The sequence below is a fragment of the Brevibacterium salitolerans genome, assembly GCF_039531405.1.
Classification (GTDB): domain Bacteria; phylum Actinomycetota; class Actinomycetes; order Actinomycetales; family Brevibacteriaceae; genus Brevibacterium; species Brevibacterium salitolerans.
The window spans coordinates 1-43,383 of sequence record NZ_BAAAPZ010000015.1 but is presented as its reverse complement, the minus strand read 5'-3'; the positions used below and the strand labels follow the sequence as shown (position 1 = coordinate 43,383).

Below are 43,383 nucleotides of genomic sequence, written 5' to 3'. Positions count from 1 at the left end.
ACCGCCTCCGCGTGCTCCTCGCCGCCGGCGGACTCACCCCATGACCCCCACCCAATGTCCCAAGAGCCCCTTAAGCCGATACTGCATGCGGACAGGGAAGCTTATCGTTGCCTGGAAGCCAGAGAGGGTGTGAGAGGAGGTGGCGTTCGCGCACGCATGGTTCCAGCCGTCCTTGCATGACGGCGATACTCTGCGAGAACGCGGCGATCAAGCTGGTTGCGGTGGCGTGGTCCGGGGCCCTCAATCTGGAATCCTAAAAGCGTTTATAAGTGGTCAAAGTTCAAGGGCCTGTGCGACAGTGGTCTGGACGATAGTTTCCGGAATGTAGCCACCGATGATGTGTTGACTGGCTGCATGTCAAGCGTGAGGGAGCCGCAGTGGCCAGTTCAGAACATACGGGTGCCGCTGTGCGGCGACGTGGTCGGTTCTCAAGGGTCGTCTACATGTTCCTGACGTGTCTCCTCGCCGGGTCCGGTCTCGTGGCTGCTGACGCTCTGACTGCCGCGGCTGCACCGGGCAGCCCAGGAGTGCCAGGAGCTCCGGCGACGGTGTTCGAGGAGCACTGGGAGAACGGTCAGGGGGCGACCGCAACGCGTTTGCCTGACTATGTGGGCGACGATGGGGTGACGTACACATCTGATCCGTACTGGGTGCGTCAGGACCAGTGCAACGGAGTCATCATTCAGTATGAGAACGCTGCCTTCCCTTCGGGTTACTGCACCACAGGGAACTTCTCGCAGAACAACGTCCGCCGTCTTGCGGACGTGCTCGGGCAGGTTGAGGCAGGTGTTCAGGGAAGCTCAGATCGGACCAGTCCGGTCAATGGCTCCACGGCGCAGACGAGACAGAATCACGCTCTGACGGCGTGGACCGGGGCCGTCAACGGCCCCGTGAATGCGATCGTCTGGGAGTCGTCGCGGCTGCAGATCGATGTGACCGGGAGCCGCTTCTACACCGCGGGGATCAATGTGGCCGAGACGTCCTGTGAGCATCGGGGCGGTGCGAACAACTCGCGGCTGAGCTTTTCGGTGGTCACCGGTGGCGAAGAGATTTCGCTCAACAGGACTCCGATCCGGGCGTGCTCGGATGAAGGGGTCGCTTATTACACTTCGCCCGGCCTGGGCGGCTGGGGCAGCGGAGGCGCCTATGCTGCTGCGGGCACCTACTACTCCGATCGGGCAATGATGCTGACCGAGGAGCAGACGGAGAACATGACGCTGAGGATGCGCAACCTCACGGGATCCAGCGACGGCAACGACTTCGGATATGACAACGCCCAGCTCGTCGACGCTACGCCGCAGCTGGACAAGTCGTTCGGACCGCAGAGCGTGCCGACCGGGGGCGTCTCGACTCTGACATTCACGGTGACGAACACCGATGAACTGGCCGAGAAGAACGGCTGGGACTTCACTGACACCCTTCCCGAAGGACTCATGGTCGCCTCCGCCCCGAACATCGGGGGAACCTGCGAGGTGGATGACATCGCCGCCGATGCTGGTGCCGGGGAGATCACGATCACCGACGGGGTCTTGGCGCACGAGCAGGAATCGTGCACCATCACCGTCGATGTCACCTCCGCGGCCCCGGCTGGTGCCGATGAGTCGCCGAAGTCATACGCGAACTGCGCGGAGAACATCACCGCGCATGCGGGGATCAACCTGCCAGACTGTGCAATGGTCCAGTTCTACAGCGAGCCGCAGCTCGAGGTGAACAAGGAGTCCACGGGCTCAGGGGCATCCCGGGCAGGTGACACCGTCAGCTATCAGGTGACTGGCAGCAACACGGGCACCGGCGACTACACGAGCGAGAATCCCGCGGTCGTCATCGATGACCTCGCCGACGTTCTCGACGACGCGAGCTTCGTCGAAGGGTCCCTGCGGGCCACGGTCAACGGTGCGGAAGTCGATCCGCCCATCCGCGACGGGAACCTGATCGCATGGTCCGGTCCGCTGCCCGCGGGGCAGGACGTGGTCATCACCTATGACGTCACCCTGACCGGTGCCGGAAACAGCCATGTCGCAAATGTGGCCTTCCCCGATGAAGGGCCCTACGATCCGGACAACCCGCCCACAACCCCCGCATGCGGGGAAGGGGGGAGTGCCTGCACCGACTTCGACCTCCCCGGCATCAGCATGGAGAAGTCAGCCGATACTGCGGAGCTGATCGCCGGTGAGACGATCACTTACACCTTCGCGGTGGAGAACACCGGCAACACCACTCTCACTGACCTGGTGATCACCGAGACCGAGTTCACCGGGTCTAGCGAGATGTCCGCAGTGACCTGTGACCCGACGACACTGGATCCTGGTCAGTCCGTGGACTGCACGGCCACGTACGAGGTCACCCAGACCGATGTGGATCGCGGGACACTGGACAACACGGCAACCGCGACCGGCACACCTCCGGAGGGTGACCCGGTCATCTCTGGCACCTCGGAGGTGAACCTGCCGCAAGATCCCGCACCGGGTCTGTCGCTGGTGAAGTCCGCTGATCCTGAGACCTATGCAGCCGGTGACACGATCACGTACACCTTTGCAGTGGAGAACACCGGCAACGTCACCCTCAACGACATCGTCATCAACGAGGGCGAGTTCACCGGCTCCGGCGAACTGTCCGACATCACCTGTGACCCGATGACCCTGGCTCCTGGAGAAACGGTGGACTGCACGGCCACCTACGAGGCGACCAGGGCGGACGCGCTCCAAGGATCAATCACGAACACGGCAATCGCCACGGGTGCTCCGCCGGGTGGCGGTGACCCCGTGGCCTCAGACCCGTCCGAGGCGGAAGTCACTGCCGAGCCGGCTCCGGGCATCGCTCTGGTGAAGTCGGCGAGCACGGATAAGCTGGTCGCCGGTGAGGCGATCACCTACACCTTCGTCGTGGAGAACACCGGCAACACCACACTCACCGACATCGTGGTCACTGAGATCGAGTTCACCGGGTCCGGTGAGATGTCCGTGGTGACCTGTGATCCGACGACACTCGATCCCGGCGAGTCCGTGGACTGCACGGCGACCTACGAGGTCACCCAGGCCGATGTCGATCAGGGGGCGGTCACGAACACCGCGACCGCGACCGGCACCCCGCCGGACGGTGACGATCCGGTGACCTCTGATCCCTCCGAGGTCGAGATCGCGGCTGACCAGGTGCCGGGCATCTCGATCGTGAAGTCCGCTGACCGTACCGAACTGGTCGCCGGTGAGACGATCACCTACACCTTCGTCGTGGAGAACACCGGCAACGTCACCCTCAATGACGTGGTGGTCAACGAGACCGCGTTCAGCGGCTCCGGCGACATGTCAGCGGTGACCTGTGATCCGACGACGCTGGCCCCCGGCGAGACCGTGGACTGCACGGCGACCTACGAGGTCACCCAGGCCGATGTCGACCGTGGGGACCTCAGCAACGAGGCAACCGCCACGGGCACTCCGCCAGGGGACGGTGACCCGGTGACTTCGGACCCCTCCGAGGTCAGCGTTCCCCAGGACCCGGCACCCGGTATCGAGATGACGAAGACTGCCGATCGCACCGACTTCAACGCCGGCGACACGATCACGTACACCTTCGAGGTCCGCAACACCGGTAACATCAGCCTCACTGATGTGGGCGTGACCGAGGGTGAGTTCAGCGGCTCCGGTGACCTGTCGGAGATCACCTGTGAAGACGGTGCCGCATCCCTGGCGCCAGGTGACACGGTCAACTGCACCGCGACCTATGTCGCCACCCAGGCCGATGTGGACCAGGGATCGATCACGAACTCGGCCACCGCGACCGGTACACCGTCCGGCGGCGGTGACCCGGTGACCTCGGACCCGTCAGAGGCAGAAGTCACCGCTGAGCCGGCACCGAGCCTGTCTCTGGTGAAGTCCGCCGATCCCGAGACCTATGTCGCGGGTGACACGATCACCTATACCTTCGCGGTGGAGAACACCGGCAACGTCTCCCTCAACGACATCGTCATCAACGAGGGCGAGTTCACCGGCTCCGGGGAGCTCTCAGAGGTGACCTGTGATCCGACGACGCTGGCTCCCGGTGGGAGCGTGGGCTGCACGGCCACGTACGTAGCCACCCAGGCCGATGTCGATCAGGGGTCGATCACGAACTCTGCGACGGCGACCGGCACCCCGCCGGCCGGTGACCCCGTGACCTCGGACCCGTCCGAGGCGGAAGTGACGGCAGACCAGCAGCCCGGGATCGCCCTGACCAAGTCCGCCGACACGACGGAGCTGGTGGCCGGTGAGACCATCACGTACTCGTTCACGGTGGAGAACACCGGCAACGTCACCCTCACCGATCTGGTGATCACCGAGACCGAGTTCACCGGGTCGGGCGACGTGTCGGAGATCACCTGCGACCCGACCACGCTCTCTCCCGGGGACACGGTCACCTGCACCGCCACCTACGAGGTGACCCAAGCCGATGTGGATCGTGGCGAGATCACGAACACGGCAACTGCGACCGGCACCCCGTCCAGCGGCGATCCGGTGACCTCGGATGAGTCCGAGGTGACGCTGCCGCAGGACCCGGCGCCGGAAATCTCGATCGAGAAGACCGCGAGCACCGACACACTGGTCGCCGGTGAGACCATCACCTACACCTTCGAGGTCCGCAACACCGGCAACGTCACTCTGACCGATATAGGCGTGACCGAGGGCGAGTTCACCGGCTCCGGCGAGCTATCCGAGGTCACCTGCGAGGACGGTGCGGCATCGCTGGCCCCCGGCGCGGTCGTGACCTGCACGGCCACCTACCAGGTGACCCAGGCCGACGTCGACCAGGGATCCGTGGAGAACACGGCCACCTCGCACGGCACCCCACCCGGCGACGGTGACCCGGTGGTCTCCGATCCGGACGATGCCGTGGTGGGTGTGGATCCGGCTCCGGGCATCAGCCTCGTGAAGTCCGCTGACCGGAGCGATCTCGTAGCCGGTGAGACGATCACCTACTCCTTCGTGGTCACCAACACCGGCAACGTCACACTGTCTGACGTGACGGTGAACGAGACCGAGTTCACCGGCTCCGGGGAGATGTCCGAGGTCACCTGCGCCGATGGTGCGGCAGCGCTGGCTCCGGGCGATTCGGTCACCTGCACTGCCACGTATGAGGTGACTCAGGCCGATGTGGACCGGGGCAGCCTCGTCAACACCGCGACGGCGACCGGTACCTCACCCAACGGGGACCCGGTGACCTCGGATCCGTCTGAGGTGGACCTCCCGCAGGACCCGAAGCCGGGTATCTCGCTGGTGAAGTCGTCTGACACGGAGGTGGCGACAGAGGTGGGTCAGACGATCACGTACTCGTTCCTGGTGACCAACGTCGGTAACACCACGCTCGTCGATGTGGGGGTGACCGAGGGCGAGTTCAGCGGACACGGTGACCTGTCCGAGGTCACCTGTCCGGATGAGGCAGCATCACTCCTGCCCGGACAGTCGGTGACCTGCACGGCGACCTACCAGGTCGTTGCGGCGGACCTCACCGGTGATCCGCTGACGAACACGGCAACCGCCGACGGCACCCCGCCCGTTGGCGACCCGGTGACCTCGGACCCCTCCGAGGTCGAGATTCCGGCAAGGGCACAGGATCCTGGCGAGCCTGGCAACCCCGATGATCCGGGGAAGCCGGGGCCTGGTGGTGAACTCCCGAGGACTGGTGCCGCTATCGGTGCCGGGCTGATCGGACTCGCTGCCGCTCTCATCGCAGCCGGGGTGACACTCCTGCTGACAGCACGCCAGCGGAAGACTGACCAGCTGTAGTTCGCGTAGTTGACGGTGACTCCGCTTCAGCACGGGTCGCGTGCTGTCTGAAGGCTGCGCAGTGGATTTCGAGGTCGTCGATGTCTTCGCCGGGGAAGCCTGAGGGAGAGCAGCGACTGCCAGTGACGTTGCCAGAGGCAGGTACCCGCGCCTCGGCCTAGCTCCCCGTATCCTCTAGCTGTCGGCTCTCCCTCTCCTGCTTCGAAACTGCGGGAAAGGGAGAACCGGCAGCCGTCTATGGCCCAGTGAGGTGATCGGGCTTGTGCGGGTGAGTGGCACGTATTCCGCGTGGCCGTTCGAGGCCTCCCGCTCACGTGGTTCACAACTTTGTCCGCAACGGCAGTCCGAAGGGTGTGGCTTTCTGCTCAGGGCGAAGGGAGGCGCGGTGCCGGAGAAGCCGTGGAGCCGCTGCGCGCGGCTGCCCATCGCATTGTGGACACCGGATCACGTGCCTGCGTGCGCACGGGTCTCAATGTGAAGTCTGCCTGCTCACTCACGGCTCGCGGCTTGTGACGCATTCCCGAGTGATCCCATACGGGCGATGTGCTGAGTGGTCCTGAGGGCGAGCTCTGCTGCTGAACTTTCCTGACCCAGCGAACGGACGAGTGCGTAGATGGAGCGGATCGGTGAAGGCCAGGCGATCGGAAGTATCGCCGCGCCTGCCGGGATCTTCTGTGCTGCGAGGAGGGGAAGGATTGTTATTCCGAGCCCTCTGGCGACGAGTTCGAGGGCGGTGCCGTAATCGGGAGTCTGCAGGCGGAAGCTGGGCTGAAATCCGAGGGCGGCGCAGGAATCCAGCACGATCTGCCGGCATGTTCCGCCCGCGGCGTCGTTGTCGATCCAGTCGTCGTTGGCCAGAGCCGCCAGGGAGACCTCGGACTTTTCGTGCAAAGGATGGTCGCTTGGGACGGCGACCATGAAGGGATCATCCGTGAGCAGGTGCTTGGTGTATCCCTTGGGTGCCGGGGTCTCAGGAGGCAGCACCAGCAGCTGGAGGTCCGGGCGGGGCTTGCGCTGCGGGTCGTACGAGTCGGCGACGAACAGTTCGATTCGCACCTCTGGATGGCTGGTCGTGAGCGCGGAGAGGATGTCCGGAACCCAGGTGGTGCCGATGGAGGCGAAGTGCCCGATGCTCAGCGTGGCAGTCTGGCCCGCCCGCATCGTGCGCAGGAACTCCTTGAGGCCGTTGAGTTCGGCGAGAGTTCCGTCGATCCGCCGCGAAAGTGCGATCCCCTCGGGCGTGGGCTCGATTCCCCTGCCCACCCTGGTCATGAGCGGCACTCGCGCCTCACGCTGCAGCTGCGTGATCTGCTGGCTGACCGCCGAGGGCGAATAGCCGAGCGCCTGCGCGGCGGCGCGCACCGATCCGGTGGCCACCACTGATCGCCACGCGCGCAGCTGCTGGATTTCCATGAACCCACAGTAACAATCGTTTAGTTCAAGCGGACAGTAGGTCATGAAAGTTTGCTTGTGTGAACGGTTTGGTGGAGAAACGATTGACGCATGGCTGCCCAAAGACTCGCTCGCTCCACCCTCCATGCAGGTGCGTCGATGCGCATCCTTCTTGCTGCCCTCACCACCATGGTGCTCTGGGCCTCGTCGTTCGTCGTGATCCGGAGCGCCGGAGAGCACTTCGGTCCGGGGTCCATGGCTCTGTTGAGAATGCTCGTCGGCAGTGCGGGCTTGGGGTCGATCGCGCTCATTGCCGGCGCCCGCCGCCCGCGAGTCCGCGAGCTCCCGCTCATCGTCGTCTGGGGTGTCGGCTGGTTTACGATCTACAACCTCGCCCTCAATCAGGCGGAAACCCAGCTCGACGCCGGCACCGCATCGATGCTGGTCAACCTGGCGCCGCTGATATCAGTGCTCCTCGGCGGCCTCTTCCTCGGTGAGGGCTTTCCTCGGCCACTGCTCCTGGGAGCTCCGCTGGCCTTCCTCGGTGTGGTGCTCATCGGCGCGAGCTCCTGGACTGGCGACGTTGCCCTGACGGGTGTACTCCTCGCAGTACTGGCAGCTTTTCTCTATGGCGGCTCGACCATCCTGCAGAAGCGACTGTTGCGACACACCGATGCGACGACCCTCACCCTGGCCGGAGCTCTCGCAGGGACTGCGGCGCTCCTCCCATGGTCTGGGGAACTGGTGCACGATATTGCCCACGCGCCCGCATCAGCGACAACCGGCGTCGTCTACCTCGGCCTGTTCTCTACTGCGCTGGCCTTCACCACGTGGGGCTACGTCCTTGCACGCTCCACGGCAGGAAAGACAGCGACGACGAGCTACATCGTGCCGGTACTTGTGCTGCTGATGTCGGCAGTGTTCCTCGGCGAGATCCCCACACCGAACATGCTCGCGGGCGGTGCGCTCTGCCTGCTGGGAGTCCTCGTCACCCGGATGCCGATCAGGTGGTTCACTCGCCGGCGGCGGGCTCGCAGCGCCGCTGCCGGCGAACGAGTCCGTGCATGCACGAGCAATCCCTGGTGACGGGTTCTCCGGCTGATCGGCCACTGTGCCTGCAGGGATATCACCCAGGCAGACAGCCAGCAGTTGTTCTCGCTGCAACGGATGGGCGGGGGCCGCGCTGTTGCGCGAGGGCTCGGAGCGACGCGCATCGTTCGCTGCTGGGCGCTGCGACGAAACTGCGCGGCGCGCTCGGATTCGCCGTCGATGACCGCGCTGTCGTCTCCGGGGAAGTTCGTGGCGAACTCACCAGCCATCTGTCCTGTGAGCCGACGGGCCGTGGTGCCGGTGCGTGCGAGTGCATCCAGCAGCGGGCGAAGAAGGGGCAGGACCGTTCCTCGGGCCCACGATGCGAGAGGTGCCGGGGAGTCTTGGTTCTCGAGCGTATTCGGCCAAGTGAGATCGGAGGGGAAGGAGACGTGCCTGCGCCGTGTCGCTCGGTATGGGCCATCCCTGCGGGCGCGCCGTCCTCGTTGCGCGGGAACGAGCGTCAGTCCGCCCCGTCGGCTCGGTTCATATCGGGCACTACTGCCTGTTCTTCCTCGAGCGTGCAGGGAATTTCTGCGCGGCCTACCCGGTGCAGAGCACTCTCTCAGCCAGATGCAGGGTGAGTCGACCGTGATCCGAAGGAGTGCGGAAGTGGCGGCCTCGTCATGAAACCCTTGGCGAGCTGTCTTCCGGGACGCTCCACACGAACTGTCTCACCGCAGTCACGTGTCTGGAGGGCGGGCATGTGTCGCCTCATCCGCATTGCCAGCAGTCGTCTGCGTGCGCTTCTTCACCAATGGGCGGCGCCCGATCGTGTGCTCGACGATATCCGCGTCGGGGACGGCTCGGGGGCACATCCGTGTTCCTGCACCTCTGCACGGAGAGTCTGCTGCTCGTCATTGTCTGTGCTGGCAGGGGCGTAGCCTGCGCAGTCAGGGGCAACCTCGCCGTCCCGGAAGTTGCCTGGACCGAGTCATCCTGTTTCAGTGCTCGTCCGAGCTGCGTTCTACTGGCCGCGGTCGAATGAGGCTCCCAAGGGCGGCGATCACCGCCGCGGCGAGGAGCGCTGCCTGCAGGCCGGTCGCTTCTGCGAGTGCCCCGACGGCCGGTGCTCCGGCTGCTTGGCCGAGCGCGATCACGAGGAAGGCAAGCCCTACGCCCGCGGCAGGTGTGTCGGTGTAGACGCGGGTGCTCCAGATCAGGAGCAGTCCGGTCAGGCCGATGTAGGCCGCGCCGAACACCGCCGCGGTGGCCCAGGCGGTGAGGATGTTGCCGGGGAACATGGCGATGAGAGCGGTCGCCGCGGCCAGGGTGAGCATGGTCGTGGTCCACGACCAGGGAATCCCGACTCGTCCCGCGAGATCGCCCGCGGCAGCTCCGGCGATCCCGCATGCGCCGAGGAGGATCCACGCGATCGTCGAGGCCTGTTCGCTCAGCTGCCCTTCGCTGACGAGGATGTCTCGTCCGAACGTCCATACCGCCGCACTGGCGATGCCCATCAGAGCCGCAGCGGCCACCATGCTTCCGCTACCCCGGGGGAACAGGGGACGAGGGAGCGCTTGCCTCAGTCCGCTCGTGCGATGGTCTCGCGCGGAGGCGGCCGGCACGCAGAACGCCGCCCAGATCGTGACCACGGCGCACAGGATTGAGAACACCAGCCACGCGGCACGCCAGTGCTCGTGCGTCGCAAGCGAGACTGGGCCGGCGATCGCTACTCCGAGGCCGGTGCCGGCGTTGATGATCGTCTGCGTCCGATTCAGACGCGCCGCCGGGACGGTGTGGGCGACGGCATGTGCCAGCGGAAGCGAGGCTACCCCGGTGCTCGACCCGGCAAGGACCACGCCCAGCGCCAGCAGGAGCGTGCCGGGAGCTGCCGCGATCATGAGCGTGCCCGTCGTGGCGATACCGCCGGCCATCACCGCCACCATCCGGCTGCCGAACTTCGCAGTGAGGGCAGTCGATGCGACGATCGCGATGCAATAGGACGCATACGCTCCCGAGGCGATCGCCCCTGCCGTCGCCGCATCGAGGTCGAATTCCGTCCGGAAGACCGGCACGAACAGGCCATAGGCGAACCTGGCGAGACCGTAGCAGACCGCGATCAGCGACAGCCCCGTTCCGGCCAGCCAGAACACCCCACGCCCGGTCAGCATCCTTGGGCCACCAGCCCCGGCATCCCTCGCCTGCATGTTCACCCACCCCCAACTTCACTGAACTGTGAACCTCACGCCAAGGCTAGGTATACTGATCTGTGAAGTCAATGCGAGGGGAGCGAGGATGGCAGGTGCGCAGAGTGACAGGGAGTTGCAGGTGCCAGAGCTCACTGCTGGCGCTCAGCGGATCCTGGACGTCGCTTCCGAGCTGTTCTATCGCTCGGGCATCCACGCCGTCGGTGTGGATACCATCGCCAGGGAGTCGGGCATCACCAAGCGCACTCTCTACGACAGGTTCGGGTCCAAAGATCGCCTCGTCATGGTGTACCTGCAAGCCCGTCACCAGGCCTGGTGGCAAGACCTCGAACGGCGCATCGCTGAGGCTTCCTCTCCGAGGGTGCTCGCCGTGTTCGATGCGTACGCTGACGGGGCTTCTGATCGGGGATGCGCGTTCCTCAACGCCGCCGGAGAGCTTGCCTCAGACCATCCTGCCTACCAGGTGGTGAGAGCGCACAAGCAGGCCGTGCGCAGTCGTCTGGCAGAACTCGTCCGCGGCGACCGCCCCGACATCGACGACCCCGAACAGCTAGCGGAACATCTTTACCTCTTGTTGGAAGGAGCTATTGCGCACCGCGGCATCGACGGTGACGCGGTGCGACTTGCGTGCGTGCGGCAGCTTGCAGAGCGTCTTGCTGCGACTTGAGCATCAGCCGCTGTCTCTGGCGGACTCCATGGTTGCCTACCAGAAACTGCTTCGAGTCTCGCGGCGCGTGCTGGAGTTGCGATGAACAGCTGTTTTCCCTTCGTGTGTGCGGCCTGTCGGGAGAGACGGAAGTACGGCTGCCGGGGCCGGGGCTGTAGCAATCCCAAGGCGCTGCTTCATGTCCGGCGAATGAGCGCCAACCTTCCGGTCCGGTTGTCCCCGGCGGATGGATCGAGCCATGGAATGCCTGCATTTGTGCAACCTGGCACTGCCTAGGACGGACGATGGGCGGCAGCATCACCATCTTCGTGGTGGTGGACTTGCCGGACCCGGTGGGCTCCGGGAATCCGTTCACGCAGCCCTTCGGCATGTGGGGCCCAGTGTGCTTGTCACGGTGCGGCGCCTGCAGTTCTCGGTCAGCTGTTCAGTGATGACGAGACCGCTCTTGCCCTCCAAGCTCGTGCGCGGGCGTCGGCCTCTGCTGTGGCCGTGGGCCCGCCTTCGGGCTTTGGGGTCGCGGTGCGGGTTGCCGGCATGGGCTGGTGTGCGTTCGCACATGCTGACGACGCCGTTGCCTGTCTCGTCGTGGAGACGCGGCACACTTGCAACGGCCCACCAGGCAGTGATGACCACCAGCGCCGGTGCGAGCACCCACCAGCTGAAGCGGGTGCCCAGGCAGTAGAGCAGGATCAGTCGGTGCAGGCATGAGAGCCTGGCTCAGTACTGCACCGACCCAGGCGCCGGCCGCGATGCCGCAGCAATGCAACCACGTGCCCGTGGACCCAGTACCGCTCGCGCACCTCCTCCTCTACTGTGCGGAGTGTGATGAGTTTCGCCGCAGACGGTTTCGCCGCCCCGCCGTTCGAGTTCGCTGAGGAGATCCGTGCCGCTGCCGGAGATCCGGAGCGCGCACTGCGCCTCGCCCCTCGCCTTGCGCGTGCGCTGGGCGTGGCGGCTGATGCGTCCGCGTGGGGTGCGCAGGGGGAGGCCTCGCCGGAGAGGAGCAAGGGATCGACCGGCGGCGGGAGCATCCGCCGCCTGTGGGAGGGCCTCGCGGCGCTGGGCGCCCTCGACCTGACCGTGGCGCGCACGCTGGAGCCGCACCTCGACGCGCTGACCATCCTCGCCCAGGCACGCGCCGCAGGGCATGACGTGCACGTGCCTGAGGACGCCACCTGGGGAGTCTTCGCCGCCGAGGGACCGGGAACGCGTCTCTCCGCCTCCGCGGATGCGGACGGGAACTGGCACCTGGACGGCGACAAGCCGTGGTGCTCCCTCGCGGACACCGTCTCCCATGCCCTCATCACGGCGTGGACGTCTGCGCACGGTCGCAGGCTGTTCGTCGTTCGCCTCGACGACCCCGGCGTCACGGTGGGTGCGGGGAACTGGGTGGCACGAGGTCTCAGCGCCGTTCGCACAGTGCCGCTAAGCCTGCGGCACGTCCCCGCTCTGCCGGTGGGCCCGGAGGACTGGTACCTCAGGCGTCCCGGCTTCGCGCTGGGCGGGGTGGGCGTGGCGGCCGTCTGGTGGGGAGGCGCCTCCGCGCTGGCGGGGACGCTGCTCCGCGCGCTCGGCGAACGGGAACCGGACCAGATCGCGCTGCACCACCTGGGTGCGTGTGACGCTGCCCTCCACGCGGCGGGCGCGGCGCTCGCCGGGGCCGCACATGAGGCGGACGCGAGCGGCGACTGCTCCTGGCCCGCGGCCCTGCGTGTGCGCAGCATCGTCCACGACGCCTGCGAGACGGTCCTCACCGCGGTCGCCCACACGCTGGGTCCGGGGCCGCTCACGCAGGACGAGGAGCACGCGCGCAGGGTGGCCGATCTGCAGGTCTACCTGCGGCAGCACAAGCCGGAGCGCGACCTCGCCGCCGTGGGAGAGGGCCTGCTCCAGGGCCTGCCGGCCGTATGGAGCGACCGGTGACGGCGGCGGACGCGCCGGGATTCCGGCACGAGGACGAGAGCACCGCGGAGGAGGTGTGGCGGGGGCACGCGGCGCTCGCCCGGGCCGAGGCCCTCGACCTGACTCCCTACCACCGGCTGCTCGTGGTCGCTGCCCACCCGGACGACGAGACCCTCATGGCCGGCGGCCTCCTCGCCGCCGCGGGTGCCCGGTCGATGCGTGTGGACGTGGTGGTGGCAAGCGCGGGAGAGGCCTCCCACCCGGATTCGCCCACGCACTCCCCGGAGCGCCTGGCCCGGCTGCGTGCACAGGAAGTGGCCGAGGCCGTCCGCGCGCTGGCGCCCACGGCCCGCCTGCATCTGCTGGGGATGGAGGATGGCGGGCTCGAGGCGTGTGGGGAGGAGCTCGTCGCGGCTCTCGTGCGGCTGCTGGGGGACGAGCCGCCGGGAGACGAGCTGCCCGGAGGCGAGTTGCCGGCAGGCGAGTTGCCGGGAGGCGTGCTGCCGCGGGATGACGGGGCGAGGACTCTTCTCGTCTCCACGTGGCGGGGTGACCGGCACCCGGATCACGCGGCCGTCGCCGCGGCGGCTGCCGCAGCCGCCTGGCGGACGGACGCCGTGCACCTCGAAGCCCCTCTGTGGCTGTGGCACTGGGGAGGCTCTGCGGATCTCGACGCGCTCGCTGCGGAGGCCGCGCTGCTGCGGTTCGACCTCTCCGCCGAGGCCGCGGCGCGCAAGCGGGCGGCCGTCTCGCTCCACAGGTCCCAGATCGAGCCGCTCGGCCCGGAACCGGGCGACGAGGTGCTGCTGAGCGCTGGGATGCTCTCCCACTTCGCGCGGCCGTTCGAGGTCTTCTGCATGCCGGAGCCGGGCGAGCCGAGCCCCTTCGAAGACCTGCACCGCACGGCCGCGGATCCCTGGGAGACCCGGACGAGCTGGTACGAGGCCCGCAAGCGGGCGCTCACGCTCGCGGCACTGCCTGCCCCGCGCTACGGCACGGCACTGGAGCTCGGATGTTCCGCGGGGGCGCTGGCGCAGGATCTGGCCGCTCGCTGCGACCGCGTGCTCGCCGTCGACGAGAGCGCGAGCGCACTGGACCGAGCGCGCGGCACCGTCACGAGCCCGCACGTCGAGTTCCTTCTCCGCCAGGTGCCCGAACAGTGGCCGTTCGAGGAGGGCGGAGCGGATCCCGCGCAGGCCTCGGACAGCGCGTCGGATGCCGGACCGGTGCCGGATCGCAGCCCGGCACCGGACCTCGTTGTGGTGTCGGAGGTCGGATACTTCCTCAGCCCTGCTCGTCTGCGGCGAACGGCCCGGCGCATCGCCGACACCGGCGCGCAGACGGTGGTGGCCTGCCACTGGCGGCATCCGATCGTGGGCTGGCCGCTCACGGCCGTCGAGGTGCACGCAGTCCTCGATGCACTGCTGCCGCTCCCGCGCACGGTCACCGTCGAAGACCCGGACTTCGAACTCGTGGTGTGGAGCACCGGTGCGCACGGCCCCGGGGCGGAGCTGTGACGGCGGAGGAGCGCGGGGATCGCCCGCCCCAGGAGGGTTCGCGGACTGCCGCTACTGCGGCGCCGGCCGCCTCAGCGCTGCCGGCCGGTGTGCCACTGCCCACCGCTGGGTCAGCGCTCGCCGGTGAGCCGCTGCCCGCCGGTGTTGCGCAGGCATTCGAGCCGGCGGCGCTCGCAGTGATCGTGCCGGCGCACAACGAGGAGGAGCTGCTGGGCGACTGCCTGCGTGCGATCGTCGCAGCGGCCTCGGCGACGGACCTGCCCACGCTGCTGGTGGTCGTGCTCGACCGCTGCTCCGACGGCAGCGCCGAGGTCGCCGCGCAGATCGCGGCCGAGGCCCGGGCCGGCTCCGCGATCCGCATCCTCGAGGGTGTGTTCCCGCACGTGGGTGCCGTGCGCAACGCGGGGGTGAGCGCGACCGCCGCGCACTGGCCGGGGATCCCCGCTCAGCGGATCTGGACGGCCCACACCGATGCTGATTCGCGTGTGCCCCACCATTGGCTCGCCCGGCAGGCGGAGTTCGCGAGGGCGGGATACGACCTCGTCGTCGGCACGGTGGAGCCCGATGAGGACCGGACGACGCCCGCCGGAAGTCTGTGGTTCGCCCGGCACGAGCTGTGCGAGGGGCACTCAGCGGTGCACGGAGCCAATCTGGGGATGCGCCTGAACCGGCTGCTGGAGGCGGGCGGGTTCAGCGCCCTGCCGGTGTCCGAGGACGTGGAGACGGTGCGTCGCCTCCAGCGCGCAGGCGTGCCCTGGATCGCGACGGACACCACCCGTGTGCTCACCTCGGCGCGGAGAGCCGGGCGCGCGCCGGGCGGGTTCGCCCGCTTCATGCGGGACCTCGACGGGATGGCGGCGAGCAGCTGAGCGGAGGCGGCTCACGCGTCACTGCATTCCGCACCGACCGGGCCGATCTTCTCGGCCGCACCCGTCTCCGCGCGGTGCTGGTGGTCCGCGAGCCCTGCCCGAGGAGGGGAGGCGCATACGCCCTGTGTCCATAGGTGGCTGTAATGTGTCCTCATGTCTCTCATCTCTCGTACGGGACGTGCGATCTCAGTCACAGGCGGTCGCCGCCTCGCGGCACTCGGGGCCTCTCTCGCCCTCCTCCTGACCGCCTGCTCTCCCGGCGGTGACACCGGCTCCGGCAGCGAGGCCGGCGGTGCCTCCGACGACGGCTGCACGCCCGTGGTCGTGGCGACGTCCTCGGAGAAGGTGAACATGATCGAGGCGCTCGCCGCCGCCTTCAAGGACTCACCGGAGCACGAGGCGCTGGCCGAGTGCGCCTCCGTGCGTCCCACGAACGTCTCCTCCGGGGACGCCGCGGCTCACCTGACAGCGGGCGGCGACTGGCCCACGCAGGACCAGTCCCTCTGGCCCACGCTCTGGTCCCCGGCCTCCACCGTGTGGACGGACCGGGTCGCCGCTGCGGCCTCGGCCTCATTGGTGGGCGAACCGGAGTCCTTTGCGCAGACGCCCGTGGTCTTCGGCATGCCGGAGCCCATGGCGCGGGCGCTGGGCTGGCCGGACAAGGACATCGGCATCTCCGATCTGGAGGACCTCTGCGCGGACCCGGAGGGCTGGGGCAGCGTCGGCAAGGACGTCTGGGGCTCCTTCAAGATCTCCAAGACCAATCCGCACACCTCCACGACCGGGCTCTCCGCCATCCTCATGCAGTCCTACGAGGCCGCGGGGAAGACGGACGGGCTGACAGCGGAGGACGTGGAGGAGGCGGAGGACTTCTCACGCGTGTTCGAGGAGTGCGTCATCCACTACGGCGACACCACCGGCAACGTCCTCAACACGCTCTACGAGGAGACGCAGGGCGGAGCCGGCGGTTCCGGCTACGTCTCCGCCGTGGCGCTCGAGGAGACCTCGCTGCTCAACTACAACCAGGGCAACCCGGAATCGCGCACCGTGCAGCCGGGCGAGACCCTCACCCCTCCACGGGAGAAACTCGTCGCCGTCTACCCCTCCGGCGGCTCCATGACCTCGGACAACCCCATCACGGTGCTGGGTGCGGACTGGGTGACGGAGGAGCAGCGGAGCGCAGGGCAGGCGTTCGTCGACTTCCTCGCCACGGCACCGGCCCAGAGCATCCTGCCGGAGTACGGCTTCCGTCCGCTGGACGCGTCCGTGCCGCTGGGCGAGCTGTTCACGGAGGAATACGGCGTGGATCCGGAGAAGCCGGGCACTCTCCTGCCCAAGCCGGAGGTGGACGTCATCTCCGCCGCGATCGATCAGTGGGCCCAGGTGCGCAAGCCGTCCTCGGTGGTGGAGCTCATCGACATCTCCGGTTCCATGGACACGGCCATCGACGACGGACGCACGCGGCTGGACGGCGCCATCGAGGGGGCGCAGTCCACGCTCGATCACTTCCGGCAGACGGACGAGGTGGGGGTATGGGCCTTCACCACCGGAGTGAGCTCGGAAGCCGGTGAGGGCATCCAGGTGATGCGGGAGGTCACGGCGCTGGGCTCTGATCGGGAGACGCTGGGCACCGCGCTCGACGATCTGCGCTACGCGCAGCGTGCCGGCACTCCGCTCTACGATTCCGTCGCGGCGGCGTACGAGGAGATGGACGCACGGGCGGAACCCGGCAGGATCAACGCGATCGTGCTCCTCTCCGACGGCGAGGACACGGATTCGCGCATCTCGCTCGACTCGCTCATCGCGCAGATCTCCCCGGAATCCGCAGAAGCCGGTGCGGATGCGGCTCAGGTCCGGATCTTCCCCATTGCCTATGGAGAGGAAGCTGACCCCACGGCGCTGCAGCGGATCGCGGACGCGACGGGCGGGCAGCTCTTCGACGCCTCCGACCCGGAGCAGATCGACCTGGTGTTCGCCTCCGTCATCAACAACTTCTGAACGTGCGGAGTGTCTGGAGGGGCGAGAGTGGATGACCGGCGAGGGGAGGGGCGATGACGGGCGGCGGATGGCTGGAGTCTGCTGAGGCGGGGCTCGCGGAGGGGCATGTCTACGTGTCGCCGCAGGTGCGGGATGCGGACGGTCTCGCGGACGCCGTGACCTCGGTGCTGCCGGATGACGGGAGCATCGCCGTCGCGGTGCTCCCGCAGGACGCTCGGCTGGAGGCCGCCTATTCGACCTATCACCTCGACCGGCTCTCGGAGAGCAGCGGTGCTGAGACCCTCGTCGTGGCAGTGGGTTCCGATCTGCAGGCGGACTCCACGGTGATCGACGGTGACGAGGCGATGCGGATCGCCAACGAGGCCGAGTCCGCCGCCGGCGGTGATGTGGAGGCGGCGCTCACGGAGACCGTCGAACACCTCTCCGCGGAGCTGCCTGCTTCCGAAGGGGCACCGGACACCGGCGCTGCGGCGGGCGGGGGCTGGGTGCTTCCCGTCGTGCTCATCGCGGCTGTGGTCGTGGCGGTGCCGAGCGCGGTGGCGGGTGCCGTCGTGCTGCGCCGGAGGAAGCGGAAGCGGCCTGCCGCCGAGGAACAGGGCCCGCAGCTGCCGGAGACGATCCGCGAGATCCTCGACGGGATCACCGCCCGGCGCCGGGACTACGCCGCTCGCGGCCGGGACGGCGATCTCACCGCCGCCCAGGTGGACAAGGAGCTCGAACGGATCGTCTGGAACATCCGCCAGCTGTTTGCGCGACTGGACGCCAAGGCAGGCGCGCAGCAGCGCATGCTCGCGGAGGTGGAGTACGAGGAGAAGCTCGGTCACCTGCGCGCGGCCGTCGAACGCGACTACCTGCTGGACCTGCTCGTGCACCCGGAGCTGTGGGACGATCCCGCGAGCCGGGTGGCAGAGGTCAGGGAGGCACTCCGTGCGGTGGGCGCGCAGCTCGTGGAGAACATCAAACAGGTGAATGCCGACCGTGCGCTGGAGTTCGAGGTGACGCTGGACTCGCTGATCGGCCGCGACGATCTGCCCGGACCCGGCGGATCAGGAGGATCAGGAGGTCCGGGCAGATCAGGAGGTCCGGGCAGCGGATGCTGAGCGTGGTCCCTCAGGCGTGCGGGTCCACGAGGATCTTCACAGCGGTGTTCTCCCTGTCGAGGAGCACGGAGAAGCCCTTCTCCACGATCTCCTCCGGCGTGATCCGTGTCGAGATGAAGGGAGCGAGGTTCAGGCCGCCGCCGTTCGCCATGGCGATCGCGTCGCGGTAGTCCTCGTCCAGGTAGCCGAACATTCCTGCGTAGGTGATCTCGGTCAGGTGCATCTCGTTCTGCACGTCGAGGTCGAGCGGCTTGCTGGGGATCGCGATGATCTGCAGGTGTCCGCCCGGGCGGATCGCGGCGATGAGATCGTGCGTGACGGGGACGACCCCGGCGCAGTCGAAGGCGACATCGACGCCGTCGCCGTTCGTGGCCTCGGCGACGACGGCCTGGAGGTCCTCGGTCATGGGGTCCACGGCCCGGTGTGCGGCCCCGTTGTCCAGGGCGGCCCGGCGCCGGGCCGGGTTGGGCTCGCTGATGATCACGTGGACGCCCTTGGCCTTGAGCACGGCGGCGGTGAGCACGCCGATGGGTCCGGCGCCGCCCACCAGCGCGACGTCGCCGGCGGCCGCACCGGACCTGCGCACACCGTGGGTCGAGACCGCCAGCGGTTCGATCATGGCCGCCTGGTCGAGGGGGAGGTCGCCGACGGGGAAGGCGTTGGCCTCGGGCACGGTGACGAACTCGCTGAGTCCGCCGCCTCCGCCGGACAGGCCGAAGCCGCGGGAGTTCCTGCAGATGTTGGACAGCCCTGCGCGGCAGGCGGCGCAGGACCCGCAGGGCACGTTCGCCTTGACGGCGACCGCGTCGCCCACGGACAGCGAGGTGACTCCCTCGCCCAGGGCCGTGACCGTGCCCGCGAACTCGTGGCCCAGCACGACGGGGAGGGTCTCACCCGTGCGCGGCTGGGGCTGATCCGCCGTGGGAGTGGTGGGATAGGAAGGGCCGTTGTGGAAGAGGTGGAGGTCGCTGCCGCAGATGCCGGCCCAGGCCACCTCGATCCTCACCTCGCCCGCAGCCGGCGGAGCCGGTTCTGCGATGTCCTCGACGCGGACGTCGTTCTGCCCGTAGTACATGACAGCCTTCATAGCCGTCCTCCTTCGCAGTGAGCGGTGAGGCCGCAGGAGTGCGTGCGACCGGCCGGCCCAGTGGGCCCGTCGTCTCCGACGCTACTCCGCAGTACGGTGCGGTCGCAGTCGTCGCGGGTGTGAGATCGGAGTCAGATCTGCAGGGTGACTTCTACACGTTCCAGCGGCGCAGCTGGTTCTCGGGGACGAGGTCGACGGGGATCCCGTGTGCGTAGGGTTCGGGACCCAGCTTCATCGGTGTCCGGACGACGATGAACTGCCCCTGCCTGCCTGCGCGGCGGATGCTCCGCAGTTCGCTGAAGGGGATGAAGACGGAGCCCTTCCAGTCCGTGAGCGCGAAGCCGTGCGGGTACCACGTCGTGACGAGCTCGCGATGGGGTCCCATGCGGCTCTCCAGGCGGGAGCGGCCCATCGCCACACCCAGGGCCACGCCTCCGCCGAGACCCAGCGCCAGGACGAGGAGCCACACCAGGAATCCGATTCCGAGGACGATGAACACAGCAGTCCTGCCGGCGACCACTCCGAAACCGATCGCCACCAGCACGGCGATCCCCATGACGAGCACACCGGACGTCGGGACGGCGACTGCCGTCACGAGTTTCAGTCCCGAGTAGTAGACGGCGTCGGCGAGGTCTTTCACCTCAGCCGGGGAGAGCGGGCGCCGCAGGAGGACCTGACTGCCGTCGTGCGCCGCTGAAGGAGGGTGCATGCGCTGATTCTGGCACATCGCGAGCGGGGCACTGCGGCTCTGTGCCTCAGCGCCCGGGCATCGGGTGCCGGCCCACCGGGGACGATCGCTTCGCGGCAGCCGGCGTTTCGCGCAGGCTCAAGGCCCTTATGCACAAGCGCGGCGACGGCGCGCGTCTACGGTGTGCCCGTCATCGCCCGTGGACCCTGCTCGGGGCGATCACGGTGCTCGCGGCGGCGCTGACCGTGCTCACCGCCCTCATCGCCACGCACAGAGCCGTCCGAACCCCCGCCATCCGCGCCTTGGGCGGTCAGGGCTGAGGGTTCGGGGTGTTCCGGGTCCGTTCGTGCCGGGATCCGGCGGGGAGGAGTGCAGGGTGCATCGTGGGGACCGATGCTTCCGCCATGCGGAGCGCCGGTGCTCTGCATTGTGCCGCGGTGTCTGTGGAGGCGACCCGGTCAGACGAGCGGCAGGCGGCGGATGCTGATCCGCACTGAGAGATTCTGGTCGAGGAGCAGTCTCATGCTGTCCTGGTCAACGGCAGGTAGGTCTCCGAATCGAGCACAGCCGCGGCGTATCGCAGGGCGGCACGGATGTCCTCGGGCTCCAGATCGGGATGCTCGGCGACGATCTGTTCATCGGTCATCCCCTGGGCCACCATGCGGACCACCGTCTTCGCGGGGAATCGCATCCCCCGGATCGTCGGCTGCCCGTCCATGATCTCGGGAGTCGTCGTGATTCTGTCGAACATGAGCCACCTCCACATGTTCGAAGCTCTTCGTCAACTCCGAACAGTGGGCCCCGTGGGGATCGAACCCACGACCCGCGGATTAAAAGTCCGCTGCTCTGCCAACTGAGCTAGAGGCCCGTTGAGAGTCTACAAGAAGCCGCCCCTCGGCACGCACCGTCCCACCTGCGTCCGCATCCCCACCCGCACTCGCCCCGGCCCATGCTCCTGCCTCCCACCTCCCACCGCGCCGGTCTAGGCTCACAGCTGTGAAGAGCGAGGTGAAGTCCGCGGCGCGTTCGGCCGAGCACAGTGCGGCGCTGCGGGCGCTCGCGCGCGGCGGCTACGTCGCCAACGGCGTCGTGCACGCGCTGGTGGGCGGGATCGCGGTCTCCATCGGACTCACCGGCCGGGGCGACAGCGACCAGACCAGCGCGCTGTCCGCCGTGGCGGCGACGGCGCCGGGTGCCGCAGCGCTGTGGGTGCTCACCGTGCTGCTGTGGGCGCTGGGCCTCTTCCACCTCGTCGACGGGATCGCGCAGTCCCGCGCAGGGACCACCGCGGGGACCGCGAAGAAGTGGGGGACCCGCCTCTCGCGCTGGGGCCAGGGTGCGGCCTTCATCGCCACCGGTGCCATCGCCGCCTCGGCCGCGCTCGGCAATCGCACGGACGGGGACGCCCGCGCGGAGTCCGCCAGCCGCGGCCTCCTCGACGTCCCCGGCGGGCCGGTCCTCCTGGCCCTCATCGGCCTCGGGCTCCTCGCCGGCGGTGTCGTCTTCATGGTGCTGGGCGCGCTCCGCAGCTTCCGGAAGAGGATGACGCTGCCCTCCGGGGCGCTCGGCCGCACCGTGCGCACGCTCGGCGCGATCGGGTTCGTCGCCAAGGGCGCCTCCGTCGCCGTGGTCGGCGTCCTCATAGGCCTGGCAGGGTTTCGCGACGACCCGCATTCCGCCGGTGCCCTCGACTCCGCGGTCCAGACGCTCCGTGAGCTGCCGGGAGGGTCCGCGATCGTCGTGGTGCTCGGGCTGGGACTGCTCGCCTACGGCGTGTTCTGCGGCTTCCGTGCACGGTACGCGCGCCTCTGAGCGCATGCCGGGGCTCACGTCCGCACCCCCTTACGCCACGCCGCCTGCCGCGTAGGCTGGAAGCCTGCGAGGACGGTCCGGAGGCCGCGGCCTCGGGCGCGTGCGCTCTTCCCGGCCCCGGCGCGATCCCCGCCCAGTCCAGCGAAAGGAAGGCCATGCCCACCGTCGCCCAGCACATCGTCGACACCCTCTCCGCCAGTGGGGTCCGCCGCGTCTACGGCATCCCCGGCGACTCGCTCAACGGCTTCACGGACGCCCTGCGTACCACGGACGGCGTCGCCTGGATTCACACCAGGCACGAGGAGGGCGCGGCATTCGCCGCCTCCGCCGAGGCCGCCCTCACCGGTGAGCTCGCCGTCTGTGCGGGCTCCTGCGGGCCCGGCAACCTCCACCTCATCAACGGCGTGTACGACGCCATGCGCTCCCGGGTGCCCATGCTCGTCCTCGCCGCGCACATCCCCACGGAGGAGATCGGCACCGGCTACTTCCAGGAGACGCACCCGCAGGACCTTTACCGCGAGTCCAGCGTTTACACCGAGTACGTCTCCCACTCCGGGCAGCTGCCGCGCCTCCTGCGCATCGCCATGCGGGAGGCGCTGACCCAGCGCGGTCCGGCCGTGCTCGTCATCCCCGGAGACGTCCTGCTCGCCCAGACGGATGCCGCGCCCGAGGCCGTCCTACCCACATGCTCCACCGTCCTTCCCGCGCCGAGCGAGCTCGCGGCTGCGGCGACGGCGCTGAACGACAGTGCGAAGATCACGATCCTCGCCGGAGCCGGCACCCAGGGCGCGCATGACGAGGTCGTGGCGCTGGCGGAGAGGCTTCAGGCCCCGGTGGTGCACGCACTGCGGGGCAAGGAGTTCGTCGAGTACGAGAACCCCTACGACGTGGGCATGACCGGTCTGCTGGGATTCGCCTCCGGCTACCACGCGCTGCTGGGTGCGGAGACCGTCGTCATGCTCGGCACGGACTTCCCGTACGCGCAGTTCTTCCCGCAGGACGCGACGGTCATCCAGGTCGATGTGCGGGGCGGGCAGATCGGGCGGCGCGTGCACGTCGACCATCCGCTGGTGGGCACCGTGAAGGAGACGGTGGAGGCGCTGCTGCCGGAGCTCAAGGGCAACCGGAGCTCCAAGCACCTGGACACCATGCGCAAGCACTACCAGCGCACGCGCAAGGAGCTCGCGGAGCTGGAGAAGTCGGATCGCAAGCGGATCCACCCCCAGCACCTCACCCGCCTGCTCGACCAGGGCGCGGCGGACGACGCCGTCTTCGTCCCGGACGTGGGCTCCCCGGTCATGTGGGCCGCCCGCCATCTCACGATGAATGGGAAGCGGCGTCTCATCGGCTCCTTCACCCATGGCTCGATGGCCAACGCCCTGCCCCAGGCGGTGGGCGCGCAGGCTGCGTTCCCGGACCGGCAGGTGCTCGCACTCGCCGGCGACGGCGGCCTGTCCATGCTCCTGGGCGAGCTGCTCACCGTCACGCAGAACGGGCTGCCGGTGAAGACCGTCGTGTACAACAACAGCTCGCTGAACTTCGTCGAGCTGGAGATGAAGGCGGCGGGCTTCGTCAACTACGCGACGGACCTGGAGAACCCGAACTTCGCCGCCGTCGCCGAGGCCGTGGGCGTGAGGGGCTTCCGCGTCGAACGGCCCAAGGACCTGGCCGGCGCGGTGGAGGAGTTCCTCGCCCACGACGGTCCGGCGGTGCTGGACGTGGTCGTCGAGCGCCAAGAGCTCACGCTCCCGCCGTCCGTGAAGTTCGAGCAGGCCAAGGGCTTCGCGCTCTTCGCGATCCGGACCGTCCTCTCCGGACGCGGCACGGAACTCATCGACCTCGCTAAGGCGAACATGCGCCAGCTGCTCTGAGCTGAGTTGAGCCGCGCTACGCAGACGGGTGCAGACGACTCACCTGCCGGTCTGGCTTCCCGTCTGCGGATTCGCCTCGAGCCGCCCCGGAATCGGGCGAATCCGCAGACGGGAACGGAGGTGTGGCCCGTTCCCGTCTGTGCGTTGTACCGCCCCGCCGCTCAGAGGCGGGGGTCCGGCCTCCAGGTGCGCGGAGCGTCGCCCTCCACCGGATCGGCGCTCACCGCCGCGTCCTCAGCCGCGGTTCCGGCCGCTCCGGCCTCGGGAACCTCGTCCTCCACGACCTCTCCGGCGATGACGTCGTCGTCGCGACGGCGGAACAGGCCCCTGCGCCGGCCCTTCGCACTCTTCCCGTCCCCGGCGCCCTTCCCGGGGCCCAGCGACTTCCCGCTGCGGTCTCCCGTCGTGCCGGCGCCGCTCGTCCCGTCGGCGGCACCCGCTCCGGCGGCAGCACCGGTCCTGGCCTCGGCGGCACGGGCGCGCCTGCGGGCCTTCGCCTCGAGCAGATGACGGAGACCGGCGACGATGTCCGCATCCCGCAGCGGGGTGCTCGAGGCGGGGTCGAGCTCCGGGGAGAAGTGCGCAGGCATGTCGCCGAAGGCCCCGCGGGCGTTCTTCGCCACGGCGGAGGCCATCATCCGGTTGGTCACCCCGCCCACGGCGGCGCCCACTCCGAAGGGCACCGCGCGGAGCACGATGTTCCCGCCGGAGCGCACCCCGTAGGTGCGGATCAGCTTGTTCCGCAGCTTCTTCACGATGGTGTCCATCACCGCCGAGGGGATCTGCGTGGTGACGAGCGCACCCCAGTTGGAGGTGAGTGCGGGGCCGCCCTGCGCCTGCGCGGAGAACTGCTTGACGAGGCTCTTGCCGCTGCTGCCCAGCATGAGGCCCATGACGAGGGCATTGGCACGGACCGGGTCCGCCACCTGCATCCCGTGGAGCTCCGCGAGCGACTGCGCATAAAGGGCGGAGAGCTCGAGGAAGCCGCCGGTCTCCACGGCTCCCAGCCCCAGTGCGGCACCGGTCCCGAGGCCGGGCACCACAGCAGTGGCGCCCACCGCCGCCCCGCTGCTCGTCGCCACCGTGAGGTAGTGCCGGCGCAGGATGTCCGCGATCTCGGCCGGGCTCGCATCCGGATGCCGGCGGCGCACCGTGCGCACATAGGCCAGCACCACCGGCCGCTGGACGGACAGGGCGCGCTGGAGAAGGCCCCGTGCCCGCGGGTGGAGCTCTCCGTCCTTGGTCACGGCGAACTTCGCCGCCGTGCCGATCCCGTTCGTGATCGCAGTGCTCTTCGACATGTGGCTCCTCCGTGAGGGCGTGAGAGTGCTCGCATCACGAGCCTAGGCGCGCACCCTGGGAGATGCACTCAGACGCGAGTACCATCGGCCACACCATGCGCACGCATCACAAGCCCCTCCCGATGGCAGACCTCGACCACCTCGACGAGCGCCCGGACCCGGCGCGGCTCGCGGAGATCGCCCACGCCACCGCCTCCCTCCTCGTCTACGGCACCGTGGAAGGCCGTCCCACGGCCGCCGGCGAGGCGAGCCGCGCCGGCCGCGACACGGAGGCCACCGCACGCTTCGTGCGGCTCGCGGACGAGATCGGGCTCGAGGTCATCGCGGAGATCTGGGCCTCGGCCCCGGCGGTCTCCCTCCCGGGCGTGCTCTGGCGGCTCTACGCCCTCCGGGAGTGGATCACCACCCGCTCCGCACGCGTCGCGGAGGAGTTCGACGCAGGCCGCACCCGAGGCCGGTTCCGCTCCGAGACCTATCTCACCGAACTGCTGGCAGGGGTGGAGAACCCGCCCGGCCCGGACGAGGTGGTCCGGGCGGCGGACGAGATCCTCGCCGGCGCGTTCCGCGGCGACTTCTCCGTCGCCCTGCTCCGCGCCGCGGCCTTCACGGAGGTCTGCGCGGCAGGCCGGCGCGCGCTCGCCCGGGACGCGCTCGCGCTGGGCAGCGGGATGGAGCGGGGGCCGGACGATCTGGGGGAGGGGGAGGATCCCGAGGACGAGCCGGTGAGCCGCGGCGGGAGACCCGGAGGACGCGGCGAGGGTTCGGCCCGGGCGTTCGAGGAGCTCGCCTCGGACCTGGTGCACGCCTCCCGGGCGCACCGCGCGGGCACTCTGTGAGCTGGTGCACCGGAGCTGACGTGCGACGGCCGTGAGCGGTACGATGGATGCGCGGGCTCCGGCCCGCACGGGTGTCGGGTTTCGAAGCCCCGGGCTCCAACATCAGCCGCTTCGAGCGGCCTACCGCCGAGAGGCGCTCTCGGCCCGGCACCCACCTCACACACATCACCGTCGGAACGGTTCAGATCGGAGCGGGAGTGAGACTGCGTCGTCCGTCCAGGCAAGCGGTGTTCTTCACACAGTTCGGCGCACTCGCGGATTCCCTCCAGGACGGCAGCCTCATCCTCGCGGAGCTCTCCGGCATCCCCGTCGAGCAGCGTCGCGCAGCCGCCGAGCGGCTCGCAGAGGTCTGCGACAGCGCTGACGGGGCGGCCTCGGCGGTGGTCCGGGCGCTCCGGGAGAACTACGCGACCCCCTTCGACCGCGACAGCCTCTACCGGCTGGCCTCGGAGCTGTGCCAGGCCGTCCATCGCCTCGACTCCGTGGCCTTCGTGCTGTCCTCCTCCGCCTTCGACGAGTTCCCGGTGGGCGTCCTCGAGATGCTCGCGGTGCTCTCCGACGCGACGGACCAGACCAAGCGCATGCTCCAGCGGATCTCGTCCAAGCCGGACCAGTGGGAGTACGTGGACTCCGTCACCCGGCTCTTCCACCGGGCGGAGGCGCTCCGCCTGCAGATCTCGGACACCGTGCCGGCGGCGCGGAAGGGCATGGTGCACGTGGCGGCGGCGACCCAGCTGGGCTTCGCGTTCTACGAGGCCGTGCGTTCGTTCCGCGCCGTGAGCGAGGTCGTCGCGGAGATCGCAGTGCGGGAGTCATGAGTCTGCGGACCGCTCCCGCTGTGCGGGTCGTCGGCAGCGCGCGGGAGCTGCGGTGCTGATGGAGATCCTGTTCGCGCTCGTCGTCGTGGTGACGGTGGCGTTCGCCTTCGTCAACGGCTTCCACGACGCCGGGGTGACGGTGGGCAACGCCGTCGTGTCCCGTGCGCTCACCCCGCGCATCGCCATGACGCTCGCCGCGGTCTTCAACTTCGTGGGCGCTCTGCTGGGACTGGGCATCGCCGTGACGGTCGCGGAGAACATCATCGAGTTCCCGCACCAGCCCGGCGATCTGCTCTCCATCCTGCTCGCCGGCATGGCCGCCGCGACGCTCTGGGGGATCGTCACCTACGTCGTGGCGATCCCCGTCTCCTCCACGTACAGCCTGGTGGGCGGCGTGCTGGGGTCCGGCCTGGCCTACGGCGCGCACGCGGACCTCGCGAGTCTCATGCTGCGCCTCGTCGTGCCGCTGCTGACGGTCCCCATCATCGTCATGGGGATCAGTGCGCTGTGCACGGCGGTGCTGTCGCGTCTCGCCGCAGGGTCCGCGCCCAAGCCCCTCTTCCGGCGTTCGCGGGCGGCCGGCGCGGTCTTCACCGGGCTGCTCTCGCTGGGTCACGGGATCCAGGACGCGCAGAAGTCCTGTGCCATCCTCATGCTCGCGATCGTCGCCTACCAGGGCGCGCGGTTCGCGGACGGGGACCCGTTCGAGGTCACCTGGGAGGTGCGCATCCTCGTGGCGACTGCGCTGGCGGTGGGCACGCTGGTCTCCGGCTGGCGCGTGGCCCGGACGGTGAGCCGCCGGATCGCGCTGCTGGATCCGTTCAAGTCGGCCATCGCGGACGGGGTGTCCAGCGTCGCGCTCCTCGTGTCCGCGCTCACGGTGAGCGTGCCGGTCTCGCTCGTCTACACGGTGGTGGGGTCCAATCTGGGCACCCAGTTCGCAGGACGCCCCGGTGTGATCCGCGGCCGCTTCCTCACGCCGGTGCTCGCGATCTGGGTGCTGGGCATTCCCGCGCCGGCGGTGCTGGGCGCGCTGTTCGCGGGCGGGCTCATGCTCCTGGGCGTCTGAGGCCCCCTGCGCGCAGCTGCCCCCTGGCACCGGGTGCGCAGAAGCTCGGGATGCGCGCGCAACTGCACGTGCATCCCGAGCTTTCGTGACGGCGCCGGAACTGAGCTTTCGCGACAGCGCCGGATCCGGAAGCGCTGCTCAGCCGAAGCGGCCGGAGACGTAGTTCTGCGTCTGCTCGTTCTGCGGGTTCTGGAAGATGTTGTTGGTGTCGTCGTACTCGATCAGCTTGCCGGGCTTGCCGGTGCCCTGGATGTTGAAGAACGCGGTCTTGTCCGCCACGCGCGCGGCCTGCTGCATGTTGTGGGTGACGATGACGACTGTGTAGTTCTCCTTGAGCTCGTTGATGAGGTCCTCGACGGCGAGCGTGGAGATGGGGTCCAGCGCGGAGCAGGGCTCGTCCATGAGGATGACGCCGGGCTCCACCGCGACGGTCCGGGCGATGCACAGACGCTGCTGCTGACCGCCGGAGAGGCCGGAGCCGGGCTTGTCCAGACGGTCCTTGACCTCGTTCCAGAGGTTGGCGCCGCGCAGGGACTTCTCCACGATCGAATCCGCATCGGACTTCGACAGCCGGGTGCCGTTGAGCTTGTACCCGGCGAGCACGTTCTCGCGGATCGACATGGTGGGGAACGGGTTGGGGCGCTGGAACACCATCCCCACCTCCGCGCGGACGTTGACCGGGTCCACACCGGAGGCGTAGATGTTCTCCCCGTCGAGGAGGATCTCGCCCTCCGCATAGGCGCCCGGGAGCACCTCGTGCATGCGGTTGATGGTGCGGAGGAACGTCGTCTTGCCGCAGCCGGACGGGCCGATGAAGGCGGTGACCGAGCGCGGCTCGATCTTGATGTTCACGTCCTCGACCGCGAGGAACTTTCCGTAGTAGACGTTCAGGTCGACTGCGTCGATGCGCTTTGCCATGTGAGGTGTTCCTTCTTCGAGTGCTGGCCCCGGTGCGTCCGCCGGATGGGAGGTGCGGATGTGCAGGGCGGGTGCGGTGTCAGGGGAGTCAGCGGCCGGTCTTCTTGGGGGCGAACGCCTTGGCGATGATGCGCGCTAGGAGGTTGAGCAGCATGACGATGACGATGAGGACGAGGGCGGCGGCCCAGGCGCGCATCTGGGACGGATCCGCCGCGGACGGCGCGGTGGGGTTCACCAGCTGACGGTAGATGTAGACCGGCAGCGCTGTCATCCACTGGCTGAAGGGATTCCAGTTGGTGGAGGCGATGAAGCCCGCGGTCACGAGGATGGGCGCGGTCTCACCGGTGACGCGGGCGATCGCCAGCGTCACGCCGGAGGCGATGCCGGAGATGGAGGTGGGCAGCACGACCTTGACGATGGTGCGCCACTTGCGCACGCCCAGCGCGTACGAGGCCTCGCGCAGCTCGTTGGGGACCACGCGGAGCATCTCCTCCGTGGAGCGGACCACCACGGGGATCATGAGCACCGACAGCGCGATGGATGCGGACAGGCCCATCTTCACCATCTGCAGCTGTGCGGGCCCGTCGCCGAGGAAGGTGGTGATGACCAGCTGCACGGCGGCGAAGGCGAAGAGACCGGCGACGATCGAGGGGATGCCTGTCATGACGTCCACGAAGAACGTGATGGTGCGGGCGAACCAGCCGCCGCGCGAGTACTCCACGAGGTAGACGGAGGCCATGAGGCCGATCGGCACGGAGATGACCGTCGCGAGCAGGGTGATCATCACGGTGCCGATGAGGCCGTGGGCGAAACCGCCGGAGAGCGGGGCGCCCTCCTGCTGGGTGGCGATGTCCGTGGCGCCGTTCGTCGTGGACATGTCGTAGATGAGGACGCCCGGGTTGCTCAGCAGCGTGGGCAGGCCCTGCGCCAGCACCGTCCAGAGGACGGAGACGAGCGGGATGAGCGCGATGAGGAAGGAGGCCCACACGAGGTTGCGCCACAGACCGTCCACCGCACGGCGGCGGTTCTGCAGCTTCCAGGTGACGGCGCACATTCCCGCGATGTAGAGGATCGCTGAGATGATGAGCCAGCCGGTGAGGGAGAAGCCTCCGGCCAGGGCGATGGTGAGCGCCGCGGAGACGGCCAGTGCTCCGGCCGCCACGACGGCCCAGAGCCACTTCGGCAGGTTGCCGGCGGTCAGCGAGCGGACGGGTGCGGTTCCCTCCGCACGGGTGGTGACAGTGGCAGACATCAGTTCGCTCCCGAGAATTCCTTGTGGCGGCTCACGATCCAGCGGGCGATCATGTTCACCGCGAGCGTGATGATGAAGAGCATGAGGCCGGCGGCGATGAGCTCGGACTGGCGCATGCCGAAGGCCTCCGGGAAGTTCAGCGCGATCTCCGAGGGGATGGTCGCATTGCGTCCGGAGGTGATGAGGCTCAGGGAGAACACGCCCGGCGAGAGGACGAGGGTCACGGCCATCGTCTCGCCCAGCGCGCGGCCCAGGCCCAGCATCACGGAGGAGACGATGCCGGCCCGCGCGAACGGGAAGACGGTGGCGCGCACCATCTCCCACTGGGTGGCGCCCAGCGCCAGTGCCGCCTCCTCGTGCAGCTTGGGCGTCTGGACGAAGATCTCGCGGCACAGCGAGGTGATGATCGGCAGGATCATCACCGCGAGCACCACGCCGGAGGTCGCCAGCGTGCGGCCGGTCGTCGAGGGGTCGCCGGCGAAGAAGGGGAGGAAACCGAGGTTCTCGTGCAGCCAGTCGTAGATCGGCACCATCGCCGGTGCGAGCGCGATCATGCCCCATGCGCCGTAGACCACGGAGGGGATCGCCGCGAGCAGGTCGATGATGTAGCCCACGGGGGTCGCGATGCGCGCGGGCGCGTAGTGCGAGATGTAGAGGGCGATCCCCACGGCCACCGGCGTGGCGATGAGCAGGGCGATGATCGAGGCGATGACGGTGCCGCCCATGAGCGGCAGCACGTACTCGGCGAATGTGTCCGCGCTGGTGATCGAGTCCTGATCGGAGAAGACCGTGGGCCACAGGGCCGGCAGGGACTTCGTCACGAGGAAGATCGCGACGAACGCGAGCACCACGAGGATGAGCGCCCCGGCCGTGTAGGCGAGGCCGGAGAACACCTTGTCGCCGGCGGCGGCGCCCGAGCCCTTCTCGGCCGGCGCCGTCGTCCGGCTCGGTGCGGTGACCTTCTCAGTCACTGTGACTCCCTTCGGAGCTCAGCGCTCCCTCCGGCCCGGGCCAGGGGAACGGGATGCGGGTGTGGCGGACGATCCTGACACGACGGCGCCGCCGGCTCACCTCGGGGGTGTGAACCGGCGGCAGCGCTGCGCGTCCCGGATCGGCGGAGCAGGGTCAGCCCTGCACTCCGACGGCGGCGAGGTGCTTCGCAGCGGCATCGCGCGTCGCGTCGTCGATCGGGGCGCTGCCCGCCGAGTCCGCTGCGGCCTGCTGGCCCTCCTCGGAGATGACGAACTCGCCGAAGGCCTTGGCCAGGTCCGCCGTCTCCTGGTCCTGGTACTGCTGGCAGTAGATGTGGTAGGAGACGAGGACGATCGGGTAGACGCCGGCCTCCTCCGTGGAGCGGTCGAGCTCGACCGAGCCGTCCTCGTGGGCCTCGGAGGAGGAGACGGCGGCCGCGGCGGCCTCGGCGGAGTAGGGGACGTACTCGTCGCCCACGCCCACGGAGACGGTGCCGAGGTCGCCCACCTGGGAGGCGTCGGCGTAGGTGATCGCACCGTCGGTGGACTGCGCGAGCGAGACGACGCCGGAGGTCTGCTGGGCGGACTCCGCGGCGATCTCGGACGGCCAGGTCTCGACCTCGTCGTACTTCCAGGCGTCCCCGGCAGCCTCCGCGAGGTAGGCGGTGAAGTTCTCCGTGGTGCCGGAGTCGTCCGCGCGGTGGACGACGGTGATCTTGGTGTCGGGGAGCTCGACGCCCTCGTTCTGGGAGGCGATCGCCTCGTCGTTCCAGGAGGTGATCTCGCCGGAGAAGACCTTGGCGATGGTCTCCGCGTCCATGTTCACCGTGTCGACGCCCTCGAGGTTGAAGGCGACCGCGACGGGGGAGACGTAGGCGGGGACGTGGAAGACGCCCTCGGGACCGCAGACGGCCTCGGCCTGGCTCTTCTCCTCGTCGTCCATCGGCGCATCCGAGCCGGCGAAGGAGTACTGGCCGTTGATGAAGCCCTCACGGCCGGAGCCGGAGCCCACCGGGTCGTAGTTGACGGTGGCCCCGCCGTTGGCCTCTGCGAAGGCCTGGCTCCAGGCATTCATCGCGGACTCCTGCGAGGAGGCCCCGCCGCCCGTGAGCGCACCGGAGACGCCACCCTCGCTGCCGGCCTCGCCTCCGCTCCCGGCGCTGGCGTCCGGGCCGCCCCCGCAGGCGGAGAGGGTCAGTGCGCCCGCGGCCAGGAGTGCTGCGGATGTGCCGAAACGCTTGAGATTCACGTAAGTGCCTTTCACTTATGGATCCTGTCATCTCGGCAGCCGCGAATCGGCTCCGAGCGCGAGGCTCACGCTACGAGTGAAGGGTGTATCGGAGGCAGTGGCTGTGTGAATGGAAGGTGAATGGGCGCGGGCGGGCGCGTCAGATCGGTCACAGCTGTGTATTCTGCCGCGGGGCGGGCGTCGCGCGTCATGCGCTCGAGGCCCCGCCTCGGGTCACGGACTCCTGCCCGACTCAGGCCACGGGAGCCCGCTCAGGCGTCGATGGGCCGGTACCGCTCGAACTCGACGATCCGCGGCGAGGGGCCCGGCCGCACATAGGCGACGAGGATCTCGCCCGGATTCATGAAGGGGTCCTTCCGCGGCAGGCGGTCGGCGAGCCCCTGCGGTGCGAACTCCCGGAGGACGCGCAGCACGGTGGGCAGCACCGGGCGGTGCGTGCACAGTGCGGTGGGCGTGCCCTTGCGGATGATCTTCCGCAGCACCTTGGCGGTCCTCTCCGGGTCCTCGGCGTTCGCCTTCTCGCTGAGCGCCCCGCGCAGCCGGATGGACCTGCCCGAGGCCGCGGACACGGGCTTGAGCGTGGCCACGCAGCGCTTCCAGGGGCTGGAGACGAGCTTGCGCAGATCCCAGCACCGCAGCAGCCCGGTGAGCGCGAGCGCCTGCCGGGTGCCGACGGCGAGCAGCGGGCGCTCCTGCTCCGTCTCGTGCCACTTGGCGCGCGGGAACGCCTTGCCGTGGCGGACGATGATGAGGGGCCACGCCCGCAGGCTGCCGGTGGAGTGCGCGTGCACCACCTTGTCCAGCTGCTCCCGGTCGTGGAACCGGGTGAGCAGCGCGGCGGCGCGTTCGGGCGTGACCCAGCGGGCCTCGTCGATCTCCCTGGGGTTCGCGATCGCGTCCGCGGGCGGTCCCGTGACCTCGGCCGCCCAGTAGGACACGTGCTTGGTGAGCCGCCGGCCCACCGTGTAGCGGGCACTGGGCAGCGGCAGCCCCAGGGTCACGTGGTGGCCCGTCTCCTCGCGGATCTCCCGGACGGCGGCCTCGGGCAGGGTCTCACCGGGGTCCACCTTGCCCTTGGGCCAGGACCAGTCGCCGTAGCGGGGCCGGTGGATGAGCAGGACCTCGATCCCCTCGCCGGCCTCCCGCCAGAGCACGCCGCCGCCGGCGAGGACGTGGGCGCCCAGACGGGCGGACTCACCGGCGTTGCTCACCGGGGTGGGGCTCATGCGGGCAGACCTCCGCGGTGCCGGTGGGCGCGCACGAGCGCCTCCTGGTAGTCGTCCAGACGCGTCCCCTCGCGGTCGTGCTGGTGCCGGGTCCACTGCCCGCCCGCGCCGAGCGCGAAGTGCGCGGTGGTGTCCGCGAAGGCCATGTCGAACATGGCGCTCACCTTCGCGATGTGCTCCGGCCGCTCGAGGCGGACGAGGGCCTCGACCCGGCGGTCCAGGTTGCGGTGCATGAGGTCGGAGGAGCCGATGAGCGTCTCCGCGTGCTCCAGCTCCGGGCCGTGTTCGAACACGAAGACACGGGAGTGCTCCAGGTACCGGCCCAGGATGGAGCGGACCTCGATGTTCTCGCTGAGCCCCGTGATGCCCGGGCGGATGGCGCAGATCCCGCGCACGAACAGCTGGACCCTCACGCCTGCCCGCGAGGCGAGGTAGAGCCGGTCGATGAGCTGCTCGTCGACGATCGAGTTCACCTTGATGCGGATGCGGACCCGCTCGCCGGACTCCGCCCTGCGGATGGCGGCGCGGATGCGCTCCAGCAGGCCGTCGCGCACCTGGCCCGGCGCGACGAGCAGGCGCGAGTAGTCCGTGTGCGGGGCGTAGCCGGAGAGCTGGTTGAACAGCTTCGCGACGTCCTGGGTGAGCACCGGGTCCGCCGTGAGCAGCCCCAGGTCCTCGTACAGGCGCGCCGTCTTGGGGTGGTAGTTGCCGGTGCCCACGTGGGCGTAGCGGGCCAGCCGGCCGCGCTCGTGCCGGACCACGAGGCAGAGCTTGGCATGCGTCTTCAGGCCCACGATGCCGTAGACCACGTGGACGCCGGCGCGTTCGAGCTTGCGCGCCCAGGTGATGTTGTTCTCCTCGTCGAAGCGTGCCTTGATCTCCACCACCGCGAGCACCTGCTTGCCCGCCTGCGCGGCCTCGATGAGGGCGTCCACGATGGGCGAGTCGCCGCTCGTCCGGTAGAGGGTCTGCTTGATCGCGAGGACGTGCGGGTCTGCGGCGGCCTGCTCGACGAAGGCCTGCACGCTCGTGGAGAACGACTCGTAGGGGTGGTGGAGGAGGATCTCCTTGGCGCGCACGGCCTTGAACACGTCGGGCTGGTCCGAGGTCTCCTCCGCGGCGAGGTCCCGGTTCATCACCGGCACGGCGCGGGGGAAGTGCAGGTCCTCGCGCGGGATGGAGGCGAGGACCCCCAGCCCGCGGAGGTCCAGCGGCTCCGGCAGCGCGTAGATCTCCGACTCGTCGATGCTGAGCTCACGGACGAGCAGCTCCCGGGCGCGGGGGTCCATGTCCTCCGTGACCTCGAGCCGGACGGCGGGACCGAACCGGCGGCGCAGCAGCTCCTTCTCCAGCGCCTTGAGGAGGTTCTCCGCGTCGTCCTCCTCGACCTCCAGGTCCTCGTTGCGGGTGATGCGGAAGCAGGAGGAGGAGAGCACCTCCATGCCCTCGAAGAGGGAGCCCAGGTGCGCGGCGATGATGTGCTCCACCGCCACGAAGCGGCCGGGGTTGTCCGGGCTGATGGGACGGGAGTCCTCCGCCGAGGCCGGCTGGGCCACGTCGAAGAAGCGCGGCAGCACCGGCGGCACCTTCACCCGCGCGAAGTGCTCCAGTCCGGTGCGGGGGTGCCGCAGGAGCACGCCCAGGTTGAGGGAGAGCCCGGAGATGTAGGGGAAGGGGTGGGCCGGGTCCACGGCCAGCGGGGTGAGGACGGGGAAGATCTCCGTGAAGAAGAACTCGTCCACCCGCGCGCGCTCGGCACGGGTGAGGTCGTCGATCCCCACGACGTAGATGCCCTCGTCCTCCAGCTGCGGGCGGAGCACGTCGCGGAACAGCTCCGCGTGGCGGCGCACCAGGAGCCGGGCGTTCTTGGAGATGGAGCGCATGACGGCGCGCGGCTGGGCGCCGGTGATGGAGGGGACGGCCAGCCCGGTGGAGATGCGGCGCTTGAGGCCGGCGACCCGCACCATGAAGAACTCGTCGAGGTTCGAGGCGAAGATCGACAGGAAGGCGGCGCGCTCCAGGAGCGGCAGCTCCGGGTCCGCCGCGGTCTCCAGCACCCGCTGGTTGAAGGCGAGCCACGACAGCTCGCGGTCGAGGAACCTGTCATGGGCGGCGGGGAGCTCGTGCTCCTCGCCGAAGGCGGTGACGTCGTACGGCATTTCAGGCCTCCGAGGGCTGGGACGCTCCGGCGGCGCGCGGCGGGGCATAGCTGACGTGTGTGAGCGTGCGGGTGAACCCGGTGCTGCGGTAGAGGGGGAGGGCGCTGGCGTTGTCGCTCTCCACGTAGAGCTCGACGGCCTCGGCCCCGGCGCCCACCAGCCTGCGCATCCCCTCGAGCAGGAGCGCGCGGCCCACCCCGCGGGCGTGCACCTGCGGATCCACACCGATCACGTAGACCTCGCCCATGCGCAGGCCCGAGGGGTGGTCCGCATGCATCTTGGTCTCGTGGAAGCCCAGCAGGCGGTGGTCGGCGCCCCGCTCCGCGATGACGACGGAGTCGCGGTCGAACTCCGGGTCGCGCAGGCGTGCCGCGTACTCCTCGACGGGCTGATCGCTCTGCTCCGGATGCCAGCTGAAGGCGGCGTTGTTCACCCGGGCCCAGTCCTCGGCGTCCCCGTCGCGCACGCTGCGGAGGGTGACCCCCTCCGGCACCTGCGGGGCGGGGAGGTCGGACGAGCCCAGCGGCTCCGTGGCGAGCTGCAGCAGCTCCCGGGCGCGCGTGTACCCGGCGTCCGCGGCGAGCCGGGCGGCGGCCGGGTGGTCGCCGTGCGACCAGAACCATGCCTCCACGCCGCGCTCGCGGAGGCTCTCGCCCAGTGCCGTGAGCAGCTGCCGGCCCAGGCCGGTGCCGCGCCGCGCGGGGGCGACGACGGCCTCGGCGGCCCAGCGGGTCCCCTGGAGCGCGGCGACGGCGACGCCGGTGAGCGCACCGGTGGAGAGCGCACCGGCGGAGCCGTGCGGCACCAGGCCCAGGAGGAGCGCCTCACCGTCCGAGGCGGCCTCGAGGAGACCGTCGGAGAGGGGCGCGAGGCCGTCGGCGGAGGTCGCCTCGGCGAGGAGCGCCGAGGCCGGCGCCAGGGAGTCGAGCACGATCACCTCGTGCCCGGGGACGTTCCGGTCTGCGGCGGCCTGCCCTGCGGAGCCCTTACGCTCCGCACCGTCCCTGCCGGCAGCGCTCGCCGGCCCGCCGTCAGTGCCGTTCGCTTCCATGCGTCTCCTCCTGGTCCGTGCCGTCCGCTGCGTCTCTGCGCTCCCCGCTCCCGCCCGAGGCGCGTTCGGCGACCTCGGGGGAGAACCGGTACCCCACGTTGCGCACCGTGTGGATGATCTGGTCGAGCTCTGCCCCCAGTTTGGCCCGCAGCCGTCTCACGTGCACATCGACGGTGCGGGTGCCGCCGAAGAAGTCGTAGCCCCACACGTCCTGGAGCAGCTCCGCGCGGGTGAGGGCGCGTCCGGAGTTCGCCGCCAGATGCCGCAGGAGCTCGAACTCCTTGAACGTGAGGTCGAGCTGCCGGCCCCGGACGAACGCCACGTAGCCGTCCTCGTCGATGGTGAGGGGACCGGCCTCGATGAGCGGCGAGGAGACCTCCGGGACGGGTGCCGGTCCGCGTACGACGGCCAGCCGCAGCCGCGCGTCGACCTCCGTGGGCCCGGCGCCGGCGAGGAGCAGGTCCGCCATGCGCCAGTCCGGATTGGCGGCGATGAAGCCGCCGTCCGTGAGCACGGCGATCGCCGGCTCCGGCCGTCCGGTCTGCTCGAGCAGCCGCGCGAAGCCGGCCGCCGCGGAGAGGTCGGCGGTCGCGTCGAGGACGACGACATCGGCGCTGTCCGCCCGCGCGAGCGAGTCCAGCCGCGTGCAGGCGTAGTCGAGCACGTGGGGGAGATGGGCCAGCGCCGGGAGCACGGGTGTGCGAGCGGGAGAGGTGCCCGGGGTGACGTGCAGAATGCGCATCGCGGGCTCCTTTGAGCGGGTTCGGTCCTGACCGGCACGTGCGGGGGCTGACCCGAGGCAGTATATCGGCCGCCGAGGCCCGGGCGTGGGCGAACGGTCCTCGCCCGGGCCAGGCCCGCGCCCCGGTAGGGCCATGTCTGAGCCCCGGTCGGGGCATGACAGGACGTGTGGCTGGGTGCGGCAGCAGGTGCGGCTCGGGTGCGGCAGAGGGCGCGGCAGGACGTGCGGCTGGGTGGGGCAGGAGGTGCGGCCGTGAGCGCGCTCGCACGTCATAGGGCAGGATGGAGGCGTGTTGAGATGGATGCGCGTCGTGATCGCCCTGTGCCTGACGCTGGGACTCGGAGGCTCCGCCCTGTTCGGATTCTCCGTCTTCACCCCGGCCGCCTGCCTCGTGGTGCTGGGCGTGGCCTACGGATGGCCCCGGCTCACCGATTCCCCGCAGCCCCGGTCGACCTCGATCATGCTCGCCCTGTTCGGCCTCGCCGCGATCGGGACCACCTGGGTCTCCGAGGCGTCCCCGCATCTCGAGTGGCTGCCCACCCTGGCGGGGATCGGCCTGCTGTGGACCTTCGTGCAGAACCTCGCACGGGGGATGGGCGCCTCGCACGCGGTCGCCAACGTCTCCGCGCAGGTCGCAGGGCTCGTGATCTCCCTCTCCGCGGCCGCCTGGGTGGCCGCCTACCGGCTCCCCAGCGACAACGGCACGGTGCTCGCCGGCCTCGTCGCCGTCGTCCTCGCACTCGCCGCGACCGCGCTGCCGCTGCCCGCGCGCTTCACCTCGCCGCTCGCGATGGCCGTGGGCGTGGCCGGCGCGCTCGGAGCGAGCCTGGCCGTGGGCGACTTCGACCTCGGCCTGGTCGCCGCGGGCGTGCTGGGCCTCATCATGGGCCTCCTGGCCGCTGCCGTGGACCGGCTGCTGGGCCTCGTGGCGGATTCCCGCTACCAGGCGGCGCAGCTCGCCAGCGCCCGCGGCACGGAGAAGGCGCGCCACTTCGCGGTGCAGCTCACGCTGGGCGCCGCACCCATCGCGCTGGGCGGTGTGGTGGTCTACGTCCTCACCCGGATCCTCGGCGCCGGCTGAGCGGGCGCGGACGCCCGCGTCTCACCGCGGAGCCTCCCGCGAGCGTGTCCGCCCCCTGAGTTAGGATGACGCGCATGGACTACTCAGGACTCGTCATCTTCTTCGAAACCCTCGTCGTGCTCGCCGGCCTCGGTGCGCTGGCCGTGGCGGCCAAGGTCGTCACCAACCTCTTCAAGGTGAAGCGCTGACCCATGCCGGTCGAGATCCCCGTCGATCTGCAGCCTGAACTCGTCCCCCTCGCGTGGCTGATCGGCACCTGGGAGGGGCGCGGCGCCGTCGTCTATCCGGACGTCGAGGAGCGCGAGATCGCCCAGCGCATCGTCTTCGAGCGCGTGGGCGAACAGCCCTACCTCCTCTACCGGTGTGAGACCTGGCTGCTCGAACCGGCCTCGGGCGCGGCGCACGCTGCGAACGAGGAGCCCGGGGACGAACGGACCGCGGACGCGGAGGTCGCACCGCCCGTCCCGTCCCCCGGCATGACCGTGGGACCCGTGCTGGGCGTGGAGACGGGCATCTGGCAGCTCGCCCGCGACCGCGGCGCGCATGACACGGGCCCGGGTCTGCTGCCGCCCACGGAGGCGTCCCCCTACGCCTCGGCCGAGGCCGTCGAGGCACTGCGCACGGAGCGCGGCGACTTCGACATCGAGGCCTCCATCGCCTATCCGCACGGCCTCATGGAGCACTACGCGGGCCGCATCGCCGGGCCCCGCGCGGACCTCGTCTCCGACGGCGGCGTGCGCACTCCGCAGGCCCTGGACTACCGCAGCTCCAGCCGCATGTACGGACTGGTGAACGGCGATCTGCTCTGGGCCTGGGACATGGCCGCAGGAGAGACCGCCGCAACCTCCCACGTCTCCGCCCAGCTGAGCCGGATCACGCCCTCCGTCCTGGAGTGAGCATGGGCGCACGGATGCACCGCGAGAGGCACGCGTGGTCGGGCGGTGCGGCGTGAGTGAGCCCACCCGCGCCTATCCCGTGCCCGGGCCGCCCGCGGAGGCCGCCCCTGCGCGGCGTTCCCGTCTGCGCGGCCTGTGGATCTCCGCGCTCGTGGTGGTCCTGGTCGTGGCGCTGCTCGTCACCGCCTCCTTCCTCACCGTGCGGGGGCGGATCGATCAGCTGACCTCGGCGCTGGGCGAGGCCGCCTCCAGCGCGGAGGACCTCTTCGACGATCTCATCGCCGATCCGGAGGCGGCCCAGGGCAGCCTCGACTCCGTGCGCACCGCACTGGACGAGGCCCGGGAGGAGATGTCGGCCTTCCCCATGCCGGTGCTCGAGTTCATCCCCGGGGTGCGGAAGAACGCGGACGCCGGCGCCCGCGCCCTGGGGATCGCTGACGGCCTCGTGGACGAGGTGGTCCCCACCCTCATCGACGCGGCGATGCTCGTGGACTTCTCCACCGGGACGCTGCGCAACCCCGGCGACCTCTCGGGAGGCTGGGGACAGAGCGCGGACAGCGCTGCCGGCGTCATCCGCGACGGCGCCGATGCCCTCGACGGACTCTGCAGCGCTGCGGACGACCTCGAGGCGATCGACACCGAACCCCTCATGGACGAGGTCGCCGGCTCGATCACGCGCTTCACAGAGGCCGTCCGCGGTGCCTGCGAACAGGCATCGGAATACGAGACCGCCCTGGACGCCTTGCACCTGGGAGGGCAGCTGACGGACGAGCTCGGCCGGTGGGGCCGGGAGCTGGGCGACCGGCTGCGCGGCCTGGGCTCGAGCCTCGGGGAGGGGCTGGGCGATCTCGGCTCCGGCCTGGGGGATCTGGGCTCCGGCCTCGCCAGCAGGCCGTCCGGTGACGGCGGTCCGGACGATGACGGGGATGGCGGCAGCAGCCTCGGCCCTGATGCCGGCGGCCTGGGCGACGACCTGAGCGATCTGTACCGCACGATGAGGAGATGAGCGATGAGCACTGACGGCGGCACGGCAGCCGGCGCACACGGCAGCGCGGTGAACACGGGTGCGGATACCACGGGCACGGAGAGCGCGGGTGCGGAGACTCAGGAGAGCGGCACCGCAGCGGCGGCCGCCCCGCTCCCCAACTCGCTGCGCTTTCCGCATGCGGAAGCCGTCTTCGGGACCGGCGCGCACGGCGGCGAGGTCGCGCACTTCGCGGAGCCCCTGCGGGAGCAGCGGCAGCTGGCCCGCGGACAGGCGCTCGCGGACCTCTCCGCGCTGCGCGTCCTCCGTCTCACCGGACCGGACCGTCTCACCTGGCTGAACTCGCTCACGACCCAGAAGATCGACCGGCTGGCGCCCGGGACGTCCACGGAGACGCTGGTGCTCTCGCCCACCGGCCACATCGAGGGCTGGCTGCGGCTCGTGGACGACGGGGAGGCGCTGTGGGCGCTCTCCGACGTGCGGACGGACGAGGCGGTGGAGTTCCTCGACCGGATGCGCTTCATGCTCCGGGTAGAGATCACGGACGTCACGGACGGCTACCAGGCGGTGGGATTCGTGGGTGCCCCGCCGGAGGACCTCGACGCCGCTGTGGTGTGGGACGACCCGTGGCCGGCGATCGGCGAGGGATCGGCCTCCTACGCCCAGATCGACGCGGGTGCGCCGCGGGCCGCCGCGTCCCACCCCGGTGCCGCAGTGGACTTCCGGATCGCCGTCGTGGAGCGCAGCGTGCTGCGGGAGTGGCCGCATGAGGGCCTGGCCGTGGCCGGCCGCGACGCCTGGGAGGCGCTGCGGGTGGAGGCCTGGCGGCCGGGCGCACCGGAGGTGGACCACCGCGCACTCGTGGGCGAGCTCGATGTGCTCCGCACCGGCGTACACCTCGCCAAGGGCTGCTACCGGGGCCAGGAGGCGGTGGCGCGCGTGCACAACCTCGGCCAGCCGCCGCGCCGCCTCGTCTTCCTCCATCTGGACGGCTCCGGTCACGTGCTGCCGCGCGCCGGTGCGGAGGTGCGCGCGGAAGTCCGCGGTGCGCCGCGGGCGGTGGGCCACGTGACGACCCCGGCGCTCCACTGGGAGCTGGGGCCGGTCGCGCTGGCCCTGGTCAAGCGCAGCCTGGACCCGGAAGCCGCGCTGACGGTGGTGGTCGACGAGGGCGCGGGCGGGGCCGAGGGCGCCGCAGACGACGGGCGCAACGGTTCCGCCGAGGCGGAACTGGTCGCCGCGGCCCAGGAGACCATCGTCGCGGTCGCGAAGGAACGCGCGGTGACAGCTCCGCCGCGCAATGCGGACGTGGACGCACGTCGCCGCTGAGGTGGGGAGCTCGAGCCGCGCGGGCCGTGACAGAGGCCACGCCGCGCGATAGGTTCGTGCCATGACTGTGCGCGAGACAGGCGGCCCGGAGCTGCCGCAGGAACGTCGGATCGTCACCGCCCTTCCGGGTCCCCGTTCGCAGGAGCTCGAGCAGCGCCGCCGCAGTGCAGTGGCTGCCGGTGTCGCGTCGAGCCTCCCGGCGTACATCGTCGCTGCCGGGGGAGGGATCCTCAGGGATGCGGACGGCAATCAGCTCATCGATCTGGGCTCCGGCATCGCCGTGACGACGGTGGGCAACTCGAACCCCCGGGTGGTGGAACGGGCGAAGGAGCAGCTCGACGCGTTCACCCACACTTGCTTCATGGTGAGCCCCTATGAGGGGTACGTGGAGGTCGCGGAGGCGCTCAACCGCCTCACTCCCGGCGATCATGAGAAGCGCACCGTGCTCCTCAACTCCGGGGCCGAGGCCGTGGAGAACGCGGTGAAGATCGCCCGGGTGAGCACCGGCCGCAGCGCCGTGGTGGTGTTCGACCACGCGTACCACGGGCGCACCAACCTCACGATGGCGATGACGGCCAAGGCGGCCCCGTACAAGCGCGGCTTCGGCCCCTTCGCCGGGGAGGTCCACCGGGCACCGATGTCCTACCCCTACCGAGACGATGCCGCTGCCGGCACCAAGGTCTCCGGCGAGGACGCCGCGGCGCGCGCGACGGAGATGATCGACCGGCAGATCGGCGCGGATCAGGTCGCCGCGATCGTCATCGAGCCCATCCAGGGCGAGGGCGGCTTTATCGTCCCCGCGGAGGGCTTCCTGCCGGCGCTGGCGGAGTACTCCCGCGAGAACGGCATCGTCTTCATCGCGGACGAGGTGCAGGCCGGGTTCGGCCGGACGGGTGCCATGTTCGCCTCGGAGCACGAGGGAGTGGTTCCGGATCTCGTCGCCACCGCCAAGGGGATCGCCGGGGGTCTGCCGCTCGCGGCGGTGACCGGCCGGGCCGAGATCATGGATGCGGTGGGCCCCGGCGGGCTGGGAGGCACCTATGGCGGCAACCCCGCTGCGGTCGCGGCGGCGCTGGGCGCGATCGAAGCGTACGAACAGGACGGTCTGGTGGAGCGCGCCCGCGAGCTGGGCGAGATCCTCGTGCAGAGGTGCGAACGGCTCCGGACCCGGTTCCCGGAGGTGGGCGACATCCGCGGCCGAGGTGCCATGCAGGCGATCGAGCTCGTGCACCGGGACACGATCGAGCCGTACCCCGAGCTCGCGAAGGCCGTGGCGGGGCACGCCGCTGAGAATGCCGTGCTGGTGCTGGTCACGGGGTCGTTCGGCAACGTGCTTCGGTTCCTCCCGCCGCTCACGATCTCCGATGCGCTCCTCCACGAGGCATTCGACGTCCTCGAGGAGGCGTTCGCACAGGCGCTCGGCTGAGGGCTTCTCGATTTGCGTGTGAGGGGTGGGGTGTGTAGGTTTGTGCCTCGCTGCCGGATGCGAATCAGGCGGTAGGGGAATTGTTTGTGGATACTGAATGCGTTGCTGGGCCTGTCCGGGTTTTGGGTGGGTGTGGTGTGAGTCACGAGTCAGTGATTTGCGCAGGCAGCGTGTGA

Annotated in this window: 32 protein-coding genes and 1 tRNA gene; 18 read left to right on the top strand and 15 right to left on the bottom strand. The window is 69.7% G+C overall.

Going from position 1 to position 43,383, the window contains the following annotated elements; translation table 11 throughout:
- Positions 1-1,181 precede the first annotated feature (1,181 nt).
- Positions 1,182-5,756, top strand: a complete 4,575-nt coding sequence (locus tag ABD240_RS13200) for a DUF7507 domain-containing protein (RefSeq protein ID WP_344337729.1) — start codon at positions 1,182-1,184, stop codon at positions 5,754-5,756.
- A 489-nt stretch (positions 5,757-6,245) separates the two neighbouring features.
- Here ABD240_RS13200 and ABD240_RS13195 read toward each other — a convergent pair whose 3' ends face one another.
- Complete coding sequence (locus ABD240_RS13195; protein WP_344337728.1) at positions 6,246-7,214, bottom strand: LysR family transcriptional regulator; 969 nt, start codon at positions 7,212-7,214, stop codon at positions 6,246-6,248.
- Between the two features lie 93 nt (positions 7,215-7,307).
- Between ABD240_RS13195 and ABD240_RS13190 the strand changes: the two genes are divergently transcribed.
- The gene (locus ABD240_RS13190) at positions 7,308-8,234 is read left to right on the top strand and encodes a DMT family transporter (RefSeq protein WP_344337727.1); all 927 of its coding nucleotides are present in this window, start codon (positions 7,308-7,310) and stop codon (positions 8,232-8,234) included.
- Positions 8,235-9,181: 947 nt separating this feature from the next.
- Here the strand turns inward: ABD240_RS13190 and ABD240_RS13185 are convergent.
- A complete protein-coding gene (locus ABD240_RS13185) occupies positions 9,182-10,351 on the bottom strand; it encodes an MFS transporter (RefSeq protein ID WP_344337726.1) in 1,170 nt (389 codons plus the stop codon).
- A gap of 124 nt (positions 10,352-10,475) precedes the next feature.
- On the opposite strand from ABD240_RS13185, the gene ABD240_RS13180 reads away from it, so the two are divergent.
- The 6 genes from ABD240_RS13180 (at position 10,476) to ABD240_RS13155 (ending at position 18,440) form a co-directional block, all read left to right on the top strand.
- Positions 10,476-11,054 (top strand): TetR/AcrR family transcriptional regulator, encoded by a 579-nt coding sequence (locus ABD240_RS13180; protein ID WP_344337725.1) that lies wholly within the window; start codon positions 10,476-10,478, stop codon positions 11,052-11,054.
- Between the two features lie 825 nt (positions 11,055-11,879).
- Positions 11,880-12,977 (top strand): acyl-CoA dehydrogenase family protein, encoded by a 1,098-nt coding sequence (locus tag ABD240_RS13175; RefSeq protein ID WP_344337724.1) that lies wholly within the window; start codon positions 11,880-11,882, stop codon positions 12,975-12,977.
- On the top strand, positions 12,974-14,473 hold the full coding sequence (locus ABD240_RS13170; protein ID WP_291793544.1) for a bifunctional PIG-L family deacetylase/class I SAM-dependent methyltransferase: 1,500 nt from the start codon (positions 12,974-12,976) through the stop codon (positions 14,471-14,473). The genes ABD240_RS13175 and ABD240_RS13170 overlap by 4 nt, the downstream gene beginning before the upstream one ends.
- Positions 14,470-15,342, top strand: a complete 873-nt coding sequence (locus ABD240_RS13165) for a glycosyltransferase family 2 protein (protein ID WP_344337723.1) — start codon at positions 14,470-14,472, stop codon at positions 15,340-15,342. Before ABD240_RS13170 ends, ABD240_RS13165 begins: the two co-directional genes overlap by 4 nt.
- Positions 15,343-15,495: 153 nt before the next feature.
- A complete protein-coding gene (locus ABD240_RS13160; RefSeq protein WP_291793537.1) occupies positions 15,496-17,340 on the top strand; it encodes a substrate-binding and vWA domain-containing protein in 1,845 nt (614 codons plus the stop codon).
- 53 nt (positions 17,341-17,393) lie between these two features.
- Positions 17,394-18,440, top strand: coding sequence for a hypothetical protein (locus ABD240_RS13155; protein ID WP_291793533.1), 1,047 nt, complete (start codon positions 17,394-17,396; stop codon positions 18,438-18,440).
- Between the two features lie 10 nt (positions 18,441-18,450).
- Here the strand turns inward: ABD240_RS13155 and ABD240_RS13150 are convergent, their stop codons facing one another.
- From ABD240_RS13150 to ABD240_RS13135, 4 genes are all read right to left on the bottom strand, one after another.
- A complete protein-coding gene (locus ABD240_RS13150) occupies positions 18,451-19,527 on the bottom strand; it encodes a 2,3-butanediol dehydrogenase (protein WP_344337721.1) in 1,077 nt (358 codons plus the stop codon).
- A 151-nt stretch (positions 19,528-19,678) separates the two neighbouring features.
- Positions 19,679-20,236: a hypothetical protein gene (locus tag ABD240_RS13145; protein ID WP_291793527.1), complete on the bottom strand. Its 558-nt coding sequence runs from the start codon at positions 20,234-20,236 to the stop codon at positions 19,679-19,681.
- Between the two features lie 499 nt (positions 20,237-20,735).
- Positions 20,736-20,966: a DUF433 domain-containing protein gene (locus ABD240_RS13140; RefSeq protein ID WP_344337719.1), complete on the bottom strand. Its 231-nt coding sequence runs from the start codon at positions 20,964-20,966 to the stop codon at positions 20,736-20,738.
- A 44-nt stretch (positions 20,967-21,010) separates the two neighbouring features.
- Positions 21,011-21,083: transfer RNA gene (locus ABD240_RS13135), tRNA-Lys, on the bottom strand.
- A gap of 128 nt (positions 21,084-21,211) precedes the next feature.
- On the opposite strand from ABD240_RS13135, the gene ABD240_RS13130 reads away from it, so the two are divergent.
- On the top strand, positions 21,212-22,027 hold the full coding sequence (locus ABD240_RS13130) for a DUF1206 domain-containing protein (RefSeq protein WP_344337718.1): 816 nt from the start codon (positions 21,212-21,214) through the stop codon (positions 22,025-22,027).
- Between the two features lie 155 nt (positions 22,028-22,182).
- The gene (gene poxB, locus ABD240_RS13125; protein ID WP_344337716.1) at positions 22,183-23,898 is read left to right on the top strand and encodes a ubiquinone-dependent pyruvate dehydrogenase; all 1,716 of its coding nucleotides are present in this window, start codon (positions 22,183-22,185) and stop codon (positions 23,896-23,898) included.
- Positions 23,899-24,059: 161 nt separating this feature from the next.
- Here the strand turns inward: poxB and ABD240_RS13120 are convergent, their stop codons facing one another.
- Positions 24,060-25,199 (bottom strand): hypothetical protein, encoded by a 1,140-nt coding sequence (locus ABD240_RS13120; RefSeq protein ID WP_344337715.1) that lies wholly within the window; start codon positions 25,197-25,199, stop codon positions 24,060-24,062.
- Between the two features lie 95 nt (positions 25,200-25,294).
- Between ABD240_RS13120 and ABD240_RS13115 the strand changes: the two genes are divergently transcribed.
- The 3 genes from ABD240_RS13115 to ABD240_RS13105 all read left to right on the top strand — a co-directional run bounded on the left by ABD240_RS13115 (position 25,295) and on the right by ABD240_RS13105 (position 27,922).
- A complete protein-coding gene (locus ABD240_RS13115; RefSeq protein WP_344337713.1) occupies positions 25,295-26,035 on the top strand; it encodes a hypothetical protein in 741 nt (246 codons plus the stop codon).
- A gap of 227 nt (positions 26,036-26,262) precedes the next feature.
- Positions 26,263-26,853 carry a DUF47 family protein gene (locus ABD240_RS13110; RefSeq protein WP_344337712.1) on the top strand — a complete coding sequence of 197 codons (591 nt, stop codon included), beginning with the start codon at positions 26,263-26,265 and terminating at the stop codon, positions 26,851-26,853.
- 58 nt (positions 26,854-26,911) lie between these two features.
- Positions 26,912-27,922 (top strand): inorganic phosphate transporter, encoded by a 1,011-nt coding sequence (locus ABD240_RS13105; protein ID WP_344337711.1) that lies wholly within the window; start codon positions 26,912-26,914, stop codon positions 27,920-27,922.
- Positions 27,923-28,060: 138 nt separating this feature from the next.
- On the opposite strand, the gene pstB is transcribed toward ABD240_RS13105, so the two are convergent.
- The 8 genes from pstB to ABD240_RS13065 form a co-directional block, all read right to left on the bottom strand.
- Complete coding sequence (gene pstB / locus ABD240_RS13100) at positions 28,061-28,840, bottom strand: phosphate ABC transporter ATP-binding protein PstB (RefSeq protein WP_344337709.1); 780 nt, start codon at positions 28,838-28,840, stop codon at positions 28,061-28,063.
- A gap of 88 nt (positions 28,841-28,928) precedes the next feature.
- The gene (pstA, locus tag ABD240_RS13095) at positions 28,929-30,092 is read right to left on the bottom strand and encodes a phosphate ABC transporter permease PstA (RefSeq protein ID WP_344337708.1); all 1,164 of its coding nucleotides are present in this window, start codon (positions 30,090-30,092) and stop codon (positions 28,929-28,931) included.
- A complete protein-coding gene (gene pstC / locus ABD240_RS13090; protein ID WP_291798407.1) occupies positions 30,092-31,063 on the bottom strand; it encodes a phosphate ABC transporter permease subunit PstC in 972 nt (323 codons plus the stop codon). The genes pstA and pstC overlap by 1 nt, the downstream gene beginning before the upstream one ends.
- A 154-nt stretch (positions 31,064-31,217) precedes the next feature.
- The gene (gene pstS / locus ABD240_RS13085) at positions 31,218-32,312 is read right to left on the bottom strand and encodes a phosphate ABC transporter substrate-binding protein PstS (protein ID WP_291798404.1); all 1,095 of its coding nucleotides are present in this window, start codon (positions 32,310-32,312) and stop codon (positions 31,218-31,220) included.
- Positions 32,313-32,563: 251 nt separating this feature from the next.
- Complete coding sequence (locus tag ABD240_RS13080; protein ID WP_291798402.1) at positions 32,564-33,538, bottom strand: NUDIX hydrolase; 975 nt, start codon at positions 33,536-33,538, stop codon at positions 32,564-32,566.
- Positions 33,535-35,697 carry an RNA degradosome polyphosphate kinase gene (locus tag ABD240_RS13075; protein WP_344337706.1) on the bottom strand — a complete coding sequence of 721 codons (2,163 nt, stop codon included), beginning with the start codon at positions 35,695-35,697 and terminating at the stop codon, positions 33,535-33,537. Before ABD240_RS13075 ends, ABD240_RS13080 begins: the two co-directional genes overlap by 4 nt.
- A 1-nt stretch (position 35,698) precedes the next feature.
- Positions 35,699-36,748, bottom strand: coding sequence for a mycothiol synthase (mshD, locus tag ABD240_RS13070; protein WP_344337704.1), 1,050 nt, complete (start codon positions 36,746-36,748; stop codon positions 35,699-35,701).
- A complete protein-coding gene (locus ABD240_RS13065; RefSeq protein ID WP_291794640.1) occupies positions 36,729-37,490 on the bottom strand; it encodes a winged helix-turn-helix transcriptional regulator in 762 nt (253 codons plus the stop codon). The genes mshD and ABD240_RS13065 overlap by 20 nt, the downstream gene beginning before the upstream one ends.
- 289 nt (positions 37,491-37,779) lie before the next feature.
- Here ABD240_RS13065 and ABD240_RS13060 point away from each other — a divergent pair, with 289 nt between their 5' ends.
- The 5 genes from ABD240_RS13060 (at position 37,780) to gabT (ending at position 43,207) form a co-directional block, all read left to right on the top strand.
- A complete protein-coding gene (locus ABD240_RS13060) occupies positions 37,780-38,571 on the top strand; it encodes an ammonia permease (RefSeq protein WP_291794639.1) in 792 nt (263 codons plus the stop codon).
- Between the two features lie 191 nt (positions 38,572-38,762).
- Positions 38,763-39,467, top strand: a complete 705-nt coding sequence (locus ABD240_RS13055) for a heme-binding beta-barrel domain-containing protein (RefSeq protein ID WP_291794638.1) — start codon at positions 38,763-38,765, stop codon at positions 39,465-39,467.
- A 52-nt stretch (positions 39,468-39,519) separates the two neighbouring features.
- Entirely contained in the window at positions 39,520-40,473 is a 954-nt protein-coding gene (locus tag ABD240_RS13050; RefSeq protein WP_344337702.1) for a hypothetical protein, read from the top strand.
- Positions 40,474-40,476: 3 nt separating this feature from the next.
- Positions 40,477-41,781 (top strand): CAF17-like 4Fe-4S cluster assembly/insertion protein YgfZ, encoded by a 1,305-nt coding sequence (gene ygfZ / locus ABD240_RS13045; RefSeq protein WP_344337701.1) that lies wholly within the window; start codon positions 40,477-40,479, stop codon positions 41,779-41,781.
- Positions 41,782-41,842: 61 nt separating this feature from the next.
- On the top strand, positions 41,843-43,207 hold the full coding sequence (gabT, locus tag ABD240_RS13040) for a 4-aminobutyrate--2-oxoglutarate transaminase (protein WP_291794927.1): 1,365 nt from the start codon (positions 41,843-41,845) through the stop codon (positions 43,205-43,207).
- Positions 43,208-43,383: the final 176 nt, after the last annotated feature.

Coding starts and splice junctions, on each gene's coding strand:
- ABD240_RS13155 (WP_291793533.1), top strand. CDS start 17,394: ATGACGGGCGGCGGATGGCTGGAGTCTGCTGAGGCGGGGCTCGCGGAG.
- pstA (WP_344337708.1), bottom strand. CDS start 30,092: ATGTCTGCCACTGTCACCACCCGTGCGGAGGGAACCGCACCCGTCCGC.
- ABD240_RS13150 (WP_344337721.1), bottom strand. CDS start 19,527: ATGAAGGCTGTCATGTACTACGGGCAGAACGACGTCCGCGTCGAGGAC.
- ABD240_RS13190 (WP_344337727.1), top strand. CDS start 7,308: ATGCGCATCCTTCTTGCTGCCCTCACCACCATGGTGCTCTGGGCCTCG.
- poxB (WP_344337716.1), top strand. CDS start 22,183: ATGCCCACCGTCGCCCAGCACATCGTCGACACCCTCTCCGCCAGTGGG.
- ABD240_RS13120 (WP_344337715.1), bottom strand. CDS start 25,199: ATGTCGAAGAGCACTGCGATCACGAACGGGATCGGCACGGCGGCGAAG.
- ABD240_RS13175 (WP_344337724.1), top strand. CDS start 11,880: ATGAGTTTCGCCGCAGACGGTTTCGCCGCCCCGCCGTTCGAGTTCGCT.
- pstB (WP_344337709.1), bottom strand. CDS start 28,840: ATGGCAAAGCGCATCGACGCAGTCGACCTGAACGTCTACTACGGAAAG.
- ABD240_RS13145 (WP_291793527.1), bottom strand. CDS start 20,236: ATGCACCCTCCTTCAGCGGCGCACGACGGCAGTCAGGTCCTCCTGCGG.
- ABD240_RS13200 (WP_344337729.1), top strand. CDS start 1,182: ATGATGCTGACCGAGGAGCAGACGGAGAACATGACGCTGAGGATGCGC.
- ABD240_RS13080 (WP_291798402.1), bottom strand. CDS start 33,538: ATGAGCCCCACCCCGGTGAGCAACGCCGGTGAGTCCGCCCGTCTGGGC.
- gabT (WP_291794927.1), top strand. CDS start 41,843: ATGACTGTGCGCGAGACAGGCGGCCCGGAGCTGCCGCAGGAACGTCGG.
- ABD240_RS13065 (WP_291794640.1), bottom strand. CDS start 37,490: ATGCGCATTCTGCACGTCACCCCGGGCACCTCTCCCGCTCGCACACCC.
- ABD240_RS13195 (WP_344337728.1), bottom strand. CDS start 7,214: ATGACCTACTGTCCGCTTGAACTAAACGATTGTTACTGTGGGTTCATG.
- ABD240_RS13055 (WP_291794638.1), top strand. CDS start 38,763: ATGCCGGTCGAGATCCCCGTCGATCTGCAGCCTGAACTCGTCCCCCTC.
- ABD240_RS13160 (WP_291793537.1), top strand. CDS start 15,496: ATGTCTCTCATCTCTCGTACGGGACGTGCGATCTCAGTCACAGGCGGT.
- ABD240_RS13115 (WP_344337713.1), top strand. CDS start 25,295: ATGCGCACGCATCACAAGCCCCTCCCGATGGCAGACCTCGACCACCTC.
- ABD240_RS13185 (WP_344337726.1), bottom strand. CDS start 10,351: ATGCTGACCGGGCGTGGGGTGTTCTGGCTGGCCGGAACGGGGCTGTCG.
- ygfZ (WP_344337701.1), top strand. CDS start 40,477: ATGAGCACTGACGGCGGCACGGCAGCCGGCGCACACGGCAGCGCGGTG.
- ABD240_RS13105 (WP_344337711.1), top strand. CDS start 26,912: ATGGAGATCCTGTTCGCGCTCGTCGTCGTGGTGACGGTGGCGTTCGCC.
- ABD240_RS13140 (WP_344337719.1), bottom strand. CDS start 20,966: ATGTTCGACAGAATCACGACGACTCCCGAGATCATGGACGGGCAGCCG.
- mshD (WP_344337704.1), bottom strand. CDS start 36,748: ATGGAAGCGAACGGCACTGACGGCGGGCCGGCGAGCGCTGCCGGCAGG.
- ABD240_RS13180 (WP_344337725.1), top strand. CDS start 10,476: ATGGCAGGTGCGCAGAGTGACAGGGAGTTGCAGGTGCCAGAGCTCACT.
- ABD240_RS13075 (WP_344337706.1), bottom strand. CDS start 35,697: ATGCCGTACGACGTCACCGCCTTCGGCGAGGAGCACGAGCTCCCCGCC.